Genomic DNA, 48051 nt, shown 5'->3' with positions numbered 1-48051 from the left:
TGCAAACGCCCGATGCTGTGCATCGGGCGCAGTTGGTTGGCTGACGCCGACCTTTACAACCGTCCGGGACTGTCAACGTAGTTCAGGACGGGTCAGCGAAACGTGTGGATGAGAAGCACCGGTCAGGCGCTCTCCGGATGAGGGCCCGACCCCGCCTTGAACGGCTGATGCCGCTCCAGCTCGTCGATGTATTCCCCCATCGCATCGCCCTCCCTGGCGAGGAACTCCGCCACCGCCTCGCGGAACTGCGGATGGGCCAGCCAGTGCGAAGAATGGGTGGCCACCGGCAGCAGGCCCCGCGCCATCTTGTGCTCGCCCTGCGCGCCGCCTTCGAAACGGTGCCAGCCCTGGGCCAGGCACCAGGCCAGCGGCTGGTAGTAGCAGGCATCAAAGTGCAGGTTGGGGATGTAGCGAGTGGCCCCCCAATAGCGTCCATAGGCCGCCCGCTGACCTTCATCCAAGGCCACCAGCGACGCAGCCACCCGCTCGCCCTGCTCATCCCGCGCCATGAACATCAGCCAGTGCGCCGGCAGGTCCGCCGCCATGCGGGCAAAGAAGTCCCGCTTGAGATAAGGCTTGTTGCGGTGCGCCAGATAGGTGAGCGTGTAGCACTCGTAGAAGAAGTCCCAGTCCTCGGGCGTGATGGCGCTGCCGCGCAAGGCCTCGAAGCGGATACCCGCCTCGGCCACCTTGCGCTGCTCCTGCTGGATCTTCTTGCGCTTTTCCCGCTGAAGCGTCTGCAGGTAGTCGGCAAAGCTGCGCGGCGTGCCGTCCCCCGTCCAGTGGAACTGCACCTGCTGGCGGGCCAGCCAGCCGTCCTGCGCCAGCGCGGCCTGGTCCTGCTGATCGCCGAACAGCACATGCACCGAGGAGAGTTCCAGTCGCTGCGTCAGGGCCCTCAGGCCTTTCACCAGCCAGGCGCGGGCGTCCTGGTCCCGGGCCAGCAGGCGGCTGCCCGGCACCGGTGTGAAGGGCACGGCCACCAGCAGCTTGGGGTAGTAGTCCAACCCGTGCCGCTGGTAGGCGTCGGCCCAGGCCCAGTCGAAGACGTATTCGCCGTAGGAGTGGCTCTTGAGGTAGGCCGGGCAGGCCGCAATGAGCTGATCCCCCTCCCAGACGCTCAGGAACTGGGCCTGCCAGCCGGTCTTGGGGACCGCCGACCCGGACGCCTGCATCGCGCGCAGGTACTCCAGGCGCATGAAAGGGGAGGGCAGCGGGGAAGCCGCGAGCAGCCCGTTCCACGCATCGAGCGGAAGTTCGGACAGATCATCATCGACCCGGATGAGGGGGGCAGCGGAAGGGGTAGTGGTCATGCAGCAGTGCGAGTGTGGCGAAATCTTAGGGCCAACCCAAAACCCTGCGCTTTGATGGCAGGATGCTGACCATGCAAGCGACGTTTCCCTCCACTGGCTCGGCGCAAGGGTCTCCCACCCGCCCGGGCAGCTTCGACAACCTCTATCTGCACGATTTCGCCCGGCTGGCCGTGGGTGTGCCGGTCTGCCGCGTGGCCGATCCCGCCTACAACGCGGCACAGACCGCCGAACTGATGCAGCAGGCCGCCAAGGACGGCGCGGCCCTGGTCGCCTTCCCCGAACTGGGCCTGGCCGCCTACACCAGCGACGACCTGTTCCATCAGCGTGCGCTGCTCGACGGCTGTGAAGCGGCGCTGTCGCATCTGCTGGAGGTCTCCCGCGACCTGCCCACCCTGGCCATCGTCGGCCTGCCGCTGCGGGTGGACCACCGACTCTTCAACTGCGCCGTTGCGCTGCAGCGCGGTCGCCTGCTGGCCGTCTGGCCCAAGACCTACCTGCCCAACTACGGCGAGTTCTACGAAGCCCGCCAGTTCAACGCGGCGGACGAAGCGCTGAGCACCGAGATCGACCTGCTGGGCCAGCAGGTGCCCTTCGGCACACGGCTGGTCGTGCAGGCGCAGGACCTGCCGCTGCTGCGGGTGCATGTGGAAATCTGCGAGGACGTGTGGACCCCCATCCCGCCGTCGTCGTATGCCGCCCTGGCCGGTGCCACCGTGCTGGTGAACCTGTCGGCCTCCAACGTGACGGTGGGCAAGGCGGGCTACCGGCATCAATTGGTGTCTCAGCAGTCGGCGCGTTGCCTGGCCGCTTATGTCTACACCTCGGCCGGCGCAGGGGAGTCCAGCACCGACCTGGCCTGGGATGGTCAGGCCCTCATCTACGAAAACGGCACCCTGCTCAGCGAAGCCGATCGGTTCGTGCGCCGCTCCCAACTCCTGACCGCCGATGTCGATCTGGAACGACTCTCCCGCGAGCGCATGCGGCAGACCAGCTTTGGCGACTCGGTGCGCCACCATGCCGCGCTGCTGAAGGACTTCCGCACCGTGCGCACCGAACTGGGCCTGGACCTGACACAGCCCCTGCCGCTGCGACGCCGCATCGAGCGCTTCCCTTACGTGCCATCGGACCGCACCCGTCGCGACGAGCGCTGCAACGAGGTGTTCAACATCCAGGTGCAGGCGCTGGTGCAGCGACTGGTCTCCAGCGGCATCCACAAGCTGGTGCTGGGCGTGTCCGGGGGCCTGGACTCGACGCATGCGCTGCTGGTCGCCGCCCGGGCGATGGACCTGATGGGCTGGCCCCGCAGCAACATCCTGGGCGTGACCATGCCGGGCTTTGCCACCAGCACCCGCACCCGCGACCAGGCCATGCGCCTGATGGCCGCCATCGGCTGCGAAGCGCGCGAGATCGACATCCGCCCCAGTTGCACCCAGATGCTGGCCGACCTGGGGCATCCCTATGCCAAGGGCGAGGCGGTCTATGACGTCACCTTCGAAAACGTCCAGGCCGGTGAGCGCACCAGCCATCTGTTCCGCCTGGCCAACCACACCGGCGCCCTGGTGCTGGGCACCGGCGACCTGAGCGAGCTGGCCCTGGGATGGTGCACCTACGGCGTGGGGGACCACATGTCCCACTACAACGTGAATGCATCGGTGCCCAAGACCTTGATCCAGTACCTGGTGCGCTGGGTGGCGGAGACCGAGCAACTGGGACCGCAGGGCAGGACGGTGCTGCTGGACATCCTGGGCACAGAGATCAGCCCGGAACTGGTGCCGCAGGACGGCAAGAGCAGCAGCGGCCTGCAAAGCACCGAGTCGACCATTGGCCCCTACGAGCTGCAGGACTTCAATCTTTTCTACACCATCCGCCAGGGCTGTTCGCCCGCCAAGATTGCCTTCCTGGCGCGCCATGCCTGGGGCGACCGCAGCCGCGGCGACTGGCCGGACGGCGAGCATGTGCGCCGCAATGAATATCCGCTGCCGGAGATCAAGCGCGTGCTGCGCATCTTTGTGCAGCGGTTCTTCAAGGGCAGCCAGTTCAAGCGCAGCTGCGTGCCCAATGCACCCAAGGTGGGCAGCGGCGGCTCCCTGTCGCCGCGCGGAGACTGGCGCGCGCCCAGCGACTCGGAAGCCACCGTCTGGCTGGCCGACCTGGACCGGATTCCGGACTGACTCGCTGTCCGGCGCGCTATCTGGTGGAGAGGCAGCGCAACGGGGGATGGTTTCGGCGGGGTTCCGTGCTTAAATCACAGACAGTTCTTCCCTCTCCCGGAGTCCGCGATGAAACAGATCACCGCCATCATCAAACCGTTCAAGCTCGACGAAGTCCGTGAAGCCCTGGCAGAAGTCGGCGCGTCCGGCCTCACCGTCACCGAGGTCAAGGGGTTTGGCCGCCAGAAAGGTCACACCGAGCTCTACCGCGGCGCGGAATACGTCGTGGACTTCCTGCCCAAGGTGAAGGTGGAGGTGGTGGTCAAGGACGAAGACGTCGAGCGCAGCATCGACGCCATCCTCAAGGCCGCCAAGACCGGCAAGATCGGCGACGGCAAGATCTTCGTGACCCCGGTGGAGCAGGTGATCCGCATCCGCACGGGTGAAGAGGACGAAGCCGCGGTCTGATCTTCATCGAGCGTCGTCACGCAGCCTGTGGCGGCGGCCGACGCTCCATCTGCCGCTCCGACCTGTCCGCTTAAAGCCGCGGGGCCACGTGTTGCCACACCGCGGCGATCCAGATGCCGCCGCACAGCAGCAAGGCCAGCAGCACTGCTGCGCTGGCAATGTCCTTGGCGCGCTTGGACAGCTCATGCAGCTCGAAGGACACGCGGTCAATCGCCGCTTCCACCGCTGAATTGAGCAGCTCCACGATCAGCACCAGCACCAGCGACCCCAGCAGCAGGGCCACCTGCACCCAGTCCCGCCCCAGCCAGAAGGCCAGTGGCGTGGCGATGAGGGTGAGCCAGATCTCCTGGCGGAAGGCGCTTTCGCCCTGGTAGGCGGCGCGCAGGCCCGCCCAGGAATAACCGGCCGCATGCAGGATGCGGTCCAGGCCGGTGCGGCCCTTGTGGGGATTGCTCATGTCGTCGGTCGAGAACGGGCAGGGAAGGTCAGGACGGGTCAGGACGGGTCGCCCACGGGGGCTGAACCCGGCTTGGGTCGAGGGACCGGTCGTTGGGTGATGATCTGCGTGCCGGCGAGCACGTCATGCAGGAACTGCCGGCGCGGATGCAGCCGCGCAATCAGCAGGTAGGCCGCCATGCCGCCCAGTACCGCCGACCAGAGCGCGCCGGGGCTGTGGGTCCAGCCCATCAGGCCGATGGTGACCAGTGCCGGCATGAACCACAGCCAGGCCAGCAGATACCGCAGCAGGGCCCGCCAGGGGCTGACCGGGGCGCCTTTGAGGTCCACCAGTCGCAGATGCCAGGTCTTCTGGGCGAGCGTCTGTCCGCCTCGGCACCAGAACCAGATGAAATACAGCCCGATGACCACGAAGCAGGCGGCCTGAAGGCCGTGCTGGCCCTTGAGGGCATGGCGCTGGTTGGTCAGGGGCGAATAGATGAGCGCCGTCAGCACCACGACGCCGAACAGCAATACGCCTTCGTAGAGGAAGGCGGCCATTCGCCGCCGGAGGCTGGGCGGAGCGGTGTCTTGCAACTGCGTCATCCGGCCAGTTTAGCGGCTGGACTCGTCCGCCTGACGGCTGGCTGCCGGCTGCGGCAGCAAGGTTTGCGGATTCAGATGTCCTTCGCGCGGGGAGCGTAGGGGACGCACCGTCCCTCCCACCGCGGCACCGACCGGACCGCTCAGGGCCGCCGCACCCGTCAGCGGGGCGGGGGGGCGCTGGGTCAGCAGCACGGTCGTGGCGCCGGGCCGGGCCAGCAGCACCGTCGGGCCGGAATTGCTCAGGGTCAGCGCCGGCGGAAGACCGGCGGCGGGCGGCGGGGCGAGCAGGGCGGCGGACTTGCCGGGCGCGGCATCGGCCGGCAGGGCCGCACTTTCCTTGCCGGGGCGGTGGCCGGAAGCCTTTTCCGCGGCGCGCTCGGCCAGACGCTGACGCATTTCCGGCGACAAGGCCTGGTAGGCCTCCCACTTGGCCTGAAGGCGCGAAGCCTGCTCTTCCGAGCGCAGGTCGCCGGCATGCTGGTAGCCGATGCGGGCCTTCTGGCGCTCGGCCGGGCTCAGGCGGGTCCAGGCCACCATGCGTTCACGCAGGCGCTGCTGATGTTCGGGGGACAACTTGGGATAACGGGCCGCGATTTCCAGCCACTTGCCCTTGAGCGCGCTGTCCAGCCGGTCCCATTCCGGTTGCAGCGGTGCGAGGCACTCCTTCTGCGCGGGCGTCAGGGAGGCCCAGCTGGGACTGAGCAGGCTGGTGGGGCCGGCGCCGGTCGCACCGCTGGCGGCGGTCTTGACGGCGCTGGCAGGGTGCGCGGGCGAAAGTACTGCGGAAGAAGCCGCCGGAGCGGCCGCTTCCGCCGGGGACGAAGCCCCAGCCGTGGGCAGGCTCTGCGCATGAGCGGCCGGTGCCAGCGTCAGCGCAGACAGCAGGGCCGCAGCAGCCAGGGCCAGCGGCGCCAGATCCAGGGGCAGCGACCTCACTCTTTGGTCTCTTCGGCGTTGGGGTCGCTCGGATTGTTGGGGTCGGCCTGGTTTTCGTTCAGGTATTCACGGAAACCCGGATCGCTGTAGGCGGCCGGCGGCAGCGGCTTGGACAGCAGGTCGGTGTCCAGCTCGGCGGCGCTGCGGATCTGCTCATACCACTGGCTGTGCTGGATCAGCAGCAGGCCGCCCACCAGCAGCGCGATGGGCAGCAGCGCGGCGGCTTTGAGCCAGCGCGGCGTGCGATCTCCGCCGCCCAGTGCCAGCGTGCCGCCGCCAGTGGCCTGCACCGAGGGAGCAGCGACGGCCGGCTGGGCCGCCCGTGCAGCCACGGCTTTGGCGAGCGCTTGCTCACGGGCAAAGCGCAGCCGTTCCTGAATATCACCCGACAGGGAGTTGCTATGTTCGGTCAGCCCGGCCGACACCCGCAGGCCAAAACGGGCCATGCGAGCGTCCAGCTCCTGCGGGAGGGCCGTCGGCGGCGAGGTCTTGTTCATAGCGTAATTCCCTTGGCTTTGAGCGTTTTGGCCAGCGCATGCACAGCGCGGGAGCAGTGTGTTTTCACACTGCCCTCCGAGCAGCCCATGACCGCGGCCGTTTCCGCAACATCGAGTTCTTCCCAGTAACGCAGCAAAAAGGCTTCCCGTTGACGCGCGGGCAGCGCTGATACTTCTTCGTCGATCAGGGCCAGGATCTGACCCCGGGAAACTTCGTCCGCAGCCGACAGCGCACCCATCGCGCCATCCTGCGATTCCAGGCTTTCCAGCAGGTCGAAGTCGTCCGACGGGTCCGACCCTTCAAAGTCGGACAGGTTGCTGAAGACCGCATTGCGGGTCTTCTGCCGACGGAAGTGGTCCATCGTCGCATTGGAGAGGATGCGCTGGAACAGCATGGGCAGTTCCTCGGCCGGCCGGTCGAAATATTTTTCGGCCAGCCTGATCATGGCGTCCTGGACGATGTCCAGCGCCGCATCCTCATCCCGTACGAGATAGACCGTGCGTTTGAAGGCACGTTTGTCTACCGTCTTCAGAAAATCGTTGAGTTCTTTGTCTGTGGCCAAGGGCTGTCGCCACGCGGTGGCGGTCGGGCTGGCAAAACGCCGCGGATTATTGCATTGCCGACACGGCCAGTGCGGCGCGACCGCCTTCATCTGGGTGTCCCCCCTCGCCAGCGGGGTGTCGGACTGTGGTTTTTGTCACTGCGACCGGGCTCTGGCGGCCGCACCTGCAGGCCGCCGCAGGCCTTGACCGCCGCCGATGCTCCATGGGATGGCATCGACCAGGCTTCGCGCAGCGGCGGGTGACGCACGGAGATCAGCCGTTCACCGGGGGTGAGCCTTCGGCTCCCGCAAAGGCTCCGGTGGGGGTTTCCATGCATAATCTTCGCTCGTACCACGCAGTATGGGTCTCAAGCAGGTTGCCCGACCCGGGCCTCCTGATTTTTGACCGCGCCGTTCCGAGTCCGCTTCACAAGAGTGAGAGGAGGAGCACCGATGGTTTTTCGTCAGAGAAAATCTCAGAGGTTCGACATATGGAAATGTCTGCCGCGGACACCAAACGTGCAGCGATCTCGGAAGCTCGCTCACAGCCGCATTCTTCTTCCGGCCCTTCTTCAGGGCATCCTTCCGGCCCTGGTCCCCAGGAGCTGAACGGTTCCGAAATCCTGGTTCAAAGCCTTCAGCATGAAGGCGTGAAGTTCCTTTGGGGCTATCCAGGCGGCGCCGTCCTCTACATCTACGACGCGCTCTACAAGCAGGACGCCATCCAGCATGTGCTGGTCCGTCATGAGCAGGCTGCCGTGCATGCCGCCGACGGGTATGCACGCGCCACCGGCGAGGTGGGCGTGGCGCTGGTGACCTCCGGGCCCGGCGTGACCAATGCCATCACCGGCATTGCCACGGCCTACATGGATTCCATCCCGATGGTGATCATCACCGGACAGGTGCCCACGCCGGCCATCGGCCTGGACGCCTTCCAGGAATGCGACACCGTCGGCATCACCCGGCCCATCGTCAAGCACAACTTCCTGGTCAAGGATGTGCGCGACCTGGCCATGACGCTCAAGAAGGCCTTCCACATCGCCCGCACCGGCCGCCCGGGCCCGGTGGTGGTGGACATCCCCAAGGATGTGTCGGTCGCCCGCGCGCCGTTCAGCTACCCCGACCGTGTGGAGATGCGCTCCTACAACCCGGTCAAGAAGGGGCACAGCGGCCAGATCCGCAAGGCGGTCCAGCTGTTGATGACGGCCAAGCGTCCGTATATCTATACCGGCGGCGGCGTCATCCTGGGCGAAGCCACGGCGGAACTGCGCCAGCTGGTGGACCTGGTCGGCTTCCCCTGCACCAACACCCTGATGGGGCTGGGCGCCATGCCCGGCACCGATCCGCGTTTCCTGGGCATGCCCGGCATGCATGGCACCTACGAGGCCAACATGACCATGCAGCACTGCGATGTGCTGCTGGCCGTCGGCGCCCGCTTCGATGACCGGGTGATTGGCAATCCCAAGCATTTCGCGTCGGTGGATCGCAAGATCATCCACGTGGACATCGACCCGTCCTCCATCTCCAAGCGGGTGCGGGTGGACATCCCCATCGTGGGCGACGTCAAGGACGTGCTGCAGGAGCTGATCGCCCAGATCCGCGAAGCCCAGGCCCGTCCGGACGCCGAGGCGCTGAACGCCTGGTGGAACCAGATCAACGACTGGCGCAAGCGCGACTGCCTGGCCTACAAGCAGTCCAGCGAAGTCATCAAGCCGCAATTCGTGCTGGAAACGCTGTGGAACCTCACCCACGAGCGGGACACCTACATCACCTCCGATGTGGGCCAGCACCAGATGTGGGCCGCCCAGTTCTACCGCTTTGACGAACCGCGTCGCTGGATCAACTCCGGCGGCCTGGGCACGATGGGCGTGGGCCTGCCGTATGCGATGGGCATCAAGCTGGCCAAGCCGGAGTCGGATGTGTTTTGCATCACCGGCGAAGGCTCCATCCAGATGTGCATCCAGGAGCTGTCCACCTGCCAGCAGTACAAGACCCCTGTGAAGGTGGTCTCCCTGAACAACCGCTACCTCGGCATGGTGCGGCAGTGGCAGGAACTGGACTATGGCAAGCGCTACTCGCACAGCTACATGGATGCGCTGCCCGACTTCGTCAAGCTGGCCGAAGCCTACGGGCATGTGGGCCTGCTGGTGGAGAAGCCGTCCGATGTGGAAGGCGCGCTGCGCGAAGCCATCCGCCTGAAGGACCGCACCGTCTTCCTGGACGTGCGGACCGACCCGACCGAGAACGTCTGGCCGATGGTCCAGGCGGGCAAGGGCCTGTCGGAAATGCTGCTCGGATCGGAAGACCTCTGACGCGGCGGCGGCCGCAGGCGCGTGGCGCCGGACACGTTACCGCGTGACCGGCGACCCCCGCCCCAAGCCGCCAACGCCCGGAGCGACCCCCCGAGCCTCCCCTGTCTTTGACCCCGTGGCCAAGGGCCGTCGGTTACCGCCGCCGGTCTGAAGAGCGCGAAGGACAAACGTCATGAAACACATCATTGCATTGCTCATCGAGAACGAGCCGGGCGCGCTGTCACGCGTGGTGGCCCTGTTCTCCGCCCGCGGCTACAACATCGAGAGCCTGACGGTGGCGCCCACCGAAGACGCGTCGCTGTCCCGCATGACCATCGTGACCAGCGGCAGCGACGACGTGATCGAGCAGATCACCAAGCATCTGAACCGCCTGATCGAAGTGGTCAAGGTGGTGGACCTGACCGAAGGCCGCTACATCGAGCGCGAGCTGATGCTGATCAAGGTGAGGGCGGTCGGCAAGGAGCGCGAGGAAATGAAGCGCACCGCCGACATCTTCCGCGGCCACATCATCGACGTGACCGAGAAAACCTACACCATCGAGCTGACCGGCGACGCCTCCAAGCTCGATGCCTTCATCGATGCGATCGACCGCGCCTCCATCCTGGAGACGGTCCGCACCGGCACCAGCGGCATCGGCCGCGGCGAGCGGATCCTGCGCGTCTGAGTCCACTCAGACGGCGCACCCGATCGATCGTTTTCATCCCATTCCTGATTTTTTGCCCCGGCCAACAGCCGCAGAACCCCTGGAGAACCCACCATGAACGTCTACTACGACAAGGACGCTGACCTGAGCCTGATCAAGGGCAAGAACGTCACCATCATCGGTTATGGCTCACAAGGCCACGCCCATGCCCAGAACCTGAACGAAAGCGGTGTGAAGGTCACCGTGGGTCTGCGCCGGGGCGGCGCTTCCTGGGCAAAGGCGGAAGGCGCCGGCCTGAAGGTGGCCGAGATCGCCGACGCGGTGAAGGCGGCGGACGTGGTCATGATCCTGCTGCCGGACGAGCAGATCGCCGACGTCTACAAGAAGGACGTCGAGCCCAACATCAAGGCCGGTGCGTCGCTGGCTTTCGCCCACGGCTTCAATGTGCACTATGGTCAGGTCCAGCCCCGCGAGGACCTGGACGTGTGGATGGTGGCGCCCAAGGCCCCGGGCCACACCGTGCGCAATACCTACAAGCAGGGTGGCGGCGTGCCGCACCTGATCGCCGTGTATGCCGACAAGACCGGCAAGGCGCGCGACCTGGCCCTGAGCTATGCGGCGGCCAATGGCGGCGGCAAGGCCGGCATCATCCAGACCAGCTTCCGTGAAGAGACCGAAACCGACCTGTTCGGCGAGCAGGCCGTGCTGTGCGGCGGCACCGTCGAGCTGATCAAGGCGGGTTTCGAGACCCTGGTCGAAGCCGGTTATGCGCCGGAAATGGCCTACTTCGAATGCCTGCACGAGCTCAAGCTGATCGTGGACCTGATCTATGAAGGCGGCATCGGCAACATGAACTACTCCATCTCCAACAACGCGGAGTATGGCGAGTACGTGACCGGCCCGCGCGTGGTGACCTCGGCCACCAAGGACGCGATGCGCCAGTGCCTGAAGGACATCCAGACCGGTGAATACGCCAAGAGCTTCATCCTGGAGAACAAGGCCGGCGCCCCGACCCTGATCAGCCGCCGCCGCCTGACGGCCGAGCATCCGATCGAGCAGGTGGGCGAGCAGCTGCGCGCCATGATGCCCTGGATCAAGGCCAACAAGCTGGTGGACAAGAGCAAGAACTAAGCCCCCGACAAGGGGGTGTTTCCGGGGTGTAACCTCGGTCAAAAGCCGCGCGGGGCAGGGCCTCGGGCGGCTTTTCTCATGGACCGCTGAGGTATCCTCCGGGCCCATGAATGCATCGCAGAACAACAAGGCGGATCTGTTGGACGAGGACGAGGAGGCAGATGCCGAGGTCCTGGAGTCGCCACGCCGCCGCCGCAAGGGCATCTACATCCTGCCCAACCTGTTCACGCTGGCCGCGCTGTTCAGTGGCTTCTATGCCATCGTCATGGCCATCAGCGGACGTTTCGAGCAGTCCGCTTACGGCATCTTCGCCGCCATGGTGCTGGACAGTCTGGACGGCCGTGTCGCCCGGATGACCAATACCCAGAGCACCTTCGGGGAGCAGATGGACAGCCTGTCCGACATGGTCTCCTTCGGGGCCGCGCCCGCGCTGATCATGTATTCCTGGGCCCTGCAGGGCCTAGGCAAGTGGGGCTGGTTCGCCGCCTTCGTCTACATCGCCGGCGCCGCCCTGCGCCTGGCCCGGTTCAACACCAACCTGGCCGTCGTGGATCGCCGCTTCTTCCAGGGCGTGCCCAGCCCGGCGGCTGCCGCGCTGGTGGTGGGCTTCATCTGGGTGATGGACGATGCCGGCTACAAGCTGGTCTACCAGGATCCGGTCCTGGCCTGGGTGGCCTTCGGCTTCACCGTGTATGCGGGCCTGACGATGGTGACCAACGCCCCGTTCTACAGCTTCAAGGATGTGAGCTTCAAGCGCTCGGTGCCCTTCATCGTGATCGTGGCCATTGCCCTGGCCATCGCGGTGATCAACATCCATCCGCCGTCGGTGCTGTTTGCCGTGTTCTGCCTGTATGGGGTCTCCGGCTACGTGGTCTACGCCGTCAAGCGGGCCAAGGGCAAGCCGGTCAGCGTGATCGCCACCTCCACCGACGAGCCGGATGAAGCCGGGCTTCATCGCTGACGAAGGCTGGGCGGCCCGTCTTTGACGCGAATCCGCCCGGATGCCGGTTTTGGCCGTTGACGGCGCCAAGGCACGGCCCCTATATTCAATGCCCATGACGTTCTCTGCACACATTGCGCTGCTACTACGAAGCGACCTCCGGGTTCGCTAGATCGCGCACGTCCCTGCACCACCAGACGTCTCCCCCAGATCAACGGCCCGAATGCAACCCGCAGCGGGCCGTTGTTCATTTCCAAAGGCTGCGAGTTGCGACCCTGACCCCCAGGAACGCCCATGCTCAAGCAACCGCACCTCAAGTACCGCGCCTTCGCCCCTATCGAACTCCCTGATCGCCGCTGGCCCAGCGTGCAGATCACGAAGGCGCCGCTGTGGCTGAGCACCGACCTGCGGGACGGCAACCAGGCCCTGATCGAGCCAATGGACCCGGAGCGCAAGCTGCGCATGTTCCAGATGCTGGTGCGCATCGGCTTCAAGGAGATCGAGGTCGGGTTCCCCTCGGCCTCCCAGACCGACTTTGATTTCGTGCGCCTGCTCATCGAGCAGGGCCACATCCCCGACGACGTGACCATCCAGGTGCTGACGCAGGCCCGCCAGCCCCTGATCGAGCGGACCTTCGAGTCGCTCAAGGGCGCCAAGCGGGCTGTCGTGCACCTCTACAACGCCGTGGCGCCGGTGATGCGCCGCGTGGTGCTGGGCATGGACGAAGACCAGATCGTGGACCTGGCCGTCACCCACACCCGCATGATTCGCGACCTGGTGGCGGCGCATCCCGAAACCGAGTTCGGTTATGAATATTCGCCGGAGATGTTCTCCAACACCGAGCTGGCCTTCTCCAAGCGGGTGGTGGATGCGGTGACCGAGGCCTGGGGGGCCACGCCCGAGCGCAAGGTGATCATCAACCTGCCCACCACCGTCGAGAACGCCACGCCCAACTGCTTTGCCGACATGATCGAGTGGATGGTCCGCAACATCGAGCGGCGTGACAGCGTGATCCTGTCGGTCCACCCCCACAACGACCGCGGTACCGGCACCGCCGCCGCCGAGCTGGCCCTGATGGCCGGTGCGGACCGCGTGGAAGGCTGCCTGTTCGGCAACGGCGAGCGCACCGGCAACCTGGACCTGGTCAACGTGGCCCTGAACCTCTACACCCAGGGCGTTCACCCCAATCTGGACTTCTCCGACATCGACGACATCCGCCGCTGCGTCGAGCATTGCAACCAACTGCCGGTGCATCCGCGCCACCCGTATGTCGGGGAGCTGGTCTACACCTCGTTCTCCGGCTCGCACCAGGACGCCATCAAGAAGGCCTTCTCGGTCCGCAAGGACGGCGACGTCTGGGAGATCCCCTACCTGCCGATCGACCCCAAGGACCTGGGCCGCAGCTACGAAGCGGTCATCCGCGTGAACAGCCAGTCCGGCAAGGGCGGCATCTCCTATCTGCTGGAGACGGAATACGGCATCGAGTTGCCGCGCCGCCTGCAGATCGAATTCAGCCAGATCGTGCAGCAGGTGATGGACACCCACGGCAAGGAACTGGGCGCAGCGGACCTCTGGCAGATCTTCGACCGGGAATACGGCGTCAAGCAGGCGCCGGCGCTGCAGCCGCAGATCGGCACCACCGAGGACGGGCAGACGCAGGTGGTGGCGCAGGCTGACCTGTGCGTGCGCATGGTCAAGGTGCAAGGGCAGGGCAAGGGCCCGATCGACGCGTTTGTCGAGGGCCTGAACCGGGTCCTGCAGACCCAGGTGCGGGTGCTGGACTACCATGAGCATGCACTGGGCAGCGGCGCGGATGCGCAGGCCGTGGCCTATCTGGAACTGCGGGTGGGCGAGCACACTTTGTTTGGCGTCGGCATGGATGGCAACATCGCATCGGCGTCGCTCAAGGCCATCGTCTCCGGCTTGCGCCGGGCGGCGCAGCGCGGCCAGCTCAAGCTGGTGCGGTTGCAGGCGGCGTGAGAGCCCTCTGTCCGCATGACCGTCCTCATTGCGCCCTGATTGCGCCCTGATTGAAGGAAGCCCGACATGTCTGCCTCGCAATTGATCATCTTCGACACCACCCTGCGCGACGGTGAACAATCGCCCGGAGCGTCCATGACCAAGGACGAAAAGCTGCGTATCGCGCGGCAACTCGAGCGATTGAAGGTGGACGTGATCGAGGCTGGCTTCGCCGCCGCCAGCCAGGGCGACTTCGAGGCGGTCAAGGCCATCGCCGAGGCCATCCGCGACAGCACCGTCTGCTCCCTGGCCCGCGCCAACGACCGCGACATCAGCCGCGCCGCCGAGGCGCTCAAGGGCGCGGCCCGCTCCCGCATCCACACCTTCATCGCCACCAGCGAGCTCCACATGGAGAAGAAGCTGCGCATGACGCGCGAGCAGGTGCTGGAGCAGGCCATTCAGGCGGTGCGCTTCGCCCGCAACCTGACCGACGACATAGAGTTCTCACCCGAAGACGGTTATCGCTCCGACCCCGTCTTCCTGGCGCAGGTGGTGGAAGCGGTCATCCGGGAAGGGGCCCGCACCATCAACATCCCCGACACCGTCGGTTATGCCATCCCCGAGCTCTACGGCAGCTTCATCAAGGAACTGCGCGAGCGCGTGCCCAATTCCGACCAGGCCATCTGGAGCGTGCACTGCCACAACGACCTGGGCATGGCGGTGGCCAATTCCCTCGCCGGGGTGAAGATCGGCGGCGCCCGTCAGGTGGAATGCACCATCAATGGCCTGGGCGAGCGGGCGGGCAACTGCTCGCTGGAAGAGGTGGTGATGGCGGTCAAGACCCGCCGCGACTATTTCGGGCTGGACGTGCGGGTGGATCCGTCGCAGATCGTGCCGGCCTCCCGCATGGTGTCGCAGACCACCGGCTTCGTGGTGCAGCCCAACAAGGCCGTGGTGGGGGCCAATGCCTTCGCCCATGCCTCCGGCATCCACCAGGACGGCGTGCTCAAGGCGCGTGACACCTACGAGATCATGCGGGCCGAGGATGTGGGCTGGGCGGCCAACAAGATCGTGCTGGGCAAGCTGTCCGGCCGCAATGCCTTCAAGCAGCGCTTGCAGGAGCTGGGCGTGCAACTGGCGTCGGAAGCCGAGGTCAATGCGGCCTTCCAGCGCTTCAAGGACCTGGCCGACCGCAAGGCCGAGATCTTTGACGAGGACATCCTGGCCCTGGTGATGGATGAATCCGCCGGCAGCGAGCAGGAGCATTACCGGCTGGTGGCCCTGTCCCAGCGCTCCGAAACCGGCGAGCGTCCGCATGCCCAGGTGGTGTTCTCGGACGGCGACCAGGAAGTGCGCACCGAGAGCGACGGCAACGGCCCGGTGGACGCGGTTCTCAGAGCGATCGAGACCAAAGTGCAAAGTGGTGCCGAATTGCTGCTGTATTCAGTGAACGCAATCACCAGCGGCAGCACAGAATCGCAGGGTGAAGTCACGGTGCGGTTGCAACATGCCGGGCGAGTGGTGAACGGGGTCGGGGCAGATCCTGATATCGTCGTCGCCTCCGCCAAAGCATATTTGAGCGCGTTGAACAAGTTGCAAAGCAGGACGGAACGGGTCGCGGCCCAGGGCTGAAACGGTCGAGGATTCTTTACTTTAAGAGCGTGAAGTAAGTCCTTGATCTTGCCGGTCTTTCTGCGATCCTCTACACTCAGGCCCGACTGATCTGGGGACCGGATTGAAGACCATAGCGATATTGCTGTCTGGTGCCGCCTACCGCGGAGTCTGTGGCGGAGTTTGTGGCGGCGTGCAAGGCGTGCAAAGCGCACTCAGGGGAGTGCGCGGCGCCATGCTGGGCGGCGTGCTCGTGCTCGCGGGTGCCTGCGTTTCGCTGATGCCCGCTCAGTCGGCAGAAGCGGCCACTGCCTCCAAGGCCAGCACCAAGGCGTCCTCCAAGGCTACCAGCGTGCGCAAGGCCAAGCCGGCCCCGCGTTCTCCCCGCAAGGTGGCCGCCCGCGCGGCAGCCCGGGAAGTGGCGGTCGTCCCCGCCAAACCCTCCTTCGGCCAGATGTATGGCCTGCATGACACGGAAGATCCGCTGGACCTGAAGTCCAGCGTTGCCCTCGTGCTGGACCAGGACACCAACGAAGTCCTGTTCTCCAAGAATCCCCAGGCCGTCCTGCCCATCGCGTCCATCACCAAGCTGATGACGGCGTTGCTCGTGGTCGAGGCCAAGCAGGACCTGGAAGAAAAGATCACCATCACCGACGACGACAAGGACACCGAGAAGTTCACCAGCTCGCGTCTGGCCGTCGGCACCACGCTCACCCGCGGTGAGTTGCTGCATCTGGCATTGATGTCTTCAGAAAACCGCGCTGCGCATGCACTCGGGCGCAGCTACCCCGGCGGTCTGGAGACCTTCGTCGCAGCGATGAACACCAAGGCGCAACTGCTGGGCATGGGCGACACGCACTATGTGGAGCCCACCGGCCTGTCCAGCCGCAACCAGTCCAGCGCGCGCGACCTGGCGGTGCTGGTCAAGACGGCGCATCAATTTCCGCTGATCCGCGAGCTGTCGACCTCGCCGGAATACACCGTGGCCCTGGGCCGGCGGCTGGTGCGTTTTGGCACCACCAACGGTCTGGTGCGCAAGTCGGATTGGGACATCGGCCTGCAGAAGACCGGGTTCATCAATGAAGCCGGGCAGTGCCTGGTCATGCAGGCCCAGATGGCCGGTCGCAAGCTGATCATGGTGTTCCTGGATTCGGCCGGCAAGTATTCGCGCATCGGCGATGCCGAGCGCGTTCGCAAGTGGCTGCTGGGCACCAGCTCTCCCATCGGCGGACCCGCTGGCGCGATCACGGCCTCGACGGCGGTGACCCTGCCGACGCCGACGGCCCAGGCCGTGGCCATCACTCCGGCGGTGAAGTGAATGAGTGGGGGCCGGGTGATGGACCCGGCCGACCCACAAGGCGCTTTCGCGCGCAACGCACAGCGGGCTTCGGCCCGCTTTGTTGTTTCCGGGCCTGACCAGAAGCCGCCCTCTCGACCCATGACATACCGGGCATGCTGCTTGCATCCAGGCCGGGCCGCCAAGCTTGCAATCGCGGCCCCGGGCCGCATCTGATCGCCGATGCGCACGGCCGCCCCCTCCCTCCAGATTCACAGGAGCTCCCATGAAAACCATCGATGAAATGCTGAGTCTGGACCTGCTGACCCCTGAGCAGCACCAACAAATCGGCCTGTGGATCTCCGAGGCGGATTCGCCCGAGGCCATCCTTCAGATGCCGACGGACCTGTGGCAGGCGGTGGAGCGCGCCAGCGAGATCATGGGCGTGGATGCCGACCTGCTGCGGCCGCCCGCGCTGGACGCTGGCGGCGTGGTGCCGGGCTGAGAGGTGAAGGGCTGACCAGCGGAGGCGCTGAGGAGCGGATGAGCCAAGGAGCGGAAGCGCCGAAGCCCGCCGTTCAACCCCGGAAGCCCAGCGCAGCGGAGATCCGCGCGGCGGTCTCTTTCAGACGCGGCATCCAGGCTTCTTCCAGCCGGTCCGCCGGTGCCGAAATGGACAGGCCAGCGACCAGCTTGCCCTGGTCGTCGTAGATGCCGGCCGCCATGCAGCGCACGCCCAGTTCCAGTTCCTCGTCGTCCCGGGCGACGCCGCGTTGCCGCACCAGCGCCATCTCGCGCTCCAGCAGGGCCACGTCGGTGAGGCTGTTGCGGGTGTGGCCGCTCAGGCCGGTGCGGGTGGCGTAGGCACGCACCCGCTGCGGATCGTCGCTGGCCAGGAACAGCTTGCCCACCGAGGTGAGATGCAGCGGCGCCCGCCCGCCGACCGCGCGCACGACCTGCATGCCGGAGCGCTCGCTGTAGGTGCGCTCGATGTAGACGATCTCGTCCCCCTGCCGCACCGACAGGTTGACCGGTTGATGGGTGAGCTTGTGCAGTTCCCGCATCGGGCCGATGGCGGCTTCCCGCACGTCCAGCCGCGCCTTGACCAGATTGCCCAGCTCCAGCAGGCGCATGCCCAGCCGGTAGCTGCCCGCCTCGGGGCGGTCGACAAACCGGCCCAGGGCCAGGTCATTCAGGATGCGGTGCGCCGTGGAAGGGTGCAGGCCGGTGGTCTCGCTGATCACCTTCAGCGACACCGGGTCCTGATGCTGGGCCAGCACGTCCAGCAGGGAGAACATCCGCTCCAGTACCTGGATCGCGGGGGTCTGCAGCTCCTTGGATTTCATGCGGCCATTGTGAAGGATTTCCCTTCGGTTGCGCATGGCGAAAACTAGGGCCAGGGCTCCACCGTCGCTTTCGCCCATCAGTGGTGCGCCCTGGCGCTGCGTTACCGCATGACGGAACGCGCGGCGGCCAGGCCGCTCATCACCGCGCCTTCCAGGGTGGCGGGGTAGGGGCCTTCCAGATAATCCCCGGCCGCCACCAGCCCCGGCAGCAGGGCGGCTGGCGGACGCTGCAGCCCGGGCGTGCAGGCGAAGGTGGCGCGCTTTTCGCTCAGCACGCGGTGCAGGCGCGGCGGGGTGTGCCAGGACAGCGCCCGGCGGGCCTGCGCCAGGGTGGCGTCGGCGGTGGCCTCCAGCCCGCGCGCCACCCAGGGCGCAGCACCGCTGATGACGAAGCTGAAGAGACCGGGACGCTGGGCCAGTTGGCCCAGGTCAAAGGCGAACTGGGCTGGCTCGTTGGCCGATTCATGCAGTGCCACCATCGGCGCCGGCAGCGAGGAGCCCGGGCTTTCCAGGTACACCGTGATGATCGGCTGGAATTCGAAAGCCGCCGTGCGGGCGCTCCAGTCGGGGGCCAGGGTTTGCGTCAGGCGTGCCGCTTCCACGGAACTGGTCGCCAGAACAACTGCATCCACGGACACCGTCTCCTGCGCGGTATGGACCTGCCACGCAGTCCCTTCGCGACTCAGGGCCTGGACGCGCGCGGTACGCAAGTCGGCACCCGCAGCCAGCAGATGAGCGCGGGCCGGCTCCGGCAACAGTGCACTCAGGCCCTGGCTGGGCAGCAGCAGGTCCGCGCTGCCCGGGCCACTGAAGAGGGCGTCCTTGAGGACACGCAGGAAGACCTGCGCGCTGGCCTGTGACGCGGGGGTGTTCAGCGCCGCGACACACAGCGGGTCGATCAGGTCCTGCCGCACACGCGGCGGCAGCGCAGCGGTCAATGCCGCCACGCTCAGCGAAGGCGCGCAGCGAAACCCGCTGGCCATCCAGCGGCTGCTGTGCATCAGGAAGCCCAGCCGCTCGCGCCAGGACCAGGCGCGGCAAGCCAGCACGCCGCGAGTGAACGCCAGCCAGGGCGGGCCGCCGGGCAAGGTCAGCGTGTCGTGATCCGGATAACGCAGCCGCAGCCGGGTGCGGAGCAGCGCGCGGTCGGGGTCCACGCCCACGCGGCGCATCAGCGCCAGACTCTGGGTGTAGGCGCCGATGAGGATGTGCTGGCCGTTGTCCAGGGCGTCCGGGCCGTCGCCGAGGCTGCGGGCGCGTCCCCCCAGCCGTGGCGCCATCTCCAGCAGAGTGACGTGAGCGCCGAGGTCGCTGGCCTGCAGTGCCGCGGACAGGCCGGCCCATCCGCCGCCAATCACCGCGATGCGCCGGCCCGGGGCTGGAGCCTGCGGCAAGCCGCTCATCGACCGCGCCAGTTGGTCCGCATCGCGATCCAGAGCTTGCGCACCGGTGTCAGCGAAATCCGCTGATGCAGCACCTGGAAGTTCTCGGCTTCGATCTCCCGCAGCAGCGTGCGGTAGATGTTGGCCATCATCAGGCCCGGCTTCTGCGACTTGCGGTCTTCCTCGGCCAGCAGGCCGAAGGCTTCGTCATACAGCGCATGCGCCCGTTCCGCCTGGAACTTCATGAGCGCGGTGAAGCGGTCGCTGTAGCCCCAGGGCGCTTCACGCTTGAGGATCTCGTGCGCCTTGACGTCGAACTGCTGCAGCTCCGACACCGGCAGGTAGATGCGGCCCCGGCGGGCATCGTCCCCGACGTCGCGGATGATGTTGGTCAGTTGCATCGCCAGGCCCAGCTTGTGGGCGTAGGCGACGGTGCTGGCCGCGCGGCGGCCGAAAATGCCCGAGGCCACTTCCCCCACGACACCGGCCACCAGGTGGCAATAACGCTGCAGGCCGGCGAAGTCCAGGTAGCGGGTCTGGTCCAGGTCCATCTGGCAGCCGTCGATCACCGCCAGGCAGTGTTCGGCCCGGATGTCGTAATCGGCGCAATGCGGCATCAGGGCCTTCATCGCCGGATGCTGCGGCTGGCCGGCAAAGGCACCCATCACCTCCTTGCGCCACCAGGCCAGCTTGGTCGCGGCCACGCCGGGGTCGGAGACTTCATCCACCACATCGTCCACCTCGCGGCAGAAGGCGTAGAACGCCGTGATGGCGGCCCGCCGCGGTGGGGGCAGGAACAGGAAGGCGTAATAGAAGCTCGAGCCGCTCTGGGCGGCCTTTTGCTGGACGTACTGTTCGGGCGTGGACGGGGCGGTGGGCGCGGTCATGGGGTGATCTCCGGATGCCGTGTGCCCGCCTGCGGCGCGGTAGGCCGCATGCGCAGGGCCGCCCACAGCAGCGCCGGCGCGTCCAGGGCGCGCAGGCGGGGGCGTTGCACCAGGGCAGCAAAGTGCATGGCTTCCAGTTTCTGAAGAATTCGCAGGCCGCCTTGTACCACCAAGCGCAGCTCCCAACCGGCTCGCCCTGGCAGTTGAAACACCAGTGGCGCGCCTTCCAGCATCAGTGCGTGGGCCCATGCGCACAGATCGGCGATCAAGGCCCGGGCCGCCGGGCTGTCTTGCAGCGCCAACAGTGACTGTCCCTGGAGGCCATGACGCTGCAGATCGGTCTCGGGGGCATACACCCGGCCCCGCGGACCGTCGATGGTGAAGTCCTGCCAGAAGTTGATCAGCTGCAGGGCGCTGCAGATGGCGTCCGACCGGGCCAGGGCCACCGGGTCGTCCAGGCCGTACAGATGCAGCAGCAGGCGGCCCACTGGATTGGCGGAGCGGCGGCAGTAGTCCAGCAGTTCGGCGCGGTCGGCGTACGAGGTTTTCACCAGGTCCTGCTCGAAGGCGTCCAGCAGGTCTTCCAGGAGCTGGGGCGGCAGCCGGTGTTCGACCAGCGCCACCCGGAGCGCGCGGAACACCTGACGCTCCCAGCGCGGGGAGGGCGTCTGGCCGTTCACCACCGCCCGCAGATCGGCGCGGTAGGCGGACAGGTCGGCAAGGCGCTGGGCAGGGCTGGCGTCACCCTCGTCGGCCAGATCGTCGGCAGTCCGGGCGAAGTGATAGATGGCGGTGATCGGCGGCCGCAGCGCAGGCGGACACAGCCAGGAAGCCACCGGAAAGTTTTCGTAGTGCTCTATGCTCACGGGCGGCATTGTCCGCGCTTCGAAGCGGTGTGCCGAGGAAGATGCCGTCTGGCGTTTGACACTTGGATACCCTCTGAATACATTACTGACCGGTCAGTCAGTTACTGCAAGCGGCGGCTCGCTGGGCGCGCCGCCTTCACGTCGAGGTGCTTCATGCCCCATCAGTTTCTTGTATCGTCGGGTTCGCGGCTGCTCAGCCGGGTGTTGCTGTCCCTGCCCGTGGTGGCGCTGGTCGCGTGCGGCCAGCATGAACAGCCGCCGGAACCCGAACGCTATGTGCGCACCCAGGTGCTGAGCGCCCAATCGGCCGGCATGCAGCGCGAATATGCGGCGGAAGTGCGGGCCCGGGTGGAATCGCGACTGTCGTTCCGGGTGGGCGGCAAGCTGCTGGAGCGCAAGGTGGACCTGGGCACGGTGGTCAAGCCGGGCCAGGTGCTGGCGCGTCTGGACAGCCAGGACCTGATCCTGGCCCAGGAAGCGGCCAAGGCGGCGGTGCTGGCCGCCAAGGTCAATCGGGACCAGCTCGGCGCCGACTACAAGCGCTACATCGACCTGCACCGGCAGGGTTTCATCAGCGCCGCGGAACTCGATCGCCGGGATGCCGCCTTCAAGGCCGCCCAGGCCCAGTACGAGCAGGCCCGTGCCCAGTCCGACGTGCAGCGCAACCAGTCGCAATATTCCACCCTGGTGTCCGACACCGCCGGCGTGGTGACCAGCGTGGACGCCGAGCCCGGCATGGTGGTGGCCGCCGGCACGCCCATCGTGCGGGTGGCCAATGACGGCCCGCGCGACATCGTGTTCTCGGTGCCGGAAGACCAGTTGCCGCTGGTGCGCGCCGCCGCGGCCCGTCCAGGCGGCCTGAGCGTTCGCCTGTGGGCCGACACCAAAGACACCCCCCGCCCGATCGAGCTGCGCGAACTGGCAGCGTCGGCCGATCCGGTGACCCGCACCTTCCTGGCCAAGGCCGAACTCAAGGGTGCCGACGTGCGACTGGGCCAGACGGCCACCGTGCTGCTCACCGGCACGCAGTCGGACCAGGCCATCAAGCTGCCGCTGAGTGCCGTGGCCGAGATCCAGGGACGCAGTGCCGTGATGCTGCTGGACGGCAAGACCATGACGGTGCAGCCGCGTCCCGTGCAGGTGGTCGGCGCCGAAGGCAACGACCTGATCGTGCAGGGGCTGGCGCCCGGCATGGAAGTGGTGACCGCCGGTGCCCATGTGCTGACCCCGGGTCAGAAGGTCAAGCGCTTCCGTCCGCCGGGCCCGCCCGCGGAAGGCACGTCGCCGACCGCGACCGCGCCGTCCGCCTCGGCCGTGCCGATGGCCAGCGCCTCGTCCAAGCCCTGATCGGAGCGGTCCCATGAGCAACCCGAGCCGCGCCGGATTCAACCTCTCGCGCTGGGCGCTGGAGCATGCCCCGCTGACGCGCTACCTGATGGTGGTGCTGATGATCCTGGGCTTTGCCGCCTATTTCCAGCTGGGGCAGGACGAAGATCCGCCCTTCACCTTCCGCGCCATGGTGGTGCAGGCCTATTGGCCGGGCGCCACGCCGCAGCAGATGGCCGAGCAGGTGACCGACAAGATCGAGCGCACCCTGCAGGAAGTGCCGCATGCGGACAAGATCCGCTCCTACACCAAGCCCGGCGAGTCCCTGACCATCTTCCAGGTCAAGGACAGCACCTCCCCGGGTGAAGTACCCAACCTCTGGTACACCGTCCGCAAGAAGATCGGCGACATGAAGGCCACGCTGCCGCAAGGCGTGATGGGCCCATTCTTCAACGATGAATTCGGCGATGTCTACGGCTCCATCTTCGCCCTGAATTCCGATGGCGGCTTCAACCTGGAGGAGCTTCGCCAGCAGGCTGAAGCGGTCCGCTCCGAGCTGCTGCGCCTGCCGGACGTGGCCAAGGTGGATCTGTTCGGCGTGCAGGCCGAGAAGCTGTTCGTGGAGATCTCCCAGAAGCGGCTCGCCGAGCTGGGCCTGGACTTCAACCAGGTGGTGGCGCAGCTGAATGCGCAAAATGCGGTCGAGAGCGCCGGCGTGATGGACGCGGGCACCACCAAGGTCGAGATCCGCGTGGAGGGCCAGCTCAATTCGGTGCAGGCCCTGAATGAATTCCCCATCCGCGGCGTCAACACGACCACCGGCGTGGCCAGCAGCCTGCGCCTGGGCGACATCGCCACGGTGCGCCGCGGCTTCGTGGACCCGGCCTCGACCATGGTGCGCTACCAGGGCCACCAGGTGGTGGCGCTGGGTGTGTCCATGGGCAAGGGCGGCGACATCATCGCCCTGGGCAAGGCCCTGAAGGCGGCGACCAGCCGCATCCAGAAAACCCTGCCAGCCGGCATGTCGCTGGCCCAGATCCAGGACCAGCCGCAGGCGGTCAAGACCTCGGTGGGCGAGTTCGTCCATGTGCTGATCGAAGCCGTGGTGGTGGTGCTGGCCGTGAGCTTCATCAGCCTAGGCCTGCACACCAAGCCGCTGCGCATCGACGTCTGGCCCGGCCTGGTCGTGGGCATCACCATTCCGCTGGTGCTGGCCATCACCTTCGTGGTCATGTATTACGCCGGCGTGGGGCTGCACAAGATATCGCTGGGCTCGCTGATCATCGCGCTGGGCCTGCTGGTGGACGACGCCATCATTGCGGTGGAAATGATGGTCCGAAAGCTGGAAGAGGGCTACGACAAGATGCATGCGGCCACGTATGCCTATGACGTCACCGCCATGCCGATGCTGACCGGCACCCTCATCACCGCCGTGGGCTTCCTGCCCATTGGCCTGGCCAAGTCGACGGTGGGGGAATACACCTTCGCCATCTTCGCCGTGACGGCAGCGGCCCTGGTGATTTCCTGGTTCGTGTCGGTGTACTTCGTGCCCTACCTGGGCGCGCTGCTGCTCAAGACCCGCGCCGGCCAGGAAGGCGAATCGCACGAGGTCTTCGACACGCCGTTCTACACGCGCTTTCGCCGCGTCGTGGCCTGGTGCGTGCATCACCGCTGGAAGACGATCAGCGTGACCATCCTGGTGTTCGTGCTGGGCCTGGCGGGCATGGGCAAGGTGCAGCAGCAGTTCTTCCCCGACTCCAGCCGGCCCGAGATCCTGGTGGACCTGTGGCTGCCCGAGGGCGCGACCATCGAGGAAAGCCATGCGGTGGCCAAGCGCTTCGAGGCCCGCATGATGAAGGAGCCGCTGGTGGGCAGCATCACCACCTGGGTCGGCTCCGGCGTGCCGCGTTTTTACCTGCCGCTGGACCAGATCCTGCCCAACTCCAATGTGAGCCAGGCCATCATCCTGCCCAAGTCGCTGGCCGACCGGGAAGTGCTGCGCAAGCGGCTGCCGCAGCTGCTGGCGGCGGAGTTCTCGGAAGTCCGTGGCCGCGTCAAGCTGCTGCCCAACGGGCCGCCGGTGCCGTACCCGGTGCAGTTCCGCATCGCCGGCGACGACCCGGCCCTGCTGCGCCAGGCGGCGGACAAGGCCAAGGAGGTCATGCGCGCCAATCCCAACATGCTGGGCGTGAATGACGACTGGAACGAAGCCATCAAGGTGCTGCACCTGGATGTGGACCAGGACAAGGCGCGCGCCCTGGGCGTGACCAGCCAGGGCATCTCGCAGGCGGTCCGCCTGCTGCTGACCGGCAACACCGTCGGCCAGTACCGCGAGGCCGACCGGCTGATCGACATCGTGCTGCGCCAGCCGGTGGCCGAGCGCGACACGCTCACCAAGCTGGCCAATGCCTACGTCACGACCGCCTCTGGCCGCGCCGTGCCGCTGACTCAAGTCGCCAAGCCGCGCCTGAGCTGGGAGCCGGGGGTCATGCACCGGGAAGGGCGCCAGTACGCCATCACCGTGCAGGGCGACGTGATCGAAGGGCTGCAGGGCGCCACCGTCACCGACCAGGTCTGGCCCAAGATCCGCGAAATTGGCAAGGAAATGCCGCCCGGCTACAACATCACCATCGCCGGTGCGGTGGAGGAGAGCAGCAAGGGCACCGGCTCGATTGCCGCCGGCGTGCCCATCATGCTGTTCATCACCTTCACGCTGCTGATGCTGCAGCTGCACAGCTTCTCGCGGGCGATGCTGGCCTTCCTCACCGGCTTCCTGGGCATCGCGGGCGTGTCCGCCGCGCTGCTGCTGCTGAACCGGCCGTTCGGGTTCGTGGCGCTGCTGGGGGTGATTGCGCTGATGGGCATGATCCAGCGCAACTCGGTGATCTTGATCGACCAGATCGAGCAGGATCGCAGCCGCGGCGTGCCGCCAGCCCAGGCCATCGTGGAATCGGCCGTGCGCCGTCTGCGCCCGATTGCACTGACGGCGGCCGCTGCCGTGCTGGCGATGGTGCCGCTGTCGCGCAGCGTCTTCTGGGGTCCGATGGCCGTGGCCATCATGGGCGGCCTGATCGTGGCCACCGTGCTCACCCTGCTGGCCCTGCCGGCCATGTATGCGGCCTGGTTCCGCATCGAGCGGGATCCCTCGGTCGGCCGCAGCTGACCCCAGTTTCCGCACCCCCGGGCTTACCCGCCCCCGGGGGCGCGGAAACCGCTCACTGAACGGCTACAATCGCCGGTTTCCCGGATTCAACGCCGGATCCCTACCAAGGAAGAGCGGACTCACTGCAAGCCTATTGCTGACCATTGCGAACCAACGGCGAACCAAGGGCAACCCCATGGCCAAAGCCATGGCGATTGCGCTGCGGATGCACACAGGTCGCCTGCGGGTCGATGCAATGAGCAAGCGGTGAGAAGCGCTTTTCCTGTTACCCAGCGCGGGTGGCGAAATTGGTAGACGCACCAGGTTTAGGTCCTGACGCCTTCACGGGCGTGCCGGTTCGAGTCCGGCCCCGCGCACCACTCCAACTGTTTCCGAGTCCACTATGGCTGTCACCGTCGAAACTCTCGAAAAGCTCGAACGCCGCATCACGCTCACGCTGGCGGCCGCTGACATCAACAGCGAGGTCGAGGCCCGCCTGAAGAAGCTGGCCCGCACCGTCAAGGCTGACGGCTTCCGTCCCGGCAAGGTGCCGATGTCCTTCGTCGCCCAGCGCTACGGCGCGTCGGTGCAGTACGAAGTCGTGAACGACAAGCTGGGCCAGGCGTTCAGCCAGGCGGCCAACGAAGCCAAGCTGCGTGTGGCCGGCATGCCCCGCATCGAGCAGAAGGACGGCGCCGCCGAAGGCGACCTGGCCTTTGACGCCACCTTCGAGGTCTATCCCGAAGTGAAGCTGGGTGATCTGGCCGACGCCAGCGTCGAGCGCGTCTCGGCCGAAGTGACCGAAGAAGCCATCGACAAGACCGTCGAGATCCTGCGCAAGCAGCGTCGCAGCTTCGCCCAGCGCGGCGCCGCTGACGTGGCTGCCGACGGCGACCGCGTCACCATCGACTTCGAAGGCAAGATCGACGGCGAACCGTTTGCTGGCGGCAAGGCCGACGGCTTCCAGTTCCTGCTGGGCGAAGGCCAGATGCTCGAAGCCTTCGAAAAGGCCGTGCGCGGCATGAAGTCGGGCGAGTCCAAGACCTTCCCGCTGGCCTTCCCGGAGGACTACCACGGCAAGGAAGTGGCCGGCAAGGAAGCCGACTTCCTGGTGACCGTCAAGAAGATCGAAGCCCAGCATCTGCCGGAAGTGAACGAATCGTTCGCCAAGGCCCTGGGCATCAAGGAAGGCACGGTCGAAGCCCTGCGCGCCGACATCAAGAAGAACCTCGAGCGTGAAGTGAAGTTCCGCGTGCTGGCCCGCAACAAGGCCGCCGCCATGGACGCCCTGGTCGCCAAGGCCGAGCTGGACGTGCCCAAGGCCCTGATCGAAGGCGAAGCCGAGCGCATGGTCGGCAATGCCCGTGAAGACCTGAAGAAGCGTGGTGTGAAGGACGCCGACAAGGCCCCGATCCCCGCCGAGCTGTTCAAGGACCAGGCTGAAAAGCGCGTCCGCCTGGGCCTGGTCGTGGCCGAGCTGGTGCGTTCCAACAACCTGCAAGCCAAGCCCGAGCAGCTGCAGGCGCACATCGAGGAAATCTCGCAGAGCTACGAGAAGCCGGCGGAAGTCGTGCGCTGGTACCTGTCGGACCGTGAGCGCATGGCCGAAGTGGAAGCCGTCGTGATCGAGAACAACGTCACCGATTTCGTCCTGGCCAAGGCCAAGGTCGAAGACAAGCAGGTGCCGTTCGACGAACTGATGGCCGGCAACTGATCCTGCATCAGGATTGCATCGCCTGAAGGCGCCGCGCCGCGAGGCCGGCGCCTTTGTTTTTCGCTGTCTCGCCCCCATGTGAGGGAGTCCTGCGCCTGAGGGCAGGGCCCGGGGGCGACCGCTGCCGGACGCTCCCCAGGACCTGCCCGGCAGGGGCTTGCGTCGCGGGACATAATCAAGCACGTGACGCCAACCACAACAGAGGATTTCATGAGCGCTCTGGAAACTAGCAACCTGGGCATGGTGCCCATCGTCATTGAACAGTCGGGCCGCGGCGAACGCGCCTACGACATCTACAGCCGGCTGCTGCGCGAGCGCATCGTCTTCCTGGTGGGCCCTGTGAACGACGCCGTGGCCAACCTCGTGGTGGCTCAGCTGCTGTTCCTGGAAAGCGAAAACCCGGACAAGGAGATCTCGCTGTACATCAACTCCCCGGGCGGCAGCGTCTCGGCCGGCATGTCCATCTACGACACGATGCAGTTCATCAAGCCGCAGGTGTCCACACTGTGCATGGGCATGGCCGCCAGCATGGGTGCATTCCTGCTGGCCGCAGGTGCCAAGGGCAAGCGTTTCTCGCTGCCCAATGCCAAGATCATGATCCACCAGCCGCTGGGCGGCGCGCAGGGCCAGGCCACCGACATCGAGATCCACGCCCGCGAGATCCTCAAGACCCGCGAGCAGCTCAATCGCATCCTGGCGGAACGCACTGGCCAGCCGCTGGAGAAGATCCAGGCGGACACCGAGCGCGACTACTTCATGTCGGCCCCGGAAGCCCAGACCTATGGCCTGGTGGACCAGGTCATCGAAAAGCGGGGCTGAACCCGCCTTGTCGCCTGAAACGGGTGGGTTGAACGAATGGCGAACTCTCGCCTTCGTTCATCCACTCAGGCCCCGGTTCAAGGCCCGCAGGAACTCCTCAATCCTGATGACCGGATCCACCGGCCGACCGGCCCGGCACCCACCGATTGCCCAGGACCGTAACTAAGCCACCTTAGGGGCTTTTATCCCCTGGCAGACGGTCCCGGCAATTGAACTATCATCAATGCAGGCACAACGCCTGTATCTAGCAGCACTTCCATGGCCGAGAAAAAAGGCAACTCCAGCGAAAAAGTCTTGTATTGCTCCTTCTGCGGCAAGAGCCAGCACGAGGTCAAGAAGCTGATCGCGGGTCCGTCCGTGTTCATCTGCGATGAGTGCATCGAGCTGTGCAACGACATCATCCGTGACGAGGTGCCGGCCGAAGCCGCGCCCGGTCGCGCCAGCAAGTCGGACCTGCCGGTGCCCAGCGAAATCAAGACCACGCTGGACCAGTACGTCATCGGCCAGGACGTGGCCAAGCGCACGCTGTCCGTAGCGGTCTACAACCACTACAAGCGGCTGCGCCATGCGGCGGACACCAAGGACGGTGTGGAGCTGTCCAAGAGCAACATCCTGCTGATCGGCCCGACCGGCTCCGGCAAGACGCTGCTGGCCCAGACCCTGGCCCGCGTGCTCAACGTCCCCTTCGTGATTGCCGACGCCACCACGCTGACCGAAGCCGGTTATGTGGGGGAGGACGTCGAGAACATCATCCAGAAGCTGCTGCAGAACTGCAATTACGACGTCGAGCGTGCCCAGCGCGGCATCGTCTACATCGACGAAATCGACAAGATCAGCCGCAAGGCGGACAACCCGTCCATCACCCGGGACGTGTCCGGTGAAGGCGTGCAGCAGGCCCTGCTGAAGCTGGTGGAGGGCACCATGGCGTCCGTCCCCCCGCAGGGTGGCCGCAAGCATCCCAACCAGGACTTCCTGCAGATCGACACGACCAACATCCTGTTCATCTGCGGCGGCGCTTTCGACGGCCTGGAGAAGGTCATCCAGAACCGCTCCGAGAAGTCGGGCATCGGTTTTGGCGCATCGGTCAAGAGCAAGAGCGAGAAGAAGGTCGGCGAGCTGTTCCGTGAAGTGGAGCCGGGCGACCTGATCAAGTTTGGTCTCATCCCGGAACTGGTGGGCCGTCTGCCGGTCATCGCCACGCTGGGCGAACTGACCGAAGACGCGCTGGTACAGATCCTGACCGAACCTCGCAATGCGCTGGTCAAGCAGTATCAACAGCTGTTCTCGATGGACGGCGTCGAGCTGGAAGTGCGTCCCTCGGCCCTGAATGCGGTGGCCCGCAAGGCGCTGGCCCGCAAGACGGGCGCCCGGGGGCTGCGCTCCATCGTCGAGCATGCGCTGATCGACACCATGTTCGAACTGCCGTCCCTGGACGGCGTGGCGAAGGTGGTGCTGGACGAGCACAACATCGAGGAAGACTCCAAGCCCCTGCTGGTGTATCGCGAAGCCAAGGCCAGTGCCTGATCGGGCGCAGGCTCAGTTCAAGCGATGTTCAGCCAGGAATTCCAACGGTTCCGCCCTGGCTGCAAGGCCCCGGTGAGTACGCTTGTTGCACTTGTGCAGGCGGCCCACCTTGTAATAGGCCCCTCGGACCCAAGATGGGTCTGAGAAAGAGAGGTTTTCATGTCCGGTCATCCGATCCTTCCCGCGGAACCCATCACCCTCCCGCTGCTGCCGCTGCGGGACGTGGTTGTGTTCCCGCACATGGTGATCCCGTTGTTCGTGGGTCGCCCCAAGTCCATCAAGGCCCTGGAAGCCGCGATGGAAGCCGGGCGGCAGATCATGCTGGTGGCGCAGAAGGCCGCCGGCAAGGACGAACCCAAACCCGACGACATGTTCGAGATGGGCTGCGTCTCCAGCATCCTGCAGATGCTGAAGCTGCCCGACGGCACCGTGAAGGTGCTGGTGGAAGGCCTGCAGCGGGCCACCACGCAGGCCATCCATGACGGCGAAGAACACTTCACCGCCGACGTCCTGCCCATCCCGCCCGAAGCGGATGAGCAGCCTGAGGTCGAGGCCCTGCGTCGCGCCGTCACGCAGCAGTTCGACCAGTACGTCAAGCTGAACAAGAAGATCCCGCCGGAGATCCTCACCTCCATCGCCGGGATCGACGATGCCGGCCGCCTGGCCGACACCATCGCCGCGCACCTGCCGCTCAAGCTCGACGCCAAGCAGTCGGTGCTGGACCTGTCCGAAGTGGGCAAGCGGCTGGAGAAGCTGCTGGACCTGCTGGAGCATGAGGTCGACATCCTGCAGGTGGAAAAGCGCATCCGTGGCCGCGTCAAGCGCCAGATGGAAAAGAGCCAGCGCGAGTACTACCTGAACGAGCAGGTCAAGGCCATCCAGAAGGAACTGGGCGACGGCGAAGAAGGCGCCGACCTGGAAGAGCTGGAAAAGAAGATCCAGGCCGCCCGCATGCCCAAGGAGGCGCGCAAGAAGGCCGAGGCCGAGCTCAAGAAGCTCAAGCTGATGTCGCCGATGTCCGCCGAAGCCACGGTGGTGCGCAACTACATCGACACGCTGGTCAACCTGCCCTGGAGCAAGAAGACCAAGATCAAGCACGACCTGGCCAATGCCGAAGCCGTCCTGAACGAGGACCACTACGGCCTGGACAAGGTCAAGGAACGCATCCTCGAATACCTCGCGGTGCAGCAGCGCGTGGACAAGGTCAAGGCGCCCATCCTGTGCCTGGTCGGCCCTCCGGGCGTCGGCAAGACCTCGCTGGGGCAGTCGGTGGCGCGCGCCACGGGTCGCAAGTTCGTTCGCATGGCCCTGGGTGGCGTGCGTGACGAGGCCGAGATCCGCGGTCACCGCCGCACCTACATCGGCTCCATGCCGGGCAAGGTGCTGCAGAGCCTGTCCAAGGTGGGCACGCGCAATCCGCTGTTCCTGCTGGACGAGATCGACAAGCTGGGCATGGACTTCCGGGGTGACCCGTCGTCCGCGCTGCTGGAGGTGCTGGACCCCGAGCAGAACCACACCTTTGCCGACCATTACATCGAGGTCGATTACGACCTGTCCGACGTGATGTTCGTGGCCACCTCGAACTCGCTGAACATTCCGCCGGCCCTCCTGGACCGGATGGAAGTGATCCGCCTGTCGGGCTACACGGAAGACGAGAAGGTCAACATCGCCCAGCGTTACCTGCTGCCCAAGCAGCGGGGCAACAACGGTGTCAAGGATGAAGAGCTGGACGTCACCGAAGCGGCCATCCGCGGCGTGATCCGCTACTACACCCGTGAAGCCGGCGTGCGTTCGCTCGAGCGTGAAATCTCGAAGATCTGCCGCAAGGTGGTCAAGGGCCTGCAGCTGGGCACCTACCAAAGCCGTGTGGTGGTGGACGAAGACAACCTGAACGAATTCCTGGGCGTTCGCAAGTACGACTTCGGTCGTGCCGAGAAGAAGAACCAGGTGGGTCAGGTGGTCGGTCTGGCCTGGACCGAGGTGGGCGGCGACCTGCTGACCATCGAGGCCACGTCCATGCCGGGCAAGGGCAACATCATCCGCACCGGCTCGCTGGGCGACGTGATGAAGGAATCGGTGGAAGCGGCTCGCACGGTGGTGCGGTCGCGGGCTCGCCGCCTGGGCATCAAGGACGAAGCCTTCGAGAAGCGCGACGTGCACATTCACGTGCCCGATGGCGCTACCCCGAAGGATGGCCCGAGCGCAGGTATTGCGATGACCACCGCCTTCGTCTCCGCGCTGACCGGCATTCCGGTGCGTGCGGATGTGGCGATGACCGGTGAGATCACGCTGCGGGGCGAGGTCACGGCCATCGGCGGCTTGAAGGAAAAGCTGCTGGCAGCCCATCGCGGTGGCATCAAGACCGTGATGATTCCGGAAGAGAACGTCAAGGACCTGCAGGACATTCCTGAGAACGTGAAGAACCAGTTGGAGATCGTTCCGGTCCGCTGGATCGACCGTGTGCTGGAAGTGGCCCTGGAGACCCTGCCGCAGCCAATTCCGGAAGACGAGGTCGCAGCGCCGCCTCCGGCCGAGAAGGTCGGTGAAGCCAAGCCGGAGGCCGGTGGCGATTCGCTGAAGCACTGAGCGTCACTCGCGGCTGAGTCTTCAGACTGCGAAGACCATTAGCAATGCCCACGGCCCTGGCCGTGGGCATTTGTGTTAAAGCTCTGTGCGATAAGAGCACCGCAGCACCACTTCTCGGCGCAACTCTTGCGCCGCTCCAAAAAATCGTTCTATACTCTCGGCTTCAGCGCAAACGGTGCTGCAGACGAATCAGCAAAGAAGACGTCAGTTGACTTTGCATGAGCCTCAAAGCTCAAACGTCAGATACCAGCAATGGTTAGCAGCAGCAGGCAGTGTGTTGAAATCAGCGAAAGCTGAAATACGCGGATATCTGCGGGAATAGCTCAGTTGGTAGAGCGCAACCTTGCCAAGGTTGAGGTCGCGAGTTCGAGCCTCGTTTCCCGCTCCAGGTTCTGAAAAGGATGGAAGCCTTGGCTTCCATTTTTTATCGAGGCTGAAGTCACCAAACTTCGGTGCTCGATCAGGGGCGCGATAGCAAAGCGGTTATGCCCCGGATTGCAAATCCGGTTAGTCCGGTTCGACTCCGGATCGCGCCTCCAGGTATTGGGTTTGAGGGCAGCGCAGCTGCTGTCAGGCCAGTTAGTTTTGCGGGAATAGCTCAGTTGGTAGAGCGCAACCTTGCCAAGGTTGAGGTCGCGAGTTCGAGCCTCGTTTCCCGCTCCACTTCAAGTGTTGAAGGTGGGGTTTGATGGGCACCTAGTGCCGGTCGGTTCCTCCTGCGATGCGGGAATAGCTCAGTTGGTAGAGCGCAACCTTGCCAAGGTTGAGGTCGCGAGTTCGAGCCTCGTTTCCCGCTCCAAACTCCAAAAAGGGAAGTCCTTGCGACTTCCCTTTTTTCATTGGCGCGCCGCACGATAATGCGGGCCATGCCTTGCGGCCTGGGTGGTGAAATCGGTAGCCACAGCAGACTTAAAATCTGCCGCTGTCACAAGCGTACGGGTTCGAGTCCCGTCCCAGGTACCAGCCCCCTGCATTCCAGTCACTGCGTCCCTCGCGCAAGTCGGCCTGGCTTTGCAGCTTCCGCCCGATCTTGACCGGATCGAGGTTGCGGCCGTTCTCTTGACCCAGCTCAAGAGGCTTTTTTCCTAGCATCCCAGACTTGCCCGCCACAGGCGGCCCAAATCATGTAGCATTGGGTGGCACGTTATATGGTGCAGTTTGCGGATCTTCCCAAGGTTCCGATGGTCTTCTACCGCTCGCTCTCCGGCCATGAGCCGGTGCGCGAATGGCTCAAGGCCCTGGATCGCGCGGACCGTTTGGCTGTCGGGGCCGACCTGCAGCGGGTGCAGTACCGCTGGCCGGTCGGCATGCCGCTATGCCGGGCCCTGGGTCAGGGGCTCTGGGAAGTGCGCACCCATCTGCCGAGCTGCGCTGTTGCACGTGTCCTCTTTTGCTTCCATGCGCATGCGCTTTACGCCTTGCATGCGTTTGTGAAGAAAACCCAGACCACACCGGTCGAGGCGCTGCGCCTTGCCCGCGAACGGATGAAGGAGATCCAGCATGGTGAATCGACACATGGGGTCCAGCGTGGACGACCTCCTGGCCGAGGAGGGTGTGCTTGAGGCATTCCAGGCGCAGGCCATCAAGGAAGTGATTGCCTGGCAACTGCTGCAGGCCATGAAAGACCAGAAGCTCAGCAAACGCAAACTCGCCGAGCTGATGAACACCAGCCGCACCCAGGTGGACCGAGTGCTGGACCCGACCGACGGCAATGTCACCCTCGCCACCTTGCAGCGCGCGGCCGCCGTCGTGGGGCGCCGGGTGCAGGTCGCGCTGGTCTGAGCCGTCCGGCGCCCCGGGCGCACGCACGGCAGCCGTTTGTGCGCACACAGGTCCGCATGACCGTCGGCAGGGAAGTCACGGGCTTTCGCAGCGTCTTCCCAGCCGCCGGCTGCTCTTACACTCGACCTCATGTTCGGTCAGGACCTGTTGAACCCAGGCGTGCGTCGCCGGGAAGTGTTGGGGTGGTCGATGTACGACTTCGCCAACTCCGGCTACACGACGGTGGTGCTGACCGCTGTCTACAACGCCTACTTCGTGGCCGAAGTGGCCAAAGGGCAGCCGTCCGCCACGTTGCTCTGGACGGTGCTCATCGCCGTCTCCAGCCTCATCGTGATGGTGACCATGCCGGGCCTGGGCGCCTGGGCCGACGCGCACGGTGCCAAGAAGCGCCTGCTGGCCTTCTGCACCGGCGGCTGCGTGATCACGACGGCCGCGCTGGCCTGCTTCGGCTCCGCGGCCTTGTGGTGGGCCGCCGCCGCGGTGGTGCTCTCCAACGTGTTTTTCTCCTATGGCGAGTCGCTGATCGCGGCATTCCTGCCGGAGTTGGCGCGTCGCAATGCCTTGGGCCGCGTCTCCGGCTGGGGCTGGGCGTTCGGCTATCTGGGCGGCATGCTGGCGCTGGGGCTGTGCCTGGTCTATGTGCTGCAAGCCCAGGCGCGCGGCCAGGCCGCCGCTGACTTCGTGCCCATCACCCTGCTCATCACCGCAGGGCTTTATCTGATCGCGGCCATTCCCACCTTCCTGTTGATGCGCGAACGGGCCGATCCGTGTTCCATCCGACGGGCCACCCGCCGGCGGTCCGGCCTGTCGGAACTGCTGGCGTCCTGGCAGCGGGCCCGCGCCTATCCCGATTTCCTCCGGCTGCTGGCCTGCGGCACCGCCTACCAGGCCGGCATCGCCGTGGTGATCGCGCTTGCGGCGGTGTATGCCGATCAGGCCCTGGGGTTCAGCCAGGCGCAGACGATGGCGCTGGTGTTCCTGGTCAACATCGCCTCGGCGATCGGGGCCTTTGCCTTTGGCTACTACGAGGACCGCATCGGGCACCAGCCCGCGCTGGCCGTCACGCTGGTGGGCTGGATGCTGATGACGGTGCTGGCCTTTGTGGCCACCAGCAGCTGGCTGTTCTGGATCGCTGCGCTGATCGCCGGGCTCTGCATGGGGTCCAGCCAGTCCTGCGGGCGGGCACTGGCCGGTGCATTGGCGCCCCACGACCGGCTGGCGGAATTCTTCGGCCTATGGACGTTTGCCACGCGCTTGGCGGCCATCATCGGCCCGCTGACCTATGGCGCGGTGACGGTGCTGACGGCCGGCAATCACCGCCTGGCCATTCTGTCCACCGGCTTGTTCTTCGTGGCGGGTTATGTGCTGCTCAAGCGCGTGGACATGACCCGGGGGATGGCACGGGCGCTGGTCTGAACCTGCCTTCACACGTGGATGCGTGACACCACGGCCTGACGCCACCCCAAGGCCTCGCGCGCCACATGTTGCAGCGGCGCCGGATCGCCGGTGCTCTGCAGCACCAATGGCGCGTCCGGCTGGGCCGGCAGCTTCAGCGTTTCCCACAGCCGCTGGGCCTGCCGCGCAACCGCATCCTCGATATTGAGCAGACGCACGCCGTCTCCCAATGCGGCCTGGATGCGGGTCTGCACCAGCGGATAGTGGGTGCAGCCCAGCAGCACCGTGTCCACCCCGGCGGCCTTGAGCGGTTCGCAGTAGCGATCGATGAGGGCGCCCAGCTCCGGATTGTCCAGGTCGCCCTGTTCGATCAAGGAGACCAGTCCGGGGCAGGGCTGGCTCACCAGGGACACATCCCCCGCATGCGCAGCCACCAGCGCTTCATAACGTCGGCTGGCGATGGTGGCGGACGTGGCCATCACGCCGATGCGGCCGTTGCGAGTGGCGGCCACCGCCGGCTTGACGCCAGGCTCGATGCCCACCACCGGCCAGTCCGGCCAGCGCTCCCGCATGGCATTGACCGCGTGAGCCGTGGCGGTGTTGCACGCCACCACCACCATGCGCGCGCCCGCCGCCCGCAGGTGCTCGGCCACCCGGAGGCTGCGTTCGCGGATGTAGTCGCTGCTGCGCTCGCCATAGGGCGCATGGGCGGTGTCCGCCACGTAATGGAGCGCCACATCCGGCATCCGCGCCCGCAGCGCCTGCAGCACCGTCAGCCCGCCAAGGCCTGAGTCGAACACGCCCAGCGTGGGAGGGGGTGTGCGGGCGTCAAGGCGGGCGGACTCGGACCCCGGGGCCACATTGGCAGCGGCGAGGGGCGGGCTGGCCTGCGCTGATGGGGAGGCAATGGAATCGGCGGACATCACGATGGGTAACGATGAGGGCAGGACGAGGGCACCACGACGGCAGGATGCGGGCAGAGGGAGCGTGACGAGGGTAGGGCGTCAGTCTGAGTGGCAGCTGAAAGAACGGTGATTGTGGAACGCGTGGCGCAAGGCTCCATGCAGGGTGCGGCAGGGCAGACCACCGTCAAGGTGACCACCGCACGAGCCCTGAGTGGACCTCTCCAGGACATCAGGGTGGGCAGTCTAGAAGATTCCAGCACTTTCACTTGGCAGCCCGGCTCTCATGGCTAGAATAGAACGATCGTTCGTTTTATTTTCCGATTTTCATCCCGAGGTCGGACCGCCAAGGACGCAGTGTCCCTTCGGTCCTGATGGATCGGTGACACGGGGGCGGCGCAGGCCTCCCATAGAATCGAATTAACGTTAACGTCAATACGCCTGGAGTGCTTCGATGAAGGTATTGGTCCCCGTCAAACGAGTCGTCGATTACAACGTCAAGGTGCGCGTCAAGAGCGACGGCACCGGGGTCGACATCGCCAATGTGAAGATGTCGATGAACCCGTTTGACGAAATCGCGGTCGAAGAAGCCGTGCGCCTGAAGGAAAAGGGCGTGGTCACTGAAGTGATCGCCGTGTCCTGCGGCGTGGCGCAATGTCAGGAAACCCTGCGCACGGCGATGGCCATTGGTGCCGACCGTGCCATCCTGGTCGAAACCGATGCCGAACTGCAGCCGCTGGCCGTGGCCAAGCTGCTCAAGGCGCTGGTGGACAAGGAGCAGCCGCAACTGGTCATCCTGGGCAAGCAGGCCATCGATGACGATTGCAACCAGACCGGCCAGATGCTGGCCGCACTGACCGGCCTGCCGCAAGGCACCTTCGCCTCCAAGGTGGAAGTGGCCGACGGCAAGGTGGCGGTCACCCGCGAGGTCGATGGCGGTCTGGAGACCGTCAGCCTGACCCTGCCGGCCGTGGTCACCACCGACCTGCGCCTGAACGAGCCGCGCTATGTGACGCTGCCCAACATCATGAAGGCCAAGAAGAAGCCGCTGGAAACCGTCAAGCCGGCGGACCTGGGTGTGGACGTCGCGCCGCGCATCAAGACGCTGTCGGTGGCCGAGCCGCCCAAGCGCGGTGCTGGTGTGAAGGTGCCGGACGTTGCGACGCTCGTCACCAAGCTGAAGACCGAAGCCAAGGTCATCTGAGCCCCCCACAGCCGTCTGAATGGAGATTCGAGAATGACCATCCTCGTCATTGCAGAACACGACAATGCCTCGCTGAAGGGGGCTACCTACAACACCGTGAGCGCTGCCAGCGCCATCGGCGGTGATGTGCATGTGCTGGTGGCCGGCGCCAATGCCGCTGCTGCGGCCCAGGCTGCCGCCAAGATCGCCGGCGTGGCCAAGGTGCTGCATGCCGACGGCGCCCAGTTCGCCGACGGCCTGGCCGAAAACATGGCCGCCCAGGTGCTGGCCATTGCCAAGGACTACAGCCACATCCTGTTCCCGGCCACCGCCGCGGGCAAGAACGTGGCGCCGCGCGTGGCAGCCCTGCTGGACGTGGGCCAACTGAGCGACGTCACCAAGGTCATCAGCGCCGACACCTTCGAGCGCCCGATCTACGCCGGCAACGCCATCGCCACCGTGCAGTCGACCGACGCCATCAAGGTGCTGACCGTGCGTACCACCGGTTTCGATGCCGCGGCCGAAGGCGGCAGCGCCGCCGTTGAAACCCTGAGCGGTGTGGCCGACAGCGGCAAGAGCAGCTTTGTGGGCCGTGAAGTCACCAAGAGCGACCGCCCGGAACTGACCGCAGCCAAGATCATCGTGTCCGGCGGCCGCGCCCTGGGCAGCAGCGACAAGTTCAACGAAGTGCTGACGCCGCTGGCCGACAAGCTCAACGCCGCGCTGGGTGCATCGCGCGCCGCCGTCGACGCGGGCTATGCCCCCAACGACTGGCAGGTGGGCCAGACCGGCAAGATCGTCGCGCCGCAGCTCTACATCGCGGCCGGCATCTCCGGCGCCATCCAGCATCTGGCCGGCATGAAGGATTCCAAGGTGATCGTGGCGATCAACAAGGACCCAGAAGCCCCGATCTTCTCGGTGGCCGACTACGGGCTGGAAGCCGACCTGTTCACCGCCGTTCCCGAACTGGTCAAGGCGCTGTAAGCGCGCCTTGCCGCATCGCCCCAAGGGCCTGCGGCCACGGCCACCGCAAGGCGGGTGGACTCGAGGCGGACTCGAGCCTGCCTGTCTTGCCGACCGATCCAGGGCGCCCCGTTGTCGATACGCGGCGCTCTTTTTTCATCCGGAGACAAGACCATGACATACCGCGCCCCGATCAAGGACATGCTGTTTGACATGCAGGCACTGGCCGGCCTGCAGACCCTCGCCGAGCAGATCCCCGCCTTCGCCGATCACGGCCTGGACACCGCGCAGGCGGTGCTGGAAGAGGCGGCCAAGCTCAATGAGGATGTCATTGCACCGCTGAATGTCGAGGGCGACCGGAACCCGTCGTTCTGGAAGGACGGTCAGGTCTTCGCCACGCCCGGCTTCAAGGACGCCTTCCGCCAATACGCCGAAGGCGGCTGGCAGGGGCTGCAGCATCCCGAGGCCTACGGCGGACAGGGTCTGCCCAAGACCATCGGCACCGGCTGCGCGGAAATGGTCCAGGCGGCCAATGTGAGCTTTGCCCTGTGCCCGCTGCTGACCGACGGCGCGGTGGAAGCGCTGCTGGTGGCCGGCACCGAGCAGCAGAAACAGCTGTTCATTCCCCGTCTGCTGTCCGGTGAATGGACCGGCACGATGAACCTGACCGAGCCGCAGGCCGGCTCCGACCTGGCGCTGGTGCGCAGCCGCGCCGAGCCGCAGGGCGACGGCACCTACAAGATCTTCGGCACCAAGATCTACATCACCTGGGGCGAGCACGACATGACGGACAACATCGTCCATCTGGTGCTGGCGCGCGTGCCGGGAGCGCCGGAGGGCGTGAAGGGCATCAGCCTGTTCCTGGTTCCGAAGTTCCTGGTGAAGGAAGACGGATCGCTGGGGGCCCGCAACGACGTGCACTGCGTCTCCATCGAGCACAAGCTAGGCATCAAGGCCAGCCCGACGGCGGTGCTGCAGTTCGGCGATCACGGCGGCGCCATCGGCACGTTGATCGGTGAAGAGAACCGCGGCCTGGAGTACATGTTCATCATGATGAACGCCGCCCGTTTTGGCGTGGGCGTGCAGGGCCTGGCGGTGGCGGATCGGGCCTATCAGAAGGCAGTGGCCTATGCCAAGGACCGGGTGCAGTCGCGCCCGGTGGACGGCTCCGCCGCCGGGCCGGTCGCCATCATCCATCACCCGGATGTGCGCCGCATGCTGATGACCCAGCGCGCGCTGGTGGAAGGCTGCCGCGCCATGGCCATCGACGCGGCTGCGGCCTATGACATCGCCCATCATCACAGCGATGAACAGGCCCGCAAGGAAGCGCAAAACTTCTACGAATTCATGGTGCCGCTGGTCAAGGGCTACAGCACCGAGATGAGCCTGGAGGTGACCTCGCTGGGCGTGCAGGTCCATGGCGGCATGGGCTTCATCGAGGAAACCGGCGCGGCGCAGTACTACCGTGACGCGCGCATCCTGCCCATCTACGAGGGCACCACCGCCATCCAGGCCAATGACCTGGTGGGCCGCAAGACGATGCGCGACGGCGGCGCCTTTGCGCGCAGCCTGGCCGCGCAGATCGAGGAGACCGAAGGCGCGCTGGCCGCCAATGCCAGCGCGGCCGCGCTGGCGGTGCGTCAATCGCTGGCGCAGGCCCGTGCGTCCTTTGTGCAGGTGGTGGATTTCGTGGCTGCGCATGGCAAGTCCAAGCCCAATGCGGCCTTTGCCGGCTCGGTGCCCTACCTGATGCTGGCGGGCAACCTGGTGGCCGGCTGGCAGCTGGCCCGCTCGCTGCTGGCCGCGCAGGAGCTGCTGGCAGCTGGCGAGGACGTCGAGTTCATGCAGGCCAAGATCACCACGGCGCGGTTCTACGCTGAACACATCCTGCCGCGGTGCCAGTCGCTGCGCGATGCGGTGGTGCATGGCGCCGACAGCGTCATGGCCCTGCCCATCGACGCGTTCTGATTCCGCCCCAGCCCCAGCAACGGTTCAAACAATCCGTCTTTCACCACGAGGAGACACGAGGTGGCACTTCCCCCGCTGTTCAACACCCTGCGCCTGCCGGTCATCGGCTCGCCGCTGTTCATCATCAGCAACCCGAAGCTGGTCATTGCCCAGTGCAAGGCCGGGATCGTGGGCTCCATGCCTGCGCTCAATGCGCGTCCGGCGGAGCAACTGGAGGACTGGCTGGCCGAAATCACCGAGACCCTGGCGGCGCATGACCGTGCCCACCCCGAGTCTCCGGCCGCGCCCTTCGCCATCAACCAGATCGTGCACAAGAGCAATGACCGGCTCGAGCACGACATGGAAATGTGCGCCAAGTACAAGGTGCCCATCGTCATCACCTCGCTGGGCGCCCGTGAGGACGTCAATGCCGCGGTGCACAGCTGGGGCGGCATCGTCCTGCACGACATCATCAACAACAAGTTTGCCCACAAGGCGGTGGAGAAGGGCGCCGACGGGCTGATCGCCGTGGCGGCCGGGGCGGGTGGACACGCCGGCGTGAAGAGCCCGTTTGCGCTGATCCAGGAGATCCGTGAGTGGTTCCAGGGGCCGCTGGCGCTGTCCGGCTCGATTGCCAGCGGCGACGCCATCCTGGCGGCGCAGGCTGCGGGCGCGGACCTGGCCTACATCGGCTCGGCCTTCATCGCGACGGAAGAAGCCCGCGCCAGCGATGACTACAAGCAGATGATCGTGGACAGCAACAGCGACGACATCGTCTACAGCAACCTGTTCACCGGCGTGCACGGCAACTACCTCAAGGGCTCGATCGTCAAGGCGGGCCTGGATCCGGACAACCTGCCGGAAAGCGATCCGACCAAGATGAACTTCGGGGGTGGCGCGGCGGCCAAGGCCTGGAAGGACATCTGGGGCAGCGGGCAGGGTATCGGTGCCATCCGCGAAGTGCTGCCCGCCGGCGAGCTGGTGGCGCGTTTCGGGCGCGAATATCAGGCCGCTCGCCAGCGACTGGGTCTTGCCGCCGCCTAATCGTTGCCAAGCGTCACGAGAGCTCCCTTCGGGGAGCTTTTTTTATGTCTGTACGGAGAGTGAATTTCATGAAGCGCAACCGCAGTCTCTCGAACACCACAGGGTCATTCCGCATGGAGAAATGACGGGCGGGTGACAGACCAAATGCCCTTCCCAGTTGTGAACAACTGCCTACCTCTACCACTTGAATCAGGGGATTGACAGTTGTGTGTGGTTACAGGCTAGACAGCCAAATGTAAGCAATGGTTTGATAGCGGGACATTTCCAATAACTCACTGTCCTGGGAGCTGCTTTCATGAAACTGGCCGACCTTCGCATTGGCACCCGCCTGGCCATCGCTTTCGCTGTCACCTTTGCCCTGCTGCTGGTCATCCTGGCGGTCGGGATCGGTGTCATCAATGGCGTCAACCGCACGATGAGTACCGTCGTCGAAGACCGCTATGCACTGATTGCCCTGACCACGCAGGTCAAGAGCGTGGGGGATCGCGGTGCCATCACCATCGGACGCCTGCTGCTGTCCAGCACGCCCGAAGCGACCAAGAAATACATGGATGAGTACGCCGCCATCCGTCAGACCAATTCGGAGAACCTGGCCAAGCTCGAGAAGATGCTCAGCAGCGACGAGAGCAAGCGGCTCTTTGAGGAGCAGTCCGTCGCCCGCAAGGAATACGGCGCCGTCGTGCGCAAGGTCTTCGACCTGCTGGCCGCCGGTGACCGGGAGGGCGCCCTGGCGGTCTACCAGGAACAGATGGCCGGCCCGCAGGCCCGCTATTACGCGCTGATCGACAAGATGGTGAACTACCAGGCGCAGAGCATGGAAGACGACGTGACCGATGCCAACGATCGCTCCGCCGCCGCCAAGCGGAACATGATCATCGCCTCCGCGCTGGCCCTGCTGGGCGGCGTGGCGACCGCGATCCTGATCACCCGCTCGATCACCGTGCCGATCGACCGTGCCATCCATCTGGCCGAATCGGTCGCGGCCGGGGACCTCACCTATCGGATCCAGGTCGAAGGCAAGGACGAGGTGGCCCGCCTGATGACGGCGCTGCAGAACATGGTGGTCAACCTGCATCGCATCGTGACCGATGTGCGCAGCGGTGCCGACACCATCGCCAATGCGGCCCAGGAAGTCGCGCAGGGCAACCAGGACCTGTCCGCCCGTACCGAGCAGCAGGCCTCTGCCCTGCAGGAAACCGCTGCGGCCATGGAGCAGCTCACCGCCGCCGTGCGACTGAGTGCGGACCATGCCCATCAGGCCAACAGCTCGGCCTCGTCCGCCTCCCACATCGCCACCGAGGGCGGGCAGGCGGTGGGGCAGGTGGTGGAGACGATGAATTCCATCGCCACCGCGTCGCGCCGCATTGTCGAGATCATCAGCGTCATCGACGGCATCGCCTTCCAGACCAACATCCTCGCCCTCAATGCAGCGGTCGAGGCCGCCCGCGCCGGTGAGCAAGGCCGCGGTTTTGCGGTGGTCGCGTCGGAGGTGCGCAGCCTGGCGCAGCGCAGCGCCACGGCGGCCAAGGAGATCAAGCGCCTGATCGATGACTCCGTCCAGCACGTGGACGCAGGCAGCCGCATGGTGGAGCAGGCCGGCAGCACCATGGCCCAGGTGGTCAGCAGCATCCGGCAGGTCAGCCACATCGTGGCCGAGATCACCGCGTCCAGCCAGGAGCAGAGCGCCGGCATCGAGCAGGTCAATGTGGCGGTGGTGCAGATGGACGATTCCACGCAGAAGAACGCCGCCATGGTGGAGCAGAGCACCGCAGCCGCCCGCGCGCTGCAGGAGCAGGCGCGTCAGTTGAACGACGCGGTGCGCACCTTCGCGGTCTGACGGCCGCTGTTCGGAAGGGGATAGGGAAGGGGACAAGCATCGAGCCGGCCGCAGAGCTGGCATCCGCAAGGCCGGGAGGATCCGACCGCCTTCAGCAGCCCTTCGCCTGGCGACGGTCTGCGGGCACAAGACGCCGTTTCGAGCGTTGACGGAGATCCCTGGCCGATCGCTGGGTCTTGTTGATCGCTCAAGGGAGTTGATATGTCAGTGAACCGCCTTTCCGTCGGGCCCGTGTGGGCGCCGGCACGTCGTTGTGATCGCGATGCCGACACTGGTGCGGGCGTGGCGCAGGCCCACGCCCACGCCCACGCTCCGCAACTGCGGCCGGGTGTGGCCGCATTTATCGAGACTTATCGCTGGCACGGGCATCGTTTCGCCCGGCTGGATCCCCTGGCTCCGCAGGAGGCACCGGATGGGGACGGCTCCGCGTGGTCCGTCGGGTCGGGCGATGGGCCGACGCTGGCCCAGTTCGGCCTGAGCGATGACACGGCGCTGAGCGAGGACCAGCGTCCGGTGCTGGGCGCCACAAAGGCCAAGGACCTGCACCAGCGTCTGCGGCATTGGTACTGCGGCACGGTGGCGCTGGACGTCACAGCGGTGCGCGATGAACAGCGACGCGCCTGGCTGTATCAGCAGTTCGAGACGGAGGATGCCACGGGCGCGTTCGCTGACCGAGTAGCGGCGGATCGACGCCAGACGGGCCCGAGTGCTGAACGCGCTGCAGCGGCGGAATCGCCCAAGTTGGAGGGGGACGCTCATTCCAGTGAGTCCGCCGAGCCCTCCCTGGTTGCTGAGCGTGCTGAACATCTCCTCCGGCGCCTCGCGCAGGTGGAAGGGTGGGAGCGCTTCCTGTCGCGGCGCTACCCCCATGGCAAGCGCTTCTCGCTGGAGGGGCATGAGGCCTTGATTCCACTGCTGGAGGCGGTGCTGGCGAGGGCGGCGTCACAGGGCATCTCCCGCTGCGTCATGGGCATGCCGCATCGGGGCCGGGTCAATGTGCTGGCCAACCTGCTGGGGCATCCGGTGGACGAGATCATGGATTTCTTCGAGCCGCAGCCGGCGCATCCGGAGCGGCAGAAGGACCTGGTCTATCACCTCGGCGGACGCTACGACGTGAGCACCCCGCACGGGGCGATGGCGGTCACCCTGGCCAGCAATCCATCGCACCTGCAAAGCGTCTATCCGGTGGTGGTGGGCATGGCGCGCGGCAGCAATCTCCAGCACGGCGCGGGGCGAAGCCTTGCGGCTGCTCAGGCGCTGAGCGCAGGTCGCCTTCCGGCGCAGCGCTGCCTGCCGGTGATGATGCACGGAGATGCCGCCTTCGCCGGGCAGGGGGTGGTGATGGAGACGCTGGCCCTGGGCCTCAAGACGGGGTATGAGGTGGGCGGCGTCATCCACATCATCATCAACAACCAGGTGGGCTTCACCGAGCCCAACCGCATGGACCCGGAGCAGTCACGCTTCTGCACCGATGTGACCCGCACGGTGGATGCACCGGTGCTGCGGGTGAGTGCCAGCGACCCGGAGGCCGTGCTGCGCGTGGCGGCGATGGCGGTGGACTATCGCGCCCGCTTCGGGACGGACGTGGTCATCGACCTGGTCGGCTTCCGGCGGCTGGGGCATTCCGAGCATGATGAACCGATGCTGACCGCGCCCCGGTTGTATGCGCAGATGCCGGAGCAACCGGGTGTCGCGACCCGCTATGCACACAGGCTGGTCGCGCGAGGGGTCCTGACTGACGCCGCTGCCCATGCGGCCTTGCAGGCGCTGGAGGTGTTCGATCCAGCGGTGCTGCGGGCGCCGGGACATCCGATGCCTGGCGCCAAGGCGTCCACAGCAGTGCAGGAAGCGCCGCAAGCGCAGCGCGCCAGGCGCGGCGATGAGGGCATGCAGACCCAGGGGGCGCCTGCGGACATCGGGAGCGCGCCGCGATCGCTGGCGGGCATTCCATGGCCCGCGTCCCTGCCTGCGCCCCAGGCCGCCGCGCCTGTTGGCACCATGCCGGACGCGGATGCGCTGCGCTGGGTGCTGGCCAACCTGGCCGATGTGCCGACAGCCTTCGAGCCGCATCCGTTGTTGGCCCGTCTCGCCGCACGATGGCAGCGGCTCGCGGTGGGTGAACTCACCCCGCAAGGGCGACCCGAGGCCATCGACTGGTGCACGGCCGAATCGATCGCGCATGCGCTGACGCTGTCGGCGGGCGTGCCACTGCGCATCTCCGGCCTGGATGTTCAGCGGGGCACCTTCATGCATCGGCATGCGGTGTGGCACAACCAGTCGGCATCGGGCCCGGCCCAATGGATGCCGTTGTCTCACTTCACGGCGAAGGCGTCACTGGAGGTGCACAACTCCATCCTGTCGGAGGAGGCGGTGTTGGGCTTTGAGTATGGGCACAGCGTCGCAGCGCCGTCGGCGATGACGGTGTGGGAAGCCCAGTTTGGCGACTTCGTGAATGGGGCACAGGTCTTCCTGGATCAATATCTCAGCTGTGGAGAGGAGAAGTGGGGATCTGTGAGCGGGTTGACGGTGCTGCTGCCGCATGGGTATGAAGGCGTTGGGCCGGAACATTCCAATGCCTTCCTGACGCGCATCCTGCTGCTGTGCGGTGCGGACAACCTGCGCGTGGCGATGCCGTCCACCGCGGCGCAGTGGGCGTTGCTGCTGCTTCAGCAGGCGCTGGATCCGGTGAAGAAGCCGCTGGTGGTGATGACGCCCAAGGCGGTCCTGCTGGGCGAGCCGCGCAGCCACACGACGCTGGAAGCGCTGGCCGGGGCACGGTTCCAGCCGGTGATCGATGATGAGGCGGCGGTGCGGGCCCAGGTGCAGCGGGTGCTGGTGTGCAGCGGCAAGGTTTATTACGACCTTCTGTCGGCACGCGCATCGCTGCCCGTGAGTGAGGCGCGGGAGGTGGCGCTGGTCAGGGTGGAGCGGCTGTATCCGTTTCCGTCGGACGAGCTGGCGGATGTGTTGAAGGGATATCCGGCGGCGACGTCCTTGGTGTGGGTGCAGGAGGAGACCCGCAATCAGGGCGCCTGGCCGGTGGTGCGGGATGAGCTGCAGGCGCTGGTGAGCGGGTCGGAGCGGCTGAGGCTGAGCGAGGTGTCAAGGCCGGTGACGGCGGCGGGGGCGACGGCTTCGGCGGTGGTGCATGGGGAGCAGCAGAGGGCGCTGGTGGGGAGGGCGCTTGGGGGGATCTGCTCTTGAGGCACACGCCGGCGTGAAGGTGTCCCGGCTGGCTGTGAAGGCGGTCTCACCGACATGGCTTCCGCCTGATTGGATTGGGTGCTGACGCGGGTGCTCGCCTGGTGGGGAGGACGCTGGGTGGTCCCGTGCCAACGCGAAGTCAAGCTCGTCACTGCCCTGTATAGGTGGGTTGCCACCTCGCCTGGGGTGATGGGGGCCGCATGTCTTGCATGCAATCAGTTTGATGACTGACAACCGCGGCTTCGGTTTTCAGTTGAACCAGGTAGTTGGGTAGCTAATCCTTGCTAGTGGGTCATACGAGCTAGCTTGTTTTGGCCATTCTGCGAGGGAAGGGTGATTTCTAGACTGCGAAGGCGCTTCAACGGGAAGCAACCTCCGCTGTCAAAGGAACATCATGAACAAGCCCCTCTCCCCGGAACAGATCACTTCTCTCCAGTCCACCGCGCTGCCGGCTCAACCTCCCATGCCGAAGGTCGCCGGCTCACTGCGCAAGCGCAAGCTCGATGAGCAAGACTTGGTGTCGGAAGAGCAGCAAGCGTCGCAGGCGGCGACGGAAACGTCGGAAGCGGGCGAGGCGTCAGCTTCTGAAATGTCTGCTGCACCGTCGGCCGAGGCCGGCGTGAACTCGGCGGCCGCGGAAGTGGCCCAGGGTATGGCGGTGAGCGCCCAATCGGGTCAGGCCGCTTCAGTGGTTGCCAACGCGACCTCCTTGTTTGGCGGCGTTTCGACTTTGTCGGTCGCCGCCGGCGCGGCCGCAGTTGCCGGTGTTGCTGCCGTCGCTGGAGGCGGGGCTGGCAAGGACTCTGCCGCCGGAGTACCTGCCGTCGTGGTACCCGTTGGCAATGGAAACACTGGTGCTGGTACTGTGGCGGACCCGATCATTGTCAACGCCGACGGCTCCGTCCAGATTGGCGCGCAAGATGGTGGCGACTGGAGCTACAGCACCGACGGCGGTGTAACTTGGAAACCCGGCACGGGAGCCGGCATTCCTGCCGATGAGCTCAACGAAGGCAACAACACCATCCAGATCGTTCAGATCGACAAGGCGGGCAACCCCAGCGCCCCGACGACCGTTACTGTCGTGAAGGACACGACTGCACCGGAGGCACCGGTGCTGGATGTGACCCACTCGGGCACCGGCTCGCAAACGGGAGCTGTAGTCGGCACTGGCACGGCTGCTGACCCGATCGTGATCGGCTCCGACGGCAAGGTCAGCATCAGCGCAGAGTCCGATGCGGACTGGCGTTTCAGCACCGATGGTGGCGTGACCTGGCAACCGGGCACCGGCACTGGCATCTCCGCCAATGACCTGACCGAAGGGACCAACACCATCCAGATCGTGCAGATCGACAAGGCAGGCAACCCCAGCGCTCCGACGACCGT

General features: G+C 65.9%; 37 protein-coding genes and 6 tRNA genes. 32 read left to right on the top strand and 11 right to left on the bottom strand.

Translation table 11 applies throughout. The features are described from left to right. Positions 1-122: 122 nt before the first annotated feature. On the bottom strand, positions 123-1313 hold the full coding sequence (locus DES44_RS24250) for a GNAT family N-acetyltransferase (protein ID WP_058934291.1): 1191 nt from the start codon (positions 1311-1313) through the stop codon (positions 123-125). Between the two features lie 71 nt (positions 1314-1384). Between DES44_RS24250 and DES44_RS24245 the strand changes: the two genes are divergently transcribed. Both DES44_RS24245 and DES44_RS24240 read left to right on the top strand, forming a co-directional pair. After that, positions 1385-3484 (top strand): NAD(+) synthase, encoded by a 2100-nt coding sequence (locus DES44_RS24245; protein WP_058937267.1) that lies wholly within the window; start codon positions 1385-1387, stop codon positions 3482-3484. 108 nt (positions 3485-3592) lie between these two features. After that, positions 3593-3931: a P-II family nitrogen regulator gene (locus DES44_RS24240; protein ID WP_058934292.1), complete on the top strand. Its 339-nt coding sequence runs from the start codon at positions 3593-3595 to the stop codon at positions 3929-3931. A 70-nt stretch (positions 3932-4001) separates the two neighbouring features. On the opposite strand, the gene DES44_RS24235 is transcribed toward DES44_RS24240, so the two are convergent. The 5 genes from DES44_RS24235 to DES44_RS24215 are packed head-to-tail and all read right to left on the bottom strand — an operon-like array spanning position 4002 to position 6968. Further along, the gene (locus DES44_RS24235) at positions 4002-4388 is read right to left on the bottom strand and encodes a diacylglycerol kinase (RefSeq protein WP_058934293.1); all 387 of its coding nucleotides are present in this window, start codon (positions 4386-4388) and stop codon (positions 4002-4004) included. 38 nt (positions 4389-4426) lie between these two features. Further along, positions 4427-4972, bottom strand: coding sequence for an RDD family protein (locus tag DES44_RS24230; protein WP_116001926.1), 546 nt, complete (start codon positions 4970-4972; stop codon positions 4427-4429). Between the two features lie 9 nt (positions 4973-4981). Further along, complete coding sequence (locus tag DES44_RS24225; RefSeq protein WP_058934295.1) at positions 4982-5908, bottom strand: DUF3106 domain-containing protein; 927 nt, start codon at positions 5906-5908, stop codon at positions 4982-4984. Beyond that, entirely contained in the window at positions 5905-6405 is a 501-nt protein-coding gene (locus DES44_RS24220; protein ID WP_058934296.1) for a DUF3619 family protein, read from the bottom strand. Before DES44_RS24220 ends, DES44_RS24225 begins: the two co-directional genes overlap by 4 nt. Beyond that, positions 6402-6968: an RNA polymerase sigma factor gene (locus DES44_RS24215; protein ID WP_058934297.1), complete on the bottom strand. Its 567-nt coding sequence runs from the start codon at positions 6966-6968 to the stop codon at positions 6402-6404. Before DES44_RS24215 ends, DES44_RS24220 begins: the two co-directional genes overlap by 4 nt. Positions 6969-7438: 470 nt before the next feature. On the opposite strand from DES44_RS24215, the gene DES44_RS24210 reads away from it, so the two are divergent. The 8 genes from DES44_RS24210 (at position 7439) to DES44_RS24175 (ending at position 17324) form a co-directional block, all read left to right on the top strand. After that, positions 7439-9259, top strand: coding sequence for an acetolactate synthase 3 catalytic subunit (locus DES44_RS24210; protein WP_058934298.1), 1821 nt, complete (start codon positions 7439-7441; stop codon positions 9257-9259). A gap of 172 nt (positions 9260-9431) precedes the next feature. Next, positions 9432-9923, top strand: a complete 492-nt coding sequence (gene ilvN / locus DES44_RS24205; RefSeq protein WP_058934299.1) for an acetolactate synthase small subunit — start codon at positions 9432-9434, stop codon at positions 9921-9923. 93 nt (positions 9924-10016) lie between these two features. Continuing rightward, complete coding sequence (gene ilvC, locus DES44_RS24200) at positions 10017-11033, top strand: ketol-acid reductoisomerase (RefSeq protein ID WP_058934300.1); 1017 nt, start codon at positions 10017-10019, stop codon at positions 11031-11033. 106 nt (positions 11034-11139) lie between these two features. Further along, on the top strand, positions 11140-11994 hold the full coding sequence (gene pssA, locus DES44_RS24195) for a CDP-diacylglycerol--serine O-phosphatidyltransferase (RefSeq protein ID WP_058934301.1): 855 nt from the start codon (positions 11140-11142) through the stop codon (positions 11992-11994). Positions 11995-12267: 273 nt separating this feature from the next. Next, positions 12268-13953 (top strand): 2-isopropylmalate synthase, encoded by a 1686-nt coding sequence (leuA, locus tag DES44_RS24190; RefSeq protein ID WP_058934302.1) that lies wholly within the window; start codon positions 12268-12270, stop codon positions 13951-13953. Positions 13954-14019: 66 nt separating this feature from the next. Next, positions 14020-15564, top strand: a complete 1545-nt coding sequence (locus tag DES44_RS24185) for a 2-isopropylmalate synthase (RefSeq protein ID WP_058934303.1) — start codon at positions 14020-14022, stop codon at positions 15562-15564. 259 nt (positions 15565-15823) lie between these two features. After that, entirely contained in the window at positions 15824-16861 is a 1038-nt protein-coding gene (gene pbpG, locus DES44_RS24180; protein WP_375137578.1) for a D-alanyl-D-alanine endopeptidase, read from the top strand. A 244-nt stretch (positions 16862-17105) separates the two neighbouring features. Continuing rightward, entirely contained in the window at positions 17106-17324 is a 219-nt protein-coding gene (locus DES44_RS24175) for a hypothetical protein (protein WP_058934304.1), read from the top strand. Between the two features lie 73 nt (positions 17325-17397). Here DES44_RS24175 and DES44_RS24170 read toward each other — a convergent pair whose 3' ends face one another. From DES44_RS24170 to hpnC, 4 genes are all read right to left on the bottom strand, one after another. After that, on the bottom strand, positions 17398-18165 hold the full coding sequence (locus DES44_RS24170; RefSeq protein ID WP_058934305.1) for an IclR family transcriptional regulator: 768 nt from the start codon (positions 18163-18165) through the stop codon (positions 17398-17400). 101 nt (positions 18166-18266) lie between these two features. Then, complete coding sequence (gene hpnE / locus DES44_RS24165) at positions 18267-19568, bottom strand: hydroxysqualene dehydroxylase HpnE (protein WP_058934306.1); 1302 nt, start codon at positions 19566-19568, stop codon at positions 18267-18269. Next, a complete protein-coding gene (gene hpnD / locus DES44_RS24160; RefSeq protein ID WP_058934307.1) occupies positions 19565-20434 on the bottom strand; it encodes a presqualene diphosphate synthase HpnD in 870 nt (289 codons plus the stop codon). Before hpnD ends, hpnE begins: the two co-directional genes overlap by 4 nt. After that, complete coding sequence (gene hpnC / locus DES44_RS24155) at positions 20431-21309, bottom strand: squalene synthase HpnC (RefSeq protein ID WP_058934308.1); 879 nt, start codon at positions 21307-21309, stop codon at positions 20431-20433. The genes hpnD and hpnC overlap by 4 nt, the downstream gene beginning before the upstream one ends. A 144-nt stretch (positions 21310-21453) precedes the next feature. Between hpnC and DES44_RS24150 the strand changes: the two genes are divergently transcribed. From DES44_RS24150 to DES44_RS24080, 15 genes are all read left to right on the top strand, one after another. Continuing rightward, positions 21454-22647, top strand: coding sequence for an efflux RND transporter periplasmic adaptor subunit (locus tag DES44_RS24150; protein WP_058934309.1), 1194 nt, complete (start codon positions 21454-21456; stop codon positions 22645-22647). A 13-nt stretch (positions 22648-22660) separates the two neighbouring features. After that, complete coding sequence (locus tag DES44_RS24145; RefSeq protein ID WP_058934310.1) at positions 22661-25789, top strand: efflux RND transporter permease subunit; 3129 nt, start codon at positions 22661-22663, stop codon at positions 25787-25789. 272 nt (positions 25790-26061) lie between these two features. Continuing rightward, positions 26062-26148: transfer RNA gene (locus DES44_RS24140), tRNA-Leu, on the top strand. A gap of 23 nt (positions 26149-26171) precedes the next feature. Continuing rightward, entirely contained in the window at positions 26172-27482 is a 1311-nt protein-coding gene (tig, locus tag DES44_RS24135; protein ID WP_058934311.1) for a trigger factor, read from the top strand. A 210-nt stretch (positions 27483-27692) separates the two neighbouring features. Then, positions 27693-28301 (top strand): ATP-dependent Clp endopeptidase proteolytic subunit ClpP, encoded by a 609-nt coding sequence (gene clpP, locus DES44_RS24130; RefSeq protein ID WP_058934312.1) that lies wholly within the window; start codon positions 27693-27695, stop codon positions 28299-28301. 258 nt (positions 28302-28559) lie between these two features. Further along, positions 28560-29825: an ATP-dependent Clp protease ATP-binding subunit ClpX gene (clpX, locus tag DES44_RS24125; protein ID WP_058934313.1), complete on the top strand. Its 1266-nt coding sequence runs from the start codon at positions 28560-28562 to the stop codon at positions 29823-29825. 159 nt (positions 29826-29984) lie between these two features. After that, positions 29985-32411 (top strand): endopeptidase La, encoded by a 2427-nt coding sequence (gene lon / locus DES44_RS24120; RefSeq protein WP_058934314.1) that lies wholly within the window; start codon positions 29985-29987, stop codon positions 32409-32411. Between the two features lie 312 nt (positions 32412-32723). After that, positions 32724-32799, top strand: a tRNA-Gly gene (locus DES44_RS24115). Between the two features lie 77 nt (positions 32800-32876). After that, a tRNA-Cys gene (locus tag DES44_RS24110) sits at positions 32877-32950 on the top strand. Positions 32951-32998: 48 nt separating this feature from the next. Next, positions 32999-33074 (top strand) — tRNA-Gly (locus tag DES44_RS24105). Between the two features lie 60 nt (positions 33075-33134). Next, positions 33135-33210: transfer RNA gene (locus DES44_RS24100), tRNA-Gly, on the top strand. Positions 33211-33287: 77 nt separating this feature from the next. Continuing rightward, positions 33288-33374, top strand: a tRNA-Leu gene (locus DES44_RS24095). A gap of 185 nt (positions 33375-33559) precedes the next feature. Beyond that, entirely contained in the window at positions 33560-33973 is a 414-nt protein-coding gene (locus tag DES44_RS24090; protein ID WP_083526009.1) for a type II toxin-antitoxin system RelE/ParE family toxin, read from the top strand. Continuing rightward, a complete protein-coding gene (locus tag DES44_RS24085) occupies positions 33912-34193 on the top strand; it encodes an XRE family transcriptional regulator (RefSeq protein ID WP_058934316.1) in 282 nt (93 codons plus the stop codon). The genes DES44_RS24090 and DES44_RS24085 overlap by 62 nt, the downstream gene beginning before the upstream one ends. 129 nt (positions 34194-34322) lie before the next feature. Beyond that, positions 34323-35609 carry an MFS transporter gene (locus DES44_RS24080; protein ID WP_058934317.1) on the top strand — a complete coding sequence of 429 codons (1287 nt, stop codon included), beginning with the start codon at positions 34323-34325 and terminating at the stop codon, positions 35607-35609. An 8-nt stretch (positions 35610-35617) separates the two neighbouring features. Here the strand turns inward: DES44_RS24080 and murI are convergent, their stop codons facing one another. Further along, on the bottom strand, positions 35618-36511 hold the full coding sequence (gene murI / locus DES44_RS24075; RefSeq protein ID WP_083525418.1) for a glutamate racemase: 894 nt from the start codon (positions 36509-36511) through the stop codon (positions 35618-35620). A 433-nt stretch (positions 36512-36944) separates the two neighbouring features. Between murI and DES44_RS24070 the strand changes: the two genes are divergently transcribed. The 7 genes from DES44_RS24070 to DES44_RS24040 form a co-directional block, all read left to right on the top strand. Further along, complete coding sequence (locus DES44_RS24070; protein ID WP_058934318.1) at positions 36945-37694, top strand: electron transfer flavoprotein subunit beta/FixA family protein; 750 nt, start codon at positions 36945-36947, stop codon at positions 37692-37694. 33 nt (positions 37695-37727) lie between these two features. Then, positions 37728-38657 carry an electron transfer flavoprotein subunit alpha/FixB family protein gene (locus DES44_RS24065; RefSeq protein WP_058934319.1) on the top strand — a complete coding sequence of 310 codons (930 nt, stop codon included), beginning with the start codon at positions 37728-37730 and terminating at the stop codon, positions 38655-38657. Between the two features lie 153 nt (positions 38658-38810). After that, a complete protein-coding gene (locus DES44_RS24060) occupies positions 38811-40604 on the top strand; it encodes an acyl-CoA dehydrogenase (protein WP_058934320.1) in 1794 nt (597 codons plus the stop codon). A 60-nt stretch (positions 40605-40664) separates the two neighbouring features. Continuing rightward, a complete protein-coding gene (locus DES44_RS24055) occupies positions 40665-41627 on the top strand; it encodes an NAD(P)H-dependent flavin oxidoreductase (protein ID WP_058934321.1) in 963 nt (320 codons plus the stop codon). A 295-nt stretch (positions 41628-41922) separates the two neighbouring features. Then, positions 41923-43464 (top strand): methyl-accepting chemotaxis protein, encoded by a 1542-nt coding sequence (locus DES44_RS24050; protein ID WP_083525419.1) that lies wholly within the window; start codon positions 41923-41925, stop codon positions 43462-43464. Between the two features lie 207 nt (positions 43465-43671). Continuing rightward, a complete protein-coding gene (locus DES44_RS24045) occupies positions 43672-46668 on the top strand; it encodes a 2-oxoglutarate dehydrogenase E1 component (RefSeq protein ID WP_211326954.1) in 2997 nt (998 codons plus the stop codon). A 394-nt stretch (positions 46669-47062) separates the two neighbouring features. Beyond that, on the top strand, positions 47063-48051 hold a 989-nt coding region (locus DES44_RS24040; RefSeq protein WP_147307210.1), incomplete at its 3' end, for a hypothetical protein.

It is taken from the genome of Roseateles depolymerans (genome assembly GCF_003387155.1).
Lineage (GTDB): Bacteria > Pseudomonadota > Gammaproteobacteria > Burkholderiales > Burkholderiaceae_C > Roseateles > Roseateles depolymerans.
The sequence above is the reverse complement of the archived record's forward strand: the minus strand, read 5'-3'. Positions and strand labels throughout refer to the sequence as shown.

Bases quoted from the DNA above. Each gene is read 5' to 3' on its own strand.
- DES44_RS24250 (WP_058934291.1), bottom strand. From the start codon at position 1,313: ATGACCACTACCCCTTCCGCTGCCCCCCTCATCCGGGTCGATGATGAT.
- DES44_RS24245 (WP_058937267.1), top strand. From the start codon at position 1,385: ATGCAAGCGACGTTTCCCTCCACTGGCTCGGCGCAAGGGTCTCCCACC.
- DES44_RS24240 (WP_058934292.1), top strand. From the start codon at position 3,593: ATGAAACAGATCACCGCCATCATCAAACCGTTCAAGCTCGACGAAGTC.
- DES44_RS24235 (WP_058934293.1), bottom strand. From the start codon at position 4,388: ATGAGCAATCCCCACAAGGGCCGCACCGGCCTGGACCGCATCCTGCAT.
- DES44_RS24230 (WP_116001926.1), bottom strand. From the start codon at position 4,972: ATGACGCAGTTGCAAGACACCGCTCCGCCCAGCCTCCGGCGGCGAATG.
- DES44_RS24220 (WP_058934296.1), bottom strand. From the start codon at position 6,405: ATGAACAAGACCTCGCCGCCGACGGCCCTCCCGCAGGAGCTGGACGCT.
- DES44_RS24210 (WP_058934298.1), top strand. From the start codon at position 7,439: ATGGAAATGTCTGCCGCGGACACCAAACGTGCAGCGATCTCGGAAGCT.
- ilvN (WP_058934299.1), top strand. From the start codon at position 9,432: ATGAAACACATCATTGCATTGCTCATCGAGAACGAGCCGGGCGCGCTG.
- ilvC (WP_058934300.1), top strand. From the start codon at position 10,017: ATGAACGTCTACTACGACAAGGACGCTGACCTGAGCCTGATCAAGGGC.
- pssA (WP_058934301.1), top strand. From the start codon at position 11,140: ATGAATGCATCGCAGAACAACAAGGCGGATCTGTTGGACGAGGACGAG.
- leuA (WP_058934302.1), top strand. From the start codon at position 12,268: ATGCTCAAGCAACCGCACCTCAAGTACCGCGCCTTCGCCCCTATCGAA.
- DES44_RS24185 (WP_058934303.1), top strand. From the start codon at position 14,020: ATGTCTGCCTCGCAATTGATCATCTTCGACACCACCCTGCGCGACGGT.
- pbpG (WP_375137578.1), top strand. From the start codon at position 15,824: ATGCCCGCTCAGTCGGCAGAAGCGGCCACTGCCTCCAAGGCCAGCACC.
- DES44_RS24175 (WP_058934304.1), top strand. From the start codon at position 17,106: ATGAAAACCATCGATGAAATGCTGAGTCTGGACCTGCTGACCCCTGAG.
- DES44_RS24170 (WP_058934305.1), bottom strand. From the start codon at position 18,165: ATGAAATCCAAGGAGCTGCAGACCCCCGCGATCCAGGTACTGGAGCGG.
- hpnE (WP_058934306.1), bottom strand. From the start codon at position 19,568: ATGAGCGGCTTGCCGCAGGCTCCAGCCCCGGGCCGGCGCATCGCGGTG.
- hpnD (WP_058934307.1), bottom strand. From the start codon at position 20,434: ATGACCGCGCCCACCGCCCCGTCCACGCCCGAACAGTACGTCCAGCAA.
- hpnC (WP_058934308.1), bottom strand. From the start codon at position 21,309: ATGCCGCCCGTGAGCATAGAGCACTACGAAAACTTTCCGGTGGCTTCC.
- DES44_RS24150 (WP_058934309.1), top strand. From the start codon at position 21,454: ATGCCCCATCAGTTTCTTGTATCGTCGGGTTCGCGGCTGCTCAGCCGG.
- DES44_RS24145 (WP_058934310.1), top strand. From the start codon at position 22,661: ATGAGCAACCCGAGCCGCGCCGGATTCAACCTCTCGCGCTGGGCGCTG.
- tig (WP_058934311.1), top strand. From the start codon at position 26,172: ATGGCTGTCACCGTCGAAACTCTCGAAAAGCTCGAACGCCGCATCACG.
- clpP (WP_058934312.1), top strand. From the start codon at position 27,693: ATGAGCGCTCTGGAAACTAGCAACCTGGGCATGGTGCCCATCGTCATT.
- clpX (WP_058934313.1), top strand. From the start codon at position 28,560: ATGGCCGAGAAAAAAGGCAACTCCAGCGAAAAAGTCTTGTATTGCTCC.
- lon (WP_058934314.1), top strand. From the start codon at position 29,985: ATGTCCGGTCATCCGATCCTTCCCGCGGAACCCATCACCCTCCCGCTG.
- DES44_RS24090 (WP_083526009.1), top strand. From the start codon at position 33,560: ATGGTGCAGTTTGCGGATCTTCCCAAGGTTCCGATGGTCTTCTACCGC.
- DES44_RS24085 (WP_058934316.1), top strand. From the start codon at position 33,912: ATGGTGAATCGACACATGGGGTCCAGCGTGGACGACCTCCTGGCCGAG.
- DES44_RS24080 (WP_058934317.1), top strand. From the start codon at position 34,323: ATGTTCGGTCAGGACCTGTTGAACCCAGGCGTGCGTCGCCGGGAAGTG.
- murI (WP_083525418.1), bottom strand. From the start codon at position 36,511: ATGTCCGCCGATTCCATTGCCTCCCCATCAGCGCAGGCCAGCCCGCCC.
- DES44_RS24070 (WP_058934318.1), top strand. From the start codon at position 36,945: ATGAAGGTATTGGTCCCCGTCAAACGAGTCGTCGATTACAACGTCAAG.
- DES44_RS24065 (WP_058934319.1), top strand. From the start codon at position 37,728: ATGACCATCCTCGTCATTGCAGAACACGACAATGCCTCGCTGAAGGGG.
- DES44_RS24060 (WP_058934320.1), top strand. From the start codon at position 38,811: ATGACATACCGCGCCCCGATCAAGGACATGCTGTTTGACATGCAGGCA.
- DES44_RS24050 (WP_083525419.1), top strand. From the start codon at position 41,923: ATGAAACTGGCCGACCTTCGCATTGGCACCCGCCTGGCCATCGCTTTC.